This window comes from Microlunatus elymi (genome assembly GCF_007362775.1).
Taxonomy (GTDB): Bacteria; Actinomycetota; Actinomycetes; order Propionibacteriales; family Propionibacteriaceae; genus Microlunatus; species Microlunatus elymi.
Genome location: NZ_CP041692.1, coordinates 1210062 through 1267732 on the forward strand (window position 1 = coordinate 1210062; position 57671 = coordinate 1267732).

The 57671-nt window shown below is 67.5% G+C and carries 45 protein-coding genes (2 of these 45 cut by a window edge); 18 read left to right on the plus strand and 27 right to left on the minus strand.

Features of this window, described 5'->3' with window-relative positions; genetic code table 11:
- The 4 genes in view from FOE78_RS05405 to FOE78_RS05420 are tightly spaced (at most 55 nt apart) and all read left to right on the plus strand, a layout consistent with a single transcriptional unit that may run on beyond the window.
- Positions 1–1089: the 3' portion of an SDR family oxidoreductase gene (locus tag FOE78_RS05405; protein WP_228266059.1), read on the plus strand. 501 nt of this gene lie to the left of the window's left edge; 1089 of the gene's 1590 nt are visible here — the last part of the coding sequence; its start codon lies off the left edge, out of view; it ends in the stop codon at positions 1087–1089.
- Between the two features lie 55 nt (positions 1090–1144).
- Complete coding sequence (locus FOE78_RS05410; protein WP_143985391.1) at positions 1145–1501, plus strand: lycopene cyclase domain-containing protein; 357 nt, start codon at positions 1145–1147, stop codon at positions 1499–1501.
- Complete coding sequence (locus FOE78_RS05415; protein ID WP_143985392.1) at positions 1501–1830, plus strand: lycopene cyclase domain-containing protein; 330 nt, start codon at positions 1501–1503, stop codon at positions 1828–1830. Before FOE78_RS05410 ends, FOE78_RS05415 begins: the two co-directional genes overlap by 1 nt.
- Positions 1827–3416, plus strand: coding sequence for an FAD-dependent oxidoreductase (locus tag FOE78_RS05420; RefSeq protein WP_143985393.1), 1590 nt, complete (start codon positions 1827–1829; stop codon positions 3414–3416). Before FOE78_RS05415 ends, FOE78_RS05420 begins: the two co-directional genes overlap by 4 nt.
- Here FOE78_RS05420 and FOE78_RS05425 read toward each other — a convergent pair.
- From FOE78_RS05425 to FOE78_RS05455, 7 genes are all read right to left on the minus strand, one after another.
- Positions 3380–4393 (minus strand): DUF5914 domain-containing protein, encoded by a 1014-nt coding sequence (locus FOE78_RS05425; protein WP_143985394.1) that lies wholly within the window; start codon positions 4391–4393, stop codon positions 3380–3382. The two genes, FOE78_RS05420 and FOE78_RS05425, sit on opposite strands and share 37 nt — an antisense overlap.
- A gap of 10 nt (positions 4394–4403) precedes the next feature.
- Positions 4404–5306: a phytoene/squalene synthase family protein gene (locus FOE78_RS05430; protein ID WP_143985395.1), complete on the minus strand. Its 903-nt coding sequence runs from the start codon at positions 5304–5306 to the stop codon at positions 4404–4406.
- Positions 5303–6835, minus strand: a complete 1533-nt coding sequence (crtI, locus tag FOE78_RS05435) for a phytoene desaturase family protein (protein ID WP_143985396.1) — start codon at positions 6833–6835, stop codon at positions 5303–5305. The genes FOE78_RS05430 and crtI overlap by 4 nt, the downstream gene beginning before the upstream one ends.
- On the minus strand, positions 6832–8049 hold the full coding sequence (locus FOE78_RS05440; protein ID WP_168207393.1) for a polyprenyl synthetase family protein: 1218 nt from the start codon (positions 8047–8049) through the stop codon (positions 6832–6834). The genes crtI and FOE78_RS05440 overlap by 4 nt, the downstream gene beginning before the upstream one ends.
- Before the next feature lie 2 nt (positions 8050–8051).
- Positions 8052–8612 (minus strand): isopentenyl-diphosphate Delta-isomerase, encoded by a 561-nt coding sequence (idi, locus tag FOE78_RS05445; protein WP_143985398.1) that lies wholly within the window; start codon positions 8610–8612, stop codon positions 8052–8054.
- 124 nt (positions 8613–8736) lie between these two features.
- Entirely contained in the window at positions 8737–10092 is a 1356-nt protein-coding gene (locus tag FOE78_RS05450; RefSeq protein ID WP_143985399.1) for a cryptochrome/photolyase family protein, read from the minus strand.
- A 13-nt stretch (positions 10093–10105) separates the two neighbouring features.
- Positions 10106–10984, minus strand: coding sequence for a TspO/MBR family protein (locus FOE78_RS05455; RefSeq protein WP_143985400.1), 879 nt, complete (start codon positions 10982–10984; stop codon positions 10106–10108).
- A 191-nt stretch (positions 10985–11175) separates the two neighbouring features.
- On the opposite strand from FOE78_RS05455, the gene FOE78_RS05460 reads away from it, so the two are divergent.
- Complete coding sequence (locus tag FOE78_RS05460; protein WP_143985401.1) at positions 11176–11664, plus strand: TspO/MBR family protein; 489 nt, start codon at positions 11176–11178, stop codon at positions 11662–11664.
- A 44-nt stretch (positions 11665–11708) separates the two neighbouring features.
- A complete protein-coding gene (locus FOE78_RS05465) occupies positions 11709–12677 on the plus strand; it encodes an L-threonylcarbamoyladenylate synthase (RefSeq protein ID WP_210414834.1) in 969 nt (322 codons plus the stop codon).
- A 33-nt stretch (positions 12678–12710) separates the two neighbouring features.
- Here FOE78_RS05465 and FOE78_RS05470 read toward each other — a convergent pair whose 3' ends face one another.
- Complete coding sequence (locus FOE78_RS05470) at positions 12711–13043, minus strand: carbonic anhydrase (protein ID WP_228266060.1); 333 nt, start codon at positions 13041–13043, stop codon at positions 12711–12713.
- A 202-nt stretch (positions 13044–13245) separates the two neighbouring features.
- Here FOE78_RS05470 and FOE78_RS05475 point away from each other — a divergent pair, with 202 nt between their 5' ends.
- From FOE78_RS05475 to FOE78_RS24060, 4 genes are all read left to right on the plus strand, one after another.
- Entirely contained in the window at positions 13246–13593 is a 348-nt protein-coding gene (locus tag FOE78_RS05475; protein WP_143985403.1) for a hypothetical protein, read from the plus strand.
- A 332-nt stretch (positions 13594–13925) separates the two neighbouring features.
- Complete coding sequence (locus FOE78_RS24395; RefSeq protein WP_266095007.1) at positions 13926–14075, plus strand: HepT-like ribonuclease domain-containing protein; 150 nt, start codon at positions 13926–13928, stop codon at positions 14073–14075.
- 699 nt (positions 14076–14774) lie between these two features.
- Positions 14775–14915 carry a type IV toxin-antitoxin system AbiEi family antitoxin domain-containing protein gene (locus tag FOE78_RS24055; RefSeq protein WP_228266062.1) on the plus strand — a complete coding sequence of 47 codons (141 nt, stop codon included), beginning with the start codon at positions 14775–14777 and terminating at the stop codon, positions 14913–14915.
- 65 nt (positions 14916–14980) lie between these two features.
- Entirely contained in the window at positions 14981–15355 is a 375-nt protein-coding gene (locus FOE78_RS24060; RefSeq protein WP_228266063.1) for a type IV toxin-antitoxin system AbiEi family antitoxin domain-containing protein, read from the plus strand.
- 48 nt (positions 15356–15403) lie between these two features.
- Here the strand turns inward: FOE78_RS24060 and FOE78_RS05490 are convergent, their stop codons facing one another.
- The 3 genes from FOE78_RS05490 to FOE78_RS05510 all read right to left on the minus strand — a co-directional run bounded on the left by FOE78_RS05490 (position 15404) and on the right by FOE78_RS05510 (position 18355).
- On the minus strand, positions 15404–15760 hold the full coding sequence (locus FOE78_RS05490; RefSeq protein WP_143985404.1) for an aminoglycoside phosphotransferase family protein: 357 nt from the start codon (positions 15758–15760) through the stop codon (positions 15404–15406).
- A gap of 1161 nt (positions 15761–16921) precedes the next feature.
- Complete coding sequence (locus FOE78_RS05505; protein WP_143985406.1) at positions 16922–17200, minus strand: hypothetical protein; 279 nt, start codon at positions 17198–17200, stop codon at positions 16922–16924.
- 63 nt (positions 17201–17263) lie between these two features.
- On the minus strand, positions 17264–18355 hold the full coding sequence (locus FOE78_RS05510; protein WP_143985407.1) for a fatty acid desaturase family protein: 1092 nt from the start codon (positions 18353–18355) through the stop codon (positions 17264–17266).
- Between the two features lie 334 nt (positions 18356–18689).
- On the opposite strand from FOE78_RS05510, the gene FOE78_RS05515 reads away from it, so the two are divergent.
- The gene (locus tag FOE78_RS05515; RefSeq protein WP_143985408.1) at positions 18690–19382 is read left to right on the plus strand and encodes an alpha/beta fold hydrolase; all 693 of its coding nucleotides are present in this window, start codon (positions 18690–18692) and stop codon (positions 19380–19382) included.
- Between the two features lie 500 nt (positions 19383–19882).
- Here FOE78_RS05515 and FOE78_RS05520 read toward each other — a convergent pair whose 3' ends face one another.
- From FOE78_RS05520 to FOE78_RS24730, 11 genes are all read right to left on the minus strand, one after another.
- Positions 19883–20305, minus strand: a complete 423-nt coding sequence (locus tag FOE78_RS05520) for a nucleotidyltransferase domain-containing protein (protein ID WP_143985409.1) — start codon at positions 20303–20305, stop codon at positions 19883–19885.
- Positions 20302–29823, minus strand: coding sequence for a Tc toxin subunit A-related protein (locus tag FOE78_RS05525; protein WP_143985410.1), 9522 nt, complete (start codon positions 29821–29823; stop codon positions 20302–20304). Before FOE78_RS05525 ends, FOE78_RS05520 begins: the two co-directional genes overlap by 4 nt.
- A gap of 34 nt (positions 29824–29857) precedes the next feature.
- Positions 29858–30247, minus strand: a complete 390-nt coding sequence (locus FOE78_RS05530) for a hypothetical protein (RefSeq protein ID WP_143985411.1) — start codon at positions 30245–30247, stop codon at positions 29858–29860.
- A gap of 14 nt (positions 30248–30261) precedes the next feature.
- The gene (locus tag FOE78_RS05535) at positions 30262–38448 is read right to left on the minus strand and encodes a SpvB/TcaC N-terminal domain-containing protein (protein WP_210414837.1); all 8187 of its coding nucleotides are present in this window, start codon (positions 38446–38448) and stop codon (positions 30262–30264) included.
- Positions 38449–38631: 183 nt separating this feature from the next.
- Complete coding sequence (locus tag FOE78_RS05540; protein WP_143985412.1) at positions 38632–40473, minus strand: ABC transporter ATP-binding protein; 1842 nt, start codon at positions 40471–40473, stop codon at positions 38632–38634.
- Entirely contained in the window at positions 40470–41105 is a 636-nt protein-coding gene (locus FOE78_RS05545; RefSeq protein ID WP_143985413.1) for a winged helix-turn-helix domain-containing protein, read from the minus strand. The genes FOE78_RS05540 and FOE78_RS05545 overlap by 4 nt, the downstream gene beginning before the upstream one ends.
- A 118-nt stretch (positions 41106–41223) precedes the next feature.
- Positions 41224–42054 carry a phosphotransferase family protein gene (locus FOE78_RS05550; RefSeq protein ID WP_143985414.1) on the minus strand — a complete coding sequence of 277 codons (831 nt, stop codon included), beginning with the start codon at positions 42052–42054 and terminating at the stop codon, positions 41224–41226.
- Between the two features lie 153 nt (positions 42055–42207).
- A complete protein-coding gene (locus FOE78_RS05555) occupies positions 42208–42885 on the minus strand; it encodes a phytanoyl-CoA dioxygenase family protein (RefSeq protein ID WP_228266064.1) in 678 nt (225 codons plus the stop codon).
- Positions 42886–42963: 78 nt separating this feature from the next.
- A complete protein-coding gene (locus FOE78_RS05560; RefSeq protein ID WP_143985415.1) occupies positions 42964–44781 on the minus strand; it encodes an ABC transporter ATP-binding protein in 1818 nt (605 codons plus the stop codon).
- The gene (locus FOE78_RS05565; protein WP_168207396.1) at positions 44774–46615 is read right to left on the minus strand and encodes an ATP-binding cassette domain-containing protein; all 1842 of its coding nucleotides are present in this window, start codon (positions 46613–46615) and stop codon (positions 44774–44776) included. The genes FOE78_RS05560 and FOE78_RS05565 overlap by 8 nt, the downstream gene beginning before the upstream one ends.
- Positions 46616–46765: 150 nt before the next feature.
- Positions 46766–47038 (minus strand): GNAT family N-acetyltransferase, encoded by a 273-nt coding sequence (locus tag FOE78_RS24730; RefSeq protein ID WP_143985417.1) that lies wholly within the window; start codon positions 47036–47038, stop codon positions 46766–46768.
- Positions 47039–47099: 61 nt separating this feature from the next.
- On the opposite strand from FOE78_RS24730, the gene FOE78_RS24735 reads away from it, so the two are divergent.
- The 4 genes from FOE78_RS24735 to FOE78_RS05585 all read left to right on the plus strand — a co-directional run bounded on the left by FOE78_RS24735 (position 47100) and on the right by FOE78_RS05585 (position 50372).
- Positions 47100–47435 carry a hypothetical protein gene (locus FOE78_RS24735; RefSeq protein ID WP_407662613.1) on the plus strand — a complete coding sequence of 112 codons (336 nt, stop codon included), beginning with the start codon at positions 47100–47102 and terminating at the stop codon, positions 47433–47435.
- A 392-nt stretch (positions 47436–47827) separates the two neighbouring features.
- A complete protein-coding gene (locus tag FOE78_RS05575) occupies positions 47828–48763 on the plus strand; it encodes a DUF4434 domain-containing protein (protein ID WP_143985418.1) in 936 nt (311 codons plus the stop codon).
- Complete coding sequence (locus tag FOE78_RS05580) at positions 48763–49692, plus strand: ROK family protein (protein WP_143985419.1); 930 nt, start codon at positions 48763–48765, stop codon at positions 49690–49692. Before FOE78_RS05575 ends, FOE78_RS05580 begins: the two co-directional genes overlap by 1 nt.
- The gene (locus tag FOE78_RS05585) at positions 49689–50372 is read left to right on the plus strand and encodes an N-acetylmannosamine-6-phosphate 2-epimerase (protein ID WP_143985420.1); all 684 of its coding nucleotides are present in this window, start codon (positions 49689–49691) and stop codon (positions 50370–50372) included. Before FOE78_RS05580 ends, FOE78_RS05585 begins: the two co-directional genes overlap by 4 nt.
- 82 nt (positions 50373–50454) lie before the next feature.
- Here FOE78_RS05585 and FOE78_RS05590 read toward each other — a convergent pair whose 3' ends face one another.
- The 3 genes from FOE78_RS05590 to FOE78_RS05600 are packed head-to-tail and all read right to left on the minus strand — an operon-like array spanning position 50455 to position 52423.
- On the minus strand, positions 50455–51315 hold the full coding sequence (locus tag FOE78_RS05590; RefSeq protein ID WP_143985421.1) for an SDR family oxidoreductase: 861 nt from the start codon (positions 51313–51315) through the stop codon (positions 50455–50457).
- Entirely contained in the window at positions 51312–51794 is a 483-nt protein-coding gene (locus tag FOE78_RS05595; protein ID WP_143985422.1) for a MarR family winged helix-turn-helix transcriptional regulator, read from the minus strand. Before FOE78_RS05595 ends, FOE78_RS05590 begins: the two co-directional genes overlap by 4 nt.
- A complete protein-coding gene (locus FOE78_RS05600; RefSeq protein WP_143985423.1) occupies positions 51791–52423 on the minus strand; it encodes an NAD(P)-dependent oxidoreductase in 633 nt (210 codons plus the stop codon). The genes FOE78_RS05595 and FOE78_RS05600 overlap by 4 nt, the downstream gene beginning before the upstream one ends.
- A gap of 222 nt (positions 52424–52645) precedes the next feature.
- Between FOE78_RS05600 and FOE78_RS05605 the strand changes: the two genes are divergently transcribed.
- Genes FOE78_RS05605 through FOE78_RS05615 form a run of 3 tightly spaced genes read left to right on the plus strand, consistent with a single transcriptional unit; the run spans position 52646 to position 57351 of the window.
- Positions 52646–53668 (plus strand): 3-oxoacyl-ACP synthase III, encoded by a 1023-nt coding sequence (locus FOE78_RS05605; RefSeq protein WP_143985424.1) that lies wholly within the window; start codon positions 52646–52648, stop codon positions 53666–53668.
- On the plus strand, positions 53665–56310 hold the full coding sequence (locus tag FOE78_RS05610; protein WP_228266066.1) for an alpha/beta fold hydrolase: 2646 nt from the start codon (positions 53665–53667) through the stop codon (positions 56308–56310). The genes FOE78_RS05605 and FOE78_RS05610 overlap by 4 nt, the downstream gene beginning before the upstream one ends.
- 48 nt (positions 56311–56358) lie before the next feature.
- Positions 56359–57351: an NAD-dependent epimerase/dehydratase family protein gene (locus FOE78_RS05615; protein ID WP_143985425.1), complete on the plus strand. Its 993-nt coding sequence runs from the start codon at positions 56359–56361 to the stop codon at positions 57349–57351.
- Here FOE78_RS05615 and FOE78_RS23810 read toward each other — a convergent pair.
- Positions 57294–57647 (minus strand): hypothetical protein, encoded by a 354-nt coding sequence (locus tag FOE78_RS23810; RefSeq protein ID WP_210414838.1) that lies wholly within the window; start codon positions 57645–57647, stop codon positions 57294–57296. The two genes, FOE78_RS05615 and FOE78_RS23810, sit on opposite strands and share 58 nt — an antisense overlap.
- On the minus strand, positions 57644–57671 hold the end of the coding sequence (locus FOE78_RS05625; RefSeq protein WP_228266067.1) for a zinc-dependent alcohol dehydrogenase. 1061 nt of this gene lie beyond the right edge of the window; the window shows 28 of its 1089 coding nt (coding positions 1062–1089); its start codon lies beyond the right edge, outside the window; the stop codon is at positions 57644–57646. The genes FOE78_RS23810 and FOE78_RS05625 overlap by 4 nt, the downstream gene beginning before the upstream one ends.

The window sequence follows — 57671 nt, forward strand, 5'->3', positions numbered from 1 at the left end:
TCCTCGGCCGTACCGACGGTGGTCCTGCAGGCCGCGGTGGTCATCGGTTCGGGCAGCGCGTCGTTCGAGATGATGAGGTATCTCACCGAGCGGCTACCGGTGATGGTCGCGCCGACCTGGCTCCGTACCCGGATTCAGCCGATCGCGATCCGCGACGTCCTGTACTACCTGGTCGCGGCGGCAGGTCTGCCACCAGAACTCAACCGGACCTTCGACATCGGCGGCCCGGAGGTGCTGACCTACGCAGAGATGATCCAGCGCTACGCCCACGTCGTCGGCCTCCCACCGCGGATCATCCGGACCCTGCCGGTGTTGACTCCCTGGTTCGCCAGCCATTGGGTCGGGCTCGTCACGCCGGTCCCGGCCAGCATTGCCAAACCCCTGGTGTTGTCCCTGACCCACGAGGTCACCAGGAAGGAATGCGACCTCGACGACTTGATCGGGCCGCCCCGCCGGAAGTTGCTCGGCTTCGATGACGCCGTGCGACTGGCGCTGCAGAAGATTCGCGACTACGACGTACGGACAACCTGGTCCTCGGCGAGCTATCTGGGGGCCCCGAGCGATCCGTTGCCCGACGATCCGGCCTGGGCCGGCGGTGACCTGTACGTCGATGAGCGTCAGATTCCGGTCGACGCCGATCCGCAGGAGGTCTGGAGGGTGATCGAGGAAATCGGAGGCCGGGCCGGATGGCACTCGTGGCGGCTGGGCTGGGTCGCGCGCGGCGTGTTGGACCGATTGGTCGGCGGACCCGGACTCCGGCGTGGCCGACGCCATCCGACCAAGCTGGAGACCGGAGATCCGCTGGACTGGTGGCGGGTGGAGAAAATCGTTCCCGGCAGAGTGCTGAGGTTGCGGGCCGAGATGAGGCTGCCCGGTTTGGCGTGGCTCGAGCTGTGCATCGATTCCGACAGCGACGGGCGTACGGTGTTTCGCCAACGGGCGCTGTATCACCCACACGGCCTGCTCGGGCACGCGTACTGGTTCGCCGTGACGCCCTTTCACGGCATCGTTTTCGGCGGCATGCAACGCAATATTGCACGCTCGGCCGGAACTGCGGTGCCGCCGAAGACCACCCAGTCCGCATCCTGAATCAGGACGGCGAGGCGTTCTGCACCCTGGAAGTGATCTTGAAGGAGCAATCTGCATGGTCGTCACACAGGCGGAGTATCTGATCTTGATGGCGGCTTGCCTGCTCGTCACCTTGCCACTGGAGTTCGTCTTCACCGCCCGGGTCTACCGTTCACCGCGCCGGTTGATCATCACCTTGCTCCCGGTGGTGCTCGTCTTCACGGTCTGGGATCTGGCCGGCATTGCTGCCGGCCATTGGCGCTACAACCCCACCTACGTCACCGGGCTCGTCCTGATCGGACGCCTGCCGGTGGAGGAGTTGGTGTTCTTCATCGTGATCCCGATCTGCGGCTTGTTGACCTACCGCGCGGTCGGTTATGTGCTGGCTGCGGTCCGGTCGCGGCCGAGTTCGGCGAAGGCCGGGAATCGGTGATGCCCGCCTACACCCTGCTGACGGTGATCGCCGTCGTCACCGTCGTCCTGGTCGAACTGCTCTGGCTGAGGACCGGCATCTTCAGCTCGGCCCAGTACTGGCTGACCATGATCATCGTTTGGGGTTTCCAGATTCCGGTGGACGGATGGCTGACCAAACTGTCGGCTCCGATCGTGATCTACAGCGATTCCGCGATCCTCGGGGTGAGACTCCCCTGGGACATTCCCATTGAGGACTTCGGTTTCGGGTTCTCCATGGTCACCCTGACGATCATGCTGTGGCTGCGACTCGAGCCACGTCGGAAACAGAGTGAGGACTTGGCACGGTGAGACCGTCGACGTGGCTGCCCGGGCAGGATCAGCGCGCCGAGCGGCTCGCCGGGCCGACCGGCGAGCCGTGGGTCAAGGAACGCCGATCTGTGGCGGTCATCGGCGGCGGCATCGCGGGCCTGGCAGCGGCAACGGCGTTGGCCGAGCGAGGAGTCGAGGTCGTCCTGCTGGAGGCCGAGCAGCAACTCGGTGGCCGGGTCAGATCCTGGCCGGTCCGACACGGTGCCGACCAGGTGACCATGAGCCGTGGCTTTCACGCGTTCTTCCGGCAGTACTACAACCTGCGGTCGCTGTTGCGCCGCGCGGACCCGGGGTTGACCCGGCTGCGGCCGGTTGATGACTATCCGTTGCAGTCGGCAACCGGCCAGACCGACCGGTTTGCGCAGATCCCGCGCACTCCCCCGTGGAGCCTGGCGGCATTCGTCGCGACCAGTCCCAGCTTCAGACTTCGCGATCTGGGCCGCGTCGACATCGGCCACGCGCTGGCATTGCTCGACGTCGACTTCCCGCGAACGTTCGGCGACTACGACGGCGTCAGTGCCGCGAGCTTTCTCGACCGGCTCCGGTTTCCCCGACGCGCCCGGCATCTGGCTCTTGAGGTGTTCGCGCGTAGCTTCTTCGCCGATCCGGAGGACTTCGCGGCGGCTGAGCTGGTGGCGATGTTCCACAGCTACTTCGTGGGCTCGGCGGAGGGTTTGCTCTTCGACGTACCCGACGACGATTACGACACAGCGTTGTGGAAGCCACTGGGCGACTACCTGCGGCGACAACAGGTTGTCGTGCAGACCGGAACGCCCGTCAGTCGGGTCGACCTGACCGCCGACAAGGTCCGGGTGGAGTGGGAGTCAGCCTCCGCGGGCGCCGGCATGGCCACGGTAGACGCGATCGTGATAGCCACCGATCCCCGGACGCTACCGGAGTTGATCGGTGAGCGGACGCTCGGCGCCGACCCGCGGTGGCGTGACGCGGTCCGGCGGGTCGTGACCGCGCCGCCGTTCCTGGTCTGGCGGGTCTGGCTCGACCAGCCGATCGCGGCACGACGGCCGGTGTTCCTGGGTACGACCGGATATGGGCCCCTGGACAACATCAGTGCGATCCATCGGTTCGAGGCCGGCGCCGCGGGCTGGGCTGAGGAACACGAGGGTGCGGTGATCGAACTTCACGCTTATGCCCTGCCCGACCGGACCGGTCCGGCTGAGGTGGCAGAACTGCGCAGCCAATTGTGGACGGGGCTGCGCAGGGCCTATCCGGAGCTGTCCGCAGCCCGCATCGTGTTCGACGAGTGCCGACTGGAGCGCGACTGCGTGTTGGTGACCCCGGACCATTGGGCGCAGCGGCCGACGGTGGCGACTCCGGATCCTCGGGTAGTGCTGGCCGGCGATGCGGTACGCACCGACCTCCCGGTCGCGCTGATGGAGCGCGCCGCCACGACCGGGTTCCAGGCCGCGAACACGCTGTTGGCGGGTTGGGGAGTGCGTGGGCACGACCTGTGGTCGGTGCCGCGTACGGCACGACAGGTCTGGCCGGGCCGGCTCCGGCGGCTGCTGGCTCAGCCCGGGAAGTTGCCGCGGCGGCGCAGCCGGTAGCGCCGCTCGGCGTAGGCCAGATCGTCGACCCAGAGCCGACCGGCGACTCGACGCATGGCCGGTCGGAACAATGGCCCGAATCTCCGGACGACGCCGAATCCCCGCCGCTCGGAGTAGGCAACGGTGAGTTCGGTCAGCACCGTCACCGCCGGCTCGACACCGGGCGCCGTGATCAAGGTCGCGTGCGTCTCCACCACGCTGCCGATGCCTTCTCCACCGATGATCCGCATCACGATCGTGCGCGGATCCGGGCAGACGAACTCTGCGCGCGCCGGTACGCCGTACCGTCGTCCGAGCCGGAACGTGACGTCGGCGACCAGACGATCGTCCGAACTGGCCGCGTTGTCGACGGCCAGGTGACTGAATGCGTATGGGTGGAACCAGGCTCCGTGCCACGGATCGAGCCGGTTTGCCACGATGTCGACGGGCTCGCAGAGCCCGCGGCGGGTGATCACCGCCGTGACCGATTCCTCGAGCGGGGGCCGATCCGGGACGATCGGCAGTTCGGTCGGCGGATCGGCGGCCGGGTCGACGCCAGCCGGCGGCGGCAACCGGACCCACAGCAGTGCCCCGTCGTCGCGGGCCGGATACGGGCTCCAGTCGCCGTACCCGTCGTCGCCGAGTGCCAGACCGTGCCAACGACATCGCAACGTGCCGTCCAGCACTGGGCAGTTGTCCAGCAGTGCGCCCAGGTGGGGACAAGCTCCGGGGCCGGCTCGCAGACTGCCGTCGGCGGCGCGCCACAGCACGATTTCCCGGCCTGCCAACGTACGAGTGCGGCTGCGTGACAGACCGACTTCGGCGCTGTGCCCGATCACGAACCAGCCGCCGGAAGGCCGGCGTTGTGCTCGATCGAGCGCGGCCGCGATCCGTCCCGGACGGGCCTGGCGATAAGTGGGGAGCAGGGTGTCGTAGCCGGGTTGTGCACGTCGCCGGATCGGGTTCCGGGCGGCTATGGGTGCCAGTCGGTCGGGCACAGTTTGCTGATTAGGCAGAACGGTCACGTTTGCTCCAGTTTGGCGCAGAAGTTCGATCGGGATTGCCCCGTGGAGAGCGCATCACACGGCGCGTCGCGGTGACTGCCTTGACCAGAGTCGGAACACGGGCCCGGCCGGAGAACACGTCGTAGTCGGCGGCCTCGATGCGATCCAGGATCGCCCGATACAACACCAGCGCGGTGTCCACGCAGCGCGCCGACGCCGGCGGTAGATGAGCCAGTCCGACCGCGGCCTGCTCGTACAGCCGACGATTGCGCTCGACCTCGAAGCTCATGAGGCGTCGCCATTGGGGGGTCACCCGGCGCAGTTCTGGTTCGGCTGCGAACTGCTGTAGATCCTCGGTGGGCAGGTAGACCCGACCACGGTCGAGGTCTTCACCCACGTCGCGCAGGAAGTTGGTGAGCTGGAACGCCACACCCAGCGACCGGGCCGGAGCGAACGCGGCAGGCGAGGTCGGCTCCAGGATCGGCAGCATCATCTCTCCGATCACCGCTGCGGAGCCCTCCATGTAATCGCAGAGATCGGCCCAGGTGCGATAGCGGTTCTGCACCAGATCCAGGGCCATCGCGGCGAAGAAACGGTCGAAACACTCCAACGGAATCTGCCGTCGGTTGATGGTGTCGACGACAGCTGCAAGCACCGGGTCCGAGGTGCCGTGATCGACCGCCGAACGGAAGCGACCGCGAAATTCCTCCAACGCCCGGGTACGGCTCTCGGCGTCTTGGTCGCCGACGTCGACGATGTCGTCGGCCAGTCGACACAGGGCGTACACGGCGTGAACGTGGCGGCGTTGAGCTCGCGGCAGGATCGCCGCTCCCCAGTAGTAGGTGGTGCCGTAGCGCCAGGTCAGACGAGCGCAGGCCCGGTATCCACCGTGCAGCAGGTCCGTCATCGCAACCAGCCTGACGACGCTGGGCGCTCTGACCGATTCCGGGCAGGGCCGGCAGGAGGTCGCGAACCGAGATAGCGGCCGACGCGTTCGGCAGCGAGTTTGCCGGACAACAGCACCATCGGCACGCCGACTCCGGGGACGGTACCGGAGCCCGCGAAGTAGAGACCCGGGCGTCTGCGTATCCGGTTCGGGGGCCGGAAGGGGCCGGTTTGGGTGAAGGTGTGGGCCAGCGAGAACGGGGTGCCGTGGGACAGGCCCTGTCGATGCCAGTCCAGCGGAGTGACCAACTTCTCGGTGACGATCTCGGTCGGATAGCCGCCGTCGGCGAGGAATTGCAACAGTCGTTGTCGCATCGGGGCGGCCTCGCGGACCCAGTCCACCGAACCGCCGAGGTGGGGCACCGGCTCCAACACGTACAACGTACTGCAGCCTGGAGGCGCCAGAGACGGGTCGTCCAGCGACGGCACGGACACCAGTCTCGACGGATTCGGCATCAGCTCGCCGTGACGGATCATCGCCGTGAACGCGCTGTTCCAGTCGCGCCCGAAGTGGATGTTGTGATGGCGGACCTGATCGCCGGGCAAGCCGCGGACGCCGACATGCCAAACCACCGCAGACGGCGCATAGCGGCCGGATCGTACGGTTCGTGGCGGTCGAACGTCGGGGATCATCAGCCGATATGCGGCGGCCGGGTCGAGCGTGCAGACGACCGCATCAGCCATGAATTGGCCTTCGTCGGTTCTGACTCCTGCCACCCGGCCGTTCCGATCCGTGATCAGGCCGGTAACGGGTTGGTCGAGGAGAAGCGTGCCACCGGCATCGGTGAAGGCGTCGGCCAGCGCGCGCGGGACGGCGTGCATCCCACCCTCGGGAAACCACACGCCCGCAACGGTGTCCATGTAGGTGATCACCGCGTACAGCGCCAGCGCACGTTCCGGCGACAGGCCCACATAAAGAGCCTGGAAACTCAACAGCCGGTGCAGCCGCGGGTCACCGAACCGGCGCCGAATCGCTGGCCCCAACCGGCCGAACGCACCCAGAAACGTCAGTCGAGCGAGAGCGGCAGGCGAGCGGAGCAGGTCAAATCCGGCGTTGTAGTTGGTGTCGATGAAGTGCGGTAGCTCCAGCCGGTAGAGCCGGGTCAACCAGTCGACGAAGGCCTCGTAGCTCGCGGCATCAGCGGCACCGCAGGTGTCCAGGATCTCGTTGATCATGTCGGTCGGGTCGGCCCGCGCGTCGATCACGCTGCCGTCGGCGAAGCGAGCTCGGTACGCCGGATCGAGACGCTTGAGGTTGATGCGCTGCGACAGTCGGCTGCCGGCGGCCTGAAGTGTGTCGTCGATCAGTTCGGGCATGGTCAGCACGGTCGGACCGGTGTCGAAGGTGAAGCCCTCGAGGCGTAGCGCGCCCGCTCGACCGCCGATACCCGTGTCGCGCTCGATGACGGTGACGTCATGGCCCTGCCCAGTGAGATAGCAGGCCGCAGACAGTCCCGCCAATCCGGCTCCGACGACAATGACGCGGCTCATCGATCCCGCCAGGCAACCTGATCGGCAATCTGCGTCAGTAGGGCAGTCGCTTCGGCTGCCCCTGACTGGGCTGGGTCGACACCTCGTTTTGGCTCCAGTTCGGCCAGGTGAGCCAGGCCGCGATCGACGTGTTGGCTGATCATCTCCTCCACGTCGGCCCGGACGCCGGCGTCGTGGATGGCCCATTGCAGCCGTTCCACGTCCGCAGGCCGTCGTTCGGCGGAGGCGACGCGTGTCAACAGCCGAGACTCTGCCGCGGCAAGCCGTTGACTGGCCAGCGCAATGATCACGGTGGGCTTGCCCGCGATCAGGTCGTCACCGGCCGGTTTCCCGGTGATCGCGGGATCGCCCCACACGCCGAGAATGTCGTCGCGAAGTGCGAAGGCCCACCCAATCTCTCGGCCGTAGGCGGCAAGGGACTCGCGGACCTCCGGCCGCGCGCCTGCTGCAATCGCGCCCAGTTCCAGCGGACGGTGGACGGTGTAACTGCCCGACTTCTGGTCGGCTACCGACAGGGCCAGCTCTGGATCCCGGGCACGGTCAGCAGCTCCGGTGAGGTCGCCGAGCTGACCACGAATCAGCTCGCGGACGAGTGTGCGCCAGACGTCCCGCACCGGCGTCGGACACTCCGCGATCAGGTCGTCGGCCGCGGCGTGAGCCAGATCGCCGAGCAGGATCGCCACGTTCTCTCCGAATCGCGCCGATTCGCCGGCAGCACTGAGTTCGCGGTGCTGTGCTGCTGCTTGGATCTGTGTGGTCGCAACGCCGCGTCGGGTCGGGGATTCGTCCATCACGTCGTCGTGGACCAGTGCAAAGCTGTGCAGCAATTCCAACGCGGCGCCGATGCGCACCACGGTCTCGTCCGGCTCGCCGCTGCCCGATGCCCAGAAGCCGAGGTAAGCCATCAACGGTCTGATTCGCTTGCCACCGCAGTGAATCAGGCCGGTCAGCAGCTTCGGCAGTTCGACCAAGTCCGCCAACGTGGCGCGGCCGTCCTGCTGCGTCCCTGCGGTGGCGGTCGGTCCGAGACCGCTTCGAGGCATCGCAGCGCCAAGGTCCGCATCGGAGTATTCGTGAATGCAGAGGTCGATCTGCCGGTCGACACGGGCAAGGTAGTCGCGGAGTCGTGGATTCTCCTTCAGCGATCGGCCGGAATTCGCTCGCCTGGCTAGCAATGTTCGGGCATGAAAGGACACCGCGTCGTCGATCAACATGGTCAGCCTCCGAAGGGCCTGGTCGATGGATGGTCGCAACGCGTCAGCAGCGGAAGCTGCAGGACAGCCCACGGACTGTACGCATACGGCGCCGCCAGGACCGCGGTCGCGAGCGATTCCGGTTGCTGCCATACCCAGTCAGCCACTTCGGCCGGATCCGGATCCAACGACGTCGGATCCTCTGCGACGGCGACGTACACGGGGCAGAGTTCGTTCTCCACGATTCCCCGCGTGTCGGCCGCGGAATAACTGAAGTCGGGGAGTACGCAGTCCAGTGTCGTCACAGTCAAGTCGAGTTCTTCGTCGATGCGTCGCCGGACGGCGTCGCCCACGTCCTCGTCCGGACGGGGATGGCCGCAGCAAGAATTGGACCAGACGCCGGGAAAGGCGAGCTTGCCCAAGGCGCGGCGGGTGATCAGCACGCGACCTGCTGGATCGAAGATCCAGCAGGAGAAGGCCAGGTGTAGCGGCGTGTTGGCGGTGTGGATGGTGGAGCGCTGATGGCTGCCGAGTCGACGCCCCGCCTGGTCTACGAGGACAACTTCATCTAGCGTTCGGTCCATTCAGACACCCCTTCGGTCATGGCCGAAACCCGGCTCGGGCTAGAAATTCTAGCGCAAGGCTGTGAGTCTGATGCTGATTTCGAGACTGCGTGGGGAATGCATCGGCGGCGGGCTGTCGTCTGGCTCAGGTTCGCTTCCGCCGGTGGAGGAATTCCTGGCGTGCGTGGTCAACGTCGATCACGGGTTCGGGGTAACGGATCCGGCGACGCTTCGCGCCCTCGAGGCGCCACGGCTGATGGACCTTTGCAGGGTCTTCGATGGCGGCAAGTTCGGGTACCCACCGGCGCACGTACCGTGCGTCGCGGTCGAACCGGGCCTGACGCACGGGATTCAGGATCCGATTCGGCCGGGTGTCGGTTCCGGTGCCGGCCACCCACTGCCAGTTCAGGTTGTTGTTCGCGATGTCGCCGTCCAGTAGCCCGTCGAGGAAGAACTGCGCGCCGCGTCGCCAGTCCTGATACAGCGTCTTGGTCAGGAAACTGGCGACGATCATCCGGGCGCGATTGTGCATCCACCCGGTGGCGGCGAGTTGCCGCATACCGGCATCCACCAATGGATAGCCCGTCATCCCGGCGCACCAGGCTTCCCATTGCTCGTCGTCGTCGCGCCATCGATCCTGACGGGATCGATAGTCGCGCCAGGCCGCCTCTGGCCTCGCCGCCAGGAGCTGGTGATGGAAGTCCCGCCAGGCCAGTTGCCGGACGAATGCTGCCGCGCCTGTCCCAGGGGTCTCCAGCGCACGCGCAGCGAGTTGGACCGGCGACACGAAGCCGAGATGCAGGTACGGCGACAGGTGCGAGGTGTGGTCGCCGGCGAGATCGTCCTGTCGGTCCAGGTACCGCTGGAGACCGTCAGCGAACCAGCTGTCGGCCAGTCGACAGCCGGCCGATTCGCCACCGGACCAGCCCGCGACCTCCTGTCCAGTGGGAACCGAACCCTGCCGAACCCCTTCCGGCAGCAGCAGACGTACCGGAGGTGGAAGCACCGGGCGCACCGGAGTGTCCTGCCAGCGGCGGAAGTACGGGGTGAAAACCGCAAAGTGATCGGACGACTGCGGCGTGATCGTCCCCGCCGGCTGGATGGTCGTCACCGCGTCGTGCACAATCAACCGGCGACGCTGTCGCCCCAGCTCGACGCGCAGACGCTCCTCACGGCGCTTCGCATACCACGAGACGTCCGCGCCGACATGGACCGACTCCGCATCGACAGCGGCGGCCAACTTCGCAATCTGCGCAACCGGGTCTCCGCGGCGTACGATCAGTCGGCCGCCGAGGTTTCGCAGCGACGAGTCGAGATCGGCCAGGCCGGCGTTGAGGAAGTGTTGCCGACGGTGGTTGCTGAAACTCGAACCCAGCAAGTCGCGATCCTGGACGAACAGCGGAACGACGTGCTCGGACTCGGCTGCGGCTGCTAGAACAGGGTTGTCGGTAACGCGAAGATTGCGGTTGAACACGGCGATGCTGGTCGATCGGTCCGCCACGACACCACCCTGGCTAGCAGTTAGAAGATCTAGCTACACGGTAATCGGCGGAGTGCCGTGGCCTGAACCGGGCTCGCAGTCGGACCGTCAACGTCGCAACCACGACAACTCCCGCGGCCACCAGCGCCACGGCCGCGGTGGTGGTGGACTCGGGTCGGCCGTCAATCCGTGCCACCGCAACCCAGATCAACCCCCACGCCAGCGACAACATTGGTGCGATGCGGCCGCCTCCGCGAATCGCCACCAGCACCCCGACCGTGCCGGCCAGACCCAGTACGAGGATTGCCCAGACTGTCGATGGGATGCCGAAGCCGCCGAAACCCGCCGCGACAAGGGAGGCCGTGATGTTCGCAGCGGTCGCCACGCACACCCATCCCAGATACAGTCCTGCGGTCCCATCCAGCAAGAGTGCTTCGATGCGACTGCCCGGGGCACGTCGACAAAGGCGGCGAAAGATCACGACCAGGACGGCGAGCAACGCGATGATGATGCCAACGCTGACCGCGAGCCGGCCGACCTGGACGCTGAGGATCCAGGCGGCGTTGAGCAACATCGATATCGCCATCGGGTAACCGAGCAGTCGCTGTCGCGGATCCGAGCGTTGGCCGGGCAGGAGTTGCCAGCCGGCGTAGCCGAGCAGACCGAGGTAGATCACGGTCCAGATCGAGAAGGCTGGCCCGCCCGGGGCGATCAGCGTCGCGTCCGAGGAAAGGGCCCCACCGGCCGCATTCCGGATCGGCGTCCCGCCGGCGGCGCCGGATCCGAGGAACGAGCCGACCACGGCAAGCACGGCACTGGCCGCGACAACTATCACTCGTACGACGTCGCGGGCAGCTGAGGTTTGCTGTGCGAGAGGTCGTTCCAGCGGTTGCCGATTGTGCGTCGCAGTCATCGTCTGCCTTCCGGTCGAACATCACATCTTGGCCGGTGCATATCGCCAGGATACAGGCAAGCTAGTTTATCTAGCCAGTGTCGGGGGCAAGTCATGTTCAGGTCTGGGGTGACTGCGACCACGGCGGTCGGACTGCTGCCGGTTGTGAGGACCTGTTGACACGGACTCGAAAATCGCCAGGATGGTCGATCATGAGCACCGAACTGGATCTGAAGCGCCGTAGCTTTGTCCTGAGCGCGGCTGTGGTGGCTGCGGCGGCAGTGGCCGGGTCTGTCGGTGTCGATCCGAAGTCTCGTTGGTACCGATCACTGCGCAAGCCAGACTGGCAGCCGCCCGCGCAGGCGTTCGGGTTGGTTTGGACGCCGCTATACGCCGCGATCGCTTGGTCCGGCGGACGAACGCTCAGTCGGATCAGCCCCGCTGAGCGCAGCGGTTACGTAGGCACGTTTGCTGTCAACCTTGTCCTGAACGCGGGCTGGAACTGGTTGTTCTTCAGAGCCCGCAGTCCGCTGGCCGGGCTGGTCGGCATCGCGGCGCTGAATGTCAGCAATGCTCAATTGATCAAGAAGACCACAGCAACCGATCGGGCCGCTGCAGCCGCCTTGTTGCCGTACGCCGCCTGGTGCGGCTTCGCCACAGCGCTGAACGCGTCGATCTGGAGACTCAATCGGCACGAGTGATCTTGCCCGCAAGTGGCGGATCGCGTCGGAGCGAAGATGGTCGGGTGTCCAGTCTCGATGAACAGATCGCCAAGGCGGCCAACATCCTCCGCAACGGCGGGCTGGTCGCGCTGCCGACCGAAACCGTCTACGGGTTGGGCGCAAACGCCGAGGATCCGGTCGCGGTCAGGAGGGTGTTCGAGGTCAAGCGACGACCGCCCACCCATCCGCTGATCATCCACCTCGGCAACCCCGACCAGCTTTCCGGCTGGGCCGATCGCATACCGGGCGCCGCGCACGTCTTGGCCGAATCGTTCTGGGCTGGTCCGCTGACCCTCGTTCTGCGGCGTAGCGTCCGGGTGCCGGATGAGACGATCGGTGGCGGCCCCACCGTCGCACTCCGAGTCCCCGACCATCCCGTCACGCTCGCGGTCTTGAACGACTTCGGCGGCGGCATCGCCGCGCCGTCCGCAAATCCGTTCAAAGGCGTCAGCCCGACGTCTGCCGACCATGTCCGCGCGGGCTTGGGCGACGCCGTCGACTTCGTGCTGGATGGCGGCCCGTGCACGGTCGGAGTCGAGTCCACGATCGTTCAACTCGTCGACGACGCCCCGACCATCCTCCGACCGGGCGGTGTCACAAAAGAGGACTTGGAGGCGGTGCTCGGATCGAAGATCGACGTCGAATCCGACAGCGCCATCCGAGTCCCCGGGCAGCACCCGTCACACTACGCGCCGCACGCGCGGGTGCGGCTGGCCCGCCCGGAGCACCTGATCAACGAAGCCGAGACAGCCCACGCCTGCGGCCGTCGCGTTGGCGTCCTGGTGCCACCGCCACTGCACGACGTACCGATCACGGCCTCCGTGGTCGTATTGGTTCCAGCCTCCACCACGGAATACGCCCGCCAGCTGTACGGCCTCCTTCGCCGACTGGACGAGCAGGGGTGTGAGCTGATCGTAGCGTCGCTTCCGGAACCGGACGGCCTGGGATTGGCGATCGCCAACCGGCTGAGCCGGGCGGCCGGGCCACGCTGACCATCACACTCGATGCTGCCCGGCCCACACGGATCAAGCCGTCCGGATCTCCAGCGGTAAACCTCGCGCGGCGACGAGATCGGCGACACCTTCGGCGAGCCGGTAGCGCATCCCGACCACGGCGGCGCGCCCATCGGTGACGCGATCGGCGATGCTCGTCGAATGTTCCAGCAGAACGTCGATGGTGCGGATCACGTGTTCAACCTCGATGTCGTCGGTGCTCAGTCGCCCGGCCTCACGGGCGGACAACACGCTTGGAATCACATGTTGGACAAGATCACCCACATGACCGGTCGGCAGGTTGCCGTCATCGACCACCGAGCGGGCCGCACCGACCGCGCCGCAGCCTTCGTGACCCAACACCACGACCAGCCCAATGCCTTCGTCACGCCCGACAAGTCTGTGGAATTGATGTTGTAGGGCTGGTGACCAAGGCCGATGAGCGGGTGGGATAGCTCGCGCCAGCTGCGTTCTCTCGGTCTACGGTCGACGCATCAACGCAGGGCCTCGGTCCAGCATGGTTTCGGCTCGCGCGAGCTGGGCAAAGGAACGCTGCGGGAGTTGCTCTATGAACATGGGGGTTGCCCGGATGGCACGCGTCTGGCTGGTCGTGCTGTCCTGGTGCGGGCTAGCGCTCGGGTTCATCTCGGCGGCGTGGGTCGTGGTTGAGGTGTTCGTCCGGCGCTATCGGCAGCCGATGCCGATCATGGAAGCGGTCTGGCCGATCACCGGGCTCTACTTCGGGCCTGCCGCGGTGTGGGGCTCTCACCGGTTCGGCCGCCCGATGACTCGCCGCTGGCAAGCCAGTCACAACTATACGAGCCGCCGGAAGCCGCGTTGGGCCTTCGACGAACTCACCTTCCACTGCGTACCTGGCCGACGTCGTTGTGGGGCCCGGCGCCCGGCTGGGGTTTGAGTTTTTGATCTTGAGGTCGAGTTCGCTGCGATCTTTGGTCGTCCGGTCGACGTGGTTTCGCGTGGGTCGGTCAATAAGTACATCTGTGAGCAGGTTCTTGCTGATGCGCGGAAGTTCTATGCGGCGTGCGCATTTGTTGCTGCGCGAGATGCGCGATGCAGCGATGGCGATTCGGGATCTGGTCGGTGATCGAAGCACCGAGCAGGTGGAGGCCGACACTCTGCGCCGTTCGGCGCTGTTGTGGCGTTTCACGGTTCTCGGGGAAGCATCAAGCCAGGTCCCGTCTGAGACGAGACGCCTACCCTGGGATCGCTTGGCCCGCCGCGGCCCGATTGCGCAAGCTCATCGTTCACGGCTACTGGGACATCGATGTGGAGACATTGGTCACCACGGCGGCCGACCACCTGCCTCAGATGATCGCCCGGATCGAGGACGTCATCACCGATCTGCAGGAGTCTGAAGAACCTGAGCCGTCCGGATGACTCGTCGGCGCTCCCGGACGTCGGAAACCCGGTCTGGTTGAGCTGGCCCACCTCGGCAGGATCGCCGAACTGTTCCCGGAATCGTTGTGTGTGCGGCGATACGGGGTTGCGGCATCGTGGCCGGCCCTATCTTCGTCGAGCGAGGAGAGCCGAAGCCCGGCCGGCTGACGGGGGATGTCCGAGTGGCGGCGACTGACGCCGGTTGCGGACTGCTGGTTGATCCCTATTCCGTCCCACAGCGCCGCCCTTCGCAGTGTTTCCCCTGGTCAGTGCTGGCTGGTCTGGCGGTCTGTAAAACCGTCGGCTTCGCCTACGAAGGTTCGAATCCTTCACCTGCCACCAGCAAGATCAACAGTCTGACTAGGGATTTTGAAAGTTGAGCTTGGATCATCATGGTTGGTTCTAACGTTGTAGTCGGCGTTGGTGAAAGTGAGCGGTCTCGCGAACCGTCGCCGGAGGATTTCAACCTGCCTCTGACTAGGGCGAACGCGAGGCCGGAAACGGTTTGGGAAGTCCCAGATGGGGCCGGTTAGGGTCGGTTGGAAAATCCCAATGCGCTCCCACGAGCGGGTGTACCGCAGGACTTCGTGTCGCCACCGGACTCGGCCCAGACGTCGTTCAACAGGAACGATGCCAGCTACGGTGGCTCTGTAACGGTTTCTGTCGGATCTGCCCGGTGAGCGGGATCGGAGTTGTGGTGTGAATATCGCGACCCTGCGTGATCTGCTCCGGTATCGGGACTTGAATGATCTGGATCTGACGCGTCACGAGCTGGACCGGCTGGTCAAGGCCGGAGCGTACGAGCGGATCGCGCCGGGTGTGTTCCTTCGGGCGGGGTGACCGATGACACGACGGCCGGTTGGATCGCGATCAGTGTGCGCCGGCCGGAGGCGACGATCTGCTTGTTGTCGGCTCTGGTGTTGCATGAGCTGACCGACGACATCCCGACCGGTTCCGATATTGCGATTCCGCGGGGAATCCAGCCGGTGCGGATTGATCATGCGCCGATCATGTGGCATCGCTTCGACGTGGACACTTTTGATCTTGGTCGGGTCGAGTATGGACTGCCGGATGGGTTGTCGATCGGATTGTATTCGTCGGAGCGAACGATCATTGATATGTTCCGTCTTCGCCATCTGTGGGGCAGTGATGTAGCCCATGATGTCTTGAAGCGATGGTTGGCGATCCGTGGGAACAGTGCCTCGTCGTTGCTGGCGATGGCCAAGCGCTTCCCGCACGCCCAGCCGGCGTTGGGGACGGCGTTGGAGATCTTGTTGTGAGCCCGAATCCGCGTAGTGGCACACCGTCGGGCGATGCAGGATTGGCGATCAACGCCTTGCGCGGCAGACAGGCGGGGATGTGCAGGAGTTGCAGACGCTGTATGTGTTGGAGGCCTTTCTCAACAGATCGTGCACGGCGGCTGCGTCCTGAGCATCGTCGATTCGGTTCCACATCAGTTCGGGAACTGATCGTTCCTGGTTTCCGATTGCGGGCTTCGGGTCCAACGCGAGCCATGGCTTGCGGATGCCCGCGCGGATGTTGCCGTAATGCAGGTCGCCGTGCACGAGCGTGTTGCCGGGGTCGGTGGCGAGGTCCTGAGCGATGTCGACCAGCAGCGGCAGGCCTGCTGGCGCTGGCACAGCGAGTTGCCGGATCAGGGAGCCTGCAATCTCGGCTGCCTGCATCAGTGGTGGGCCCTTCAGCGAACGGTCGGGCCAAGTCGCTCGAGGAGGACTGCCCGCTCATCACGACTAGTTTCGAGAGCCAGGACTGCACCGCGGCCCGCCCAGGCCCTTAGTGCGTCGATCTCGTCGGTGGCTCTCGGCTCTGGGCCGAAGATCTTCAGCACGCGTGGTTCGCGTCCGCGTTGGGCCAGCAGGATGAGATTCCAGTCACCGTAGGGCGGCTGCTGCTCCAGGAGTTGCAGACCCCATTCGGAGCACAGCCGATCGACCCGCTCGGGGACGGAGCGTACCCAACGCTGCCCGGCGTCCCCACACGCTCGTATCAACCCATCCGCGAGGGCTCCCGGTGGAACGATCACGATCCGTCACTCCGATCTCCGCGCGGATGGCCAGGTGTTCCGCCACTACGACCTGTCGCAACGGATCCTCTCACTTGGGGCTGGCCGGCCAACTGCCTTTGCTGTCGTGTCTGCGGCGGCAGAGGATGGGTGTTCATAGACCAGGTCGCACGGGTCCGGGTCGGTCCCGGGACCCCGTCACCCCGTGGCTCTTGCCGTCGTCGCAGATCTCACGGTTAGCACTCATCGGTGAGTGCTACCGATTTTGACCGGGGCAGCGCCCAAAGCTGACTTGCTCTGCTGAGGCGACGCCCGAAATCGGATCCGCTGTAGCGCGGACGGCTCGCTGGTTGACCACGCATGTCGGGTAAGGCGTCGTCGTGGAGTTGATGTGGCTTTGGTGGGCGTCGAGGTGACGGCGACAGGGCCGAACTTTGAGCGGATTCCCGATTCTGGCTTGTTCTGGTGTCCAGGGAGGTGATCGGTCGGCGCTTTCTGGGCCGGGTGGGCGCAGACTGGGGCGATGACGACACGATCTGAACCTGAACGGCGCCGCCTCGCCGGCAGTCCTTTCCAGCCCGAGCCTGAACTGCTGATTTCTCATTTCGGGCTGGGTGATCGGGTTTCGCATGACCGGTACGGGCTGGGTCGGGTCGTTGGTGCAGATCCTGGCGGGGTGACAGTGGATTTCGACGCTCGTAAGGTCCGAGTTGCCAGTCCGTTCAAGGACATGGAGAGGCTCTGAGGCGGGTCGCGGCCGCGTCGGGGGTGCGATGACCCGCGATGGGGTTGCAGGTTGCGCGGCCTGTGGTTGCGTCCTGTCTCAGGGGGTGGCTTCGTTGATGGTTCGCGTCGTCCAGTTGTCGTAGTCGGTGAAGCCGCGGTTCAGGTATTCCTGTTCGGACAGGCGGGGATCGGTGAGCTCGTAGGGATGGTGGTTACCGGTGGCGTCGGTGATGCTGATCGGCTGGAAGCCGGGTTCGACGATGTAGGCCATTTTCATGATCAGTTCGGCCTCGGACAGGGTTGCTGATGCCCGGCTTCGGCTGCCGTTGTCGTCGAAGGCCGGGCGACGTCGCCAGCGTGTGATGTAGGCGCTCATGGCTACCCTCCAAGACTGAATTTCATGCGCTGCACAGGAGTTGGCGGCGCCCAGGGGGAACTGCTATTCGCGGCCGAGGCGGGCGGCGACGGGACAGGCGAACGGGTCGCGGGCCGAGGTGCCGACCTCGTTCAGGTAGCGGACGATCGTGGCGTAGGAGCGGGGCAGGGACATTTCGGTGTAAGAGATGTTGTTGCGATCGCAATGGTCACGGACCAGCCGCTGGGCGGCGGCCAGGTGCGGGCGGGCCATGGACGGGAACAAGTGGTGTTCCACCTGGTAGTTCAGGCCACCCATCAGGATTGTCGGCCACAACCTGCCGCGAATGTTGCGCGACGTCCGCACCTGCCGGGACAGGAAGTCCAGCCTCACATCAGCAGGAACGATCGGCATGCCCTTGTGATTGACAGCGAACGACGATCCCATATACAGGCCGAAGATTGCCATCTGCACGCCGACGAAGGCGAACCCCATCCCGACCGGTAGGAACCAGAACACCGCGGTCAGATACAGCGCGAACCGTCCGATGATCAGCGACAGTTCGAACACGCGAGCCTTGGTCGGTCGGCCGGTGACCAACGATCGAACCGAAGCGAGGTGGAGGTTGAATCCCTCCAACAACAAGAGAGGGAAGAAGAAATAGCCCTGCTTGGTAGCCAACACGGCCCGCAGCCCGGTCCGGGTCGCGGCCTCCTCGGAATAGAAGCTGATCGCCGGTTCCTCGATGTCGGGATCCTTGCCGATCCGGTTCGGGTTGCCATGGTGGCGGGAATGTTTGGACATCCACCAGGAGTAACTCATCCCGACCACCCCGTCGCCGAGCAAACGTCCGACCCGATCGTTGGCCGGGCCCGAAGCAAAGATCTGCCGGTGCGATGCCTCGTGGGACAAGAACGCGAACTGGGTCAACACCACCCCCAGCGCCCCGGCCATCAACAACTGCAGCCAGGAGTGCCCCAGCAACGCGAAACCGGCGACCACCCCGCCGAAGGCAACCACCAAACCGGCGAACAACAAGCCGTAGAAGACCGGCGCCCGACGCAGCAGACCAGCCGCCCTGGTCTGCCGAGAAAGCTCAGCGTAGGAATTCGTCTGCGACTGCGAAGCCAGCCGCCGCTCAGCGGGACCAGCAGCAGAAAGATCACGACCTGTCATGCGGCACCTCGACAGCCACCGCGCGGCGACTGATAATCCCAGCTGCTGATCGACAGAAGCCTGTAGATGTGACCCAAACCTACCTCGCCATCGAAACAGGCGCTCTGAACCGGGCGAACCCATTTGGTTGAGGCTCGACCCCGAGGGATGACCCGTTTGCCGACCGGTCACGGATCCCATCCGGTCCGGCGATCGCACGCTCAGTCGCGCGCCCGGTGATGCCACCCGGACCTACTGTCCGGCTCCTACCTTGACCGGTCCGGCTGCGCTCGGAGCGGCGATGGAACGGCCATCGGGCGGTGCTTGTCGGAGGCACGCGGTACGGTCTGGCGTCGTGATGATCCGGACAGTCGAGGTTGACGGTGCCCGTGTCGCGTACCGTGTCGCCGGCGACGGTCCGTCGGTTGTCCTGATCAAGAACAACAAGCATCCGCTCGACTTCCCGGTCGCGCAGCTGCTTGCGCCCAGCTTTCGAACGTTTCAGATCCAGCCGGTCGGTTTCGGGGCGAGCGATCGCCCGGCCCGCTACGACTTCGGATCGATCGACCGCCAGGTCCTCGCCGTGCTCGATGCAGAAGACGTCGGCAACTTCGTCGTGTGGGGCTTCTCCCAGACGGCATTCATGGCGGCCCTGGTTGCGCGGGCAACCTATCGCGCGGTCGCGTTGGTCGCCGGTGGGGCAGACCTGCTCGGACACCCGTCCGATGCCGACATGCGACGGCTGGAACGGGAGCCGCGACTGCCGGTCAGCAACCTTGAGTTCTGGCGCGCCTACCGACGATACGACTGGCATCACGAGCTGCGACAGATGGAACAGCCGACGTTGATCTACCTCGGGACCGATGATCCACGGCTTACGAAGCTACGCCGGCTTGAGCCAACGCTGCGCGGCTGTGGTTGTGACTACCTGGAGTTCGACGGCCTGGACCACACGACGTCCGGACTCTCCGGCGGTGCGGACGGCGGTGAACGTACGACCTCGGCGATCACGACCTGGATGAGAGACAACGTTCAACCTGACCGGTAGACGATCGTGTCCCCTGGCTCCAGGTGCGAAAGAATCTAGGGGTGACCTCGGCGCCCGGTGAAGCTCAAACTGTCGTGCTGCGAGATCTCAAGCTCACTGATGAGGAACAGGCACGATCAGCTCATCGCGAGCTGGCCGCTGATGCGTTCTCATTTCTTCCCACGACATTCCAGATGGCTTGGGGTTGTGTTTGGTGAGTGTGCTGCTCGGTCCAGGATGCACAGACGGGCCCAGCAGGCGGTTTATGCGGCAGTCGTGACCAGCAGCTCTAGAAGTTGATCTTGGTCCGCCAGGCACGGGCGCGACCCGGTTGTGCAGCTGGCCTGTTTGAGTGATGCTCAACCGCGTGAGTCAGCGACGCAGGCGCGTCGTCATCGGCGCTGCGCCGAACAGAAGAAACCCCCGATGCGTTGCAACGGGGGACTCTCCATGATGATCGATGGTCTTTTTACGATGATGCTTTTCCTTCTGCGGACTATTCAGCAGGCAATACTTCAACTTTAAGTACCTTCGACGCCTTCAACTTTAGGCCGCCCCGGCGGGCCCGTCAATAGATTCTGTCGGGGCAGCCCCAGGTCGCCGGGGTCGAGGCCGGGACGCGCGTACAGCACCCGGCACGAGGCGCGCAGGGTGTCGAGGTAGCCGTACGCCGGACCGGAGATCAGCTCGGCGGGCGTCACCAGATGCAGGTCGAATCGAACGGCGAAGCGGCGCAGCGCGTCGCGCAGCTCGCGGTCGCGCAGCCACGGCGAGGCCCGGTACGGACCGACGACCAACAGGTCGATGTCGCTGTGCACGGTGGCCGTGCCCTTCGCCCACGAACCGAACAGCACCACGGCGTCGGGATCGCAACAGGCGACCGCGGTGTCGGTGATGGGTCCGAACGCCGGGTCGACCCTGGACCGGACTGCGGCGGCGATCATGACGAGGAGAAGCCGAGGACGAGGTAGGCCTCACGCAGATCGTCGGCCGACAGGGAGCGGAAGTCGGGGGCACCGGAGCGGCGGATCTTCATCGTCCACGTGCCGAGCGGGCTGGTCGGCGGATTGAACGCGGTCTTCACCAGGTGGTGAGCTCCGCGCATCGCCAGGTCCGGCGCCAGCGTCTCGGTCGACGCGCCGGCGCCGCCGGGCACCGTCAGCTGCACCTCGAAGGCGTCGGTCAGGTCGCTCTCGACGATCAGGTCGAGTCGGTTCAGCCGCAGATTCGTGGCCGTACGGAACACGAACGGCAGGTAGCGCTGGTCCAGCGTGAACGTCAGCACCTGATCGGTGTCGACGCCCGGCGCCAGGAACCGCTGCCACTCGCCGCTCAGCTCCTGGTCGAGCACGATCAGCCGTACCCCATTGGCCGGCACCACGGCCGCACGGTTGGTACGGGCGGCGGCCACCAACGTCGTCGATCCGGCCAGCGCCGTGTACCGAACGTTGAGCACCACGTCGGAGACCGTGGCGAGATCGAACGTGTTGTCTTCCGGCGGCAGATCCAGGTGCCAGGTGCTCACCGCACCCCCGCCCTCGAACGGCAGCAGCCGTTCATCGTCGAAGCGCAGCTCGAACAGACCGCTGTCGTCCTGCGCGGTGCTGGTCGCGATCGCCTGCACCGGCACGTCGACCTTGGCGAAACGCTCACCGTCCGGGTTGAGCGGGTCGCCGTAACCGGCGGCCACGTCCTCGGTCACCCGGGTGCCGTGATTGGTCAACGACAGCGTCGCGTTCACCGACGTGTACGGGCCGACGATGCACGGCACCGTGAGCGACACGGTCTTGATCCTCCGCTGGTAGTGCCCGGGATGATCCGAGTCGTACAGCCACTCCGGCAGGGTGAGGTCGCACGCCCCGGTGGTCTTCAGCCGCACCAGCGCCAGCGGGTCGAGTTGGGCCAGCGAGATGTGCTTGGTCAGTTCCAGCCGCCGGGTGTTCTGCTCGTACCAGGCGGTCTCCATCCGCCGCAGGTCGTTGGCCAACCGCTCGCCGGACAGCAGACCCTTCTTCAACCCGTCCCAGTACCCGAACTGCACGAACCCGCCCTTGGGCATCGCCGCGGCACCCAGTTCGTAACTCATCGCCGCCTCCGCCCGCTTGGCCATGTCGAAGGCGAGTTGGTAGCCCTGGAAGTAGACGGTCGACAGCTGCTTGATCATCCAGTCGTACAGCTGGTCGTTGGTGTACTTGCTGTGCAGGTATTCGTCGATCGCGGTCGACTGTTCGATCGACAGCTGGTGGTTCTCCAGCTCGCTCTGCGCGACGGCGGCGCGGACGGCCGAGCCGTCGAGCTGCTTGGCGATCTGGGCAAGCTCGATGGTGGCCTGGTCGGCGTTGAACTTCCAGTCGTCGGCCCGCCGGTAGTACCCACCGGTGGTCGAGGCCATGCCGGCCCACTTGTCGGCGGCCGACGCGATCGCGCCCAGCGTCGACACCGCGCACTCGGCCGCCTTGGAGAACTTGATGCCGTCGGGGATGTCGGCCGCGGCCACCGGCGAGCCGCCGAAGCCGGATGCCCCGATGGTGAACTGCGGTATCAGGGCCAGCCCGCCCGCCAGCGAGTAGCCGAGGGCGATCGCCGTCTGGGCCAGCGCCGACACCCCGTTGAGCGACAGGGCCGCGATCTCGAAACCGTTCATCAACTCCCGCGAGGAGTAGTAGTCGAGCTTGCCCTGGGCGATCGCCTGACTCTGCTCCAGCGCGGCGGTGTCGGCGGCGGCCAGCGCGACGGCGTCCTTCTTCAGCGCGGTCACCGCGTCGAGCATCGTCAACTCCTGCGTCGACCGCAGCAACGACAACTGCTCGGTGTCGAGGTTCTGCAGTGCGGTGAGGATCTTGTCGCCGAAGGCTCGTACGTCGGCGGTGAAGTCGAGCGCCTTCTGCAGCAAGGTCAGACATCGGTACTGGCTCGCGGCCGGCCCGGCACCGGACAGCACAGTGCCGATGTCGACGCCGGCGGCGGCCGCCTTCACCAGCAGCGCGGGATCGATCGGCGGCTCGAACAGCGGCAGCTGCCGCACCACACCGGCCAGGTTCATGCAGTGCCGGACCTTGAAAAGGCGGTCCGCGACGGTGTCCCAGTAGCCGAGCAGCTGGTCGTTGGTCGGGATGCCGAAATAGCTGATCTCCAGCACCGGCAGCGGTTCGGCACCGTCCCGGGTGGCCACCACCTGCACCGGCGAATCGGCCAGGTTCTCGGCCAGCACCTCGACCTTGGCGTTGCCGAAGGGGTCGAGCGCGGCTTCGGCGGTGAGGTCGTTGTAGGACTTGTCGGCCCGGACGATGTCGGGCACCTGCACCGGCCGCGGCCCGAGCAACTCGCCGGCCAGCAGATACAGCGTCGTCGCCTCGTTGATCGACTCGATCGTGTCCTGGCGGAACAAGCTGTCACCCCAGGCGATCAGGTTGTCGATGTAACGCATCACCACGTTCTTCTGGTACGCGACCGGCCGGAAGCGGGCGATCAGGTGCGGATTGAACGGGTTGTTCTTCCAGGCGTTGAGCTGCTCGGTGTTGTCGACGATGTGGTCGAGCAGCTGCTCGATCCGCTGTTTGCGGTAGTCGTCGGCGTTCTGCTGATAGAACGGCTTCGTCACCCAGAACCGCTGCGGCGACGGCAGCGCGTCGGTGTTGGTCGGATCGAAGATGAAACCGAACCAGCGCATTGCCTCCTCGAACCGCTGGTTCTGGCTCAGCTTCGTGGCAATCGCCAGCGGCGCGTGGAAGAACGTCTCCCAGTTGTAGACGCTGTACGCACCCTGGCGGTCGAAGTCGACGACGTCCTGGACAGCGCTGTCGGCCGCAGCGGAGGAGGCGGTCGGCCCGTACTGGGAGAAGTTGTAGCTGTTGCCCGGGTAGAACGTCTGCGGATTGAGCTGCACCTTGCGGTTGAGCAGCCCCTCCAAGCCGTTGCGTTTCAGCTCCCGCAGGAACAGTGCCGTGTACGGATGGTGCATCGGTGAGAACGTGTAGCGCAGCAGTTGCAGCGTCTGGTTGTAGCCGGCGATGACCTGCCGCCATTCGGGTTTGATGAAGAACGATCGCTGCGTGTCCTGGTAGATCATCGGCGCCGGGAACGACACCGCCTCGTCGAACTGGATGGCATGTTGCGAGACCACCAGCTCGAACGGCGCCCGGGCCTGGTTGAGCAGCGCGGCGCTCTGCGCGCCCTCCAGCACCTGCAGGCTGGAGCCGTTCGAGCGGTTGTTGTGCAATGTGGCGTTCTCGAAGTGCATGCCGGTCGGCAGCGCCAGCCGGGGTGCGATCTCGTACGGGCCGCTGAGCCGCTTGATCGCCGCACCGTCGGCATCGAAGGCGTTGTTCACGTACGTGTACGAGTCGGTCGCCGCCGGCGTGTCCGACAGGACGCCCGCGGCGTTCTTGAGGCGGTACTGACCGGCCAGCCCCTTCAGCTTGATGTCGACGACGCCGCCGTCGAACACGAACGAGGACGAGTGCCACGGACGAATGGCCTCGTTGAACCGGGTCGCCGTGACGTAGGTCGGCGCGGCCGCGTAGTGGTCGTAGAACGTGGTGTTGTTGAACTCGGCGGTGGTCGACAGGTAGACGTCGATCCACAGCAGGTTCTCCCGCGCCTTGTAGCGCGGTTTGAGGTTGTACGCCGAATGCGGCCGCTGCCACGGGTGAACGATCTTCTGCCGCGACATCCGCTTGGCCGTCCAGCCGCCGTCGTGGGTCTGCAGGCTCCAGGCCAGCTGGAGCTCCAGCTGATTGGCCGGATCCGGCGTCGTGCTCGGCTTGTCCGAGGGCTTGGCCGCGGGCTGCTTGCGAACCTTCTGTGGCTTCTCGTTGATCACCAGCCAGAACAGGTGCAGCCGCCGGTTGTACACCACCGGCACGACCTGGTCACCGTTGATGTCGACGTCGATCTGCTTCCACGGCGTCCACTCGGCCGTGTTGAGGTCGTGGCAGCGATAGAAGTAGACGGCCGGGTGGGTACGGGTCCGGCCGACGACGTGCAGCCGGTTGATGTTCGGACCCAGGTTGTCGCTCGGGTCGTCGTCGTCGACCTCGTAGTAGATCCCGGTGATGTCGAGCCGGGAGACCTCATGAACCTTCTCCAGGTAGTGGACGAACGCCGTCTCGGCGAGGTCGTCGGTCAGATCGCTCTGCATCAGCTCGCTGACCAGGTCGTCGTAGAACGGCGAGCGATCGTCGCGCAGGTCCGGCTCCAGCCAGTTCTCCGGGTAGAGGAACACCTTGCGGTTGGCCTCCCACACCCGGTAGCTCTTCAACCACTTCCACTGTCGCCAGTTGTCCGACGAGTGGGTGTCGGTGAGCGACTCGCGGGACACCTGGACGAACGCCTGCTCCAGGTTGAGGAAGCAGCGCTGGACGAACAGCTGTACGGCGCTGATCGCCTGCTTGATCCGCGAGGTCAGCTGGCAGGCACCCATCTCGACGTCGATCAGCAGCCACGCCAGCAGGCCGTCGGCGTCGGTCCAACGCTGCGGGTTGGGCCACTGCTGCCCGTTGACCGTGATCGTCGCCGGTTCGGTGCGCTGCGACTGCTCGACCAGGTGGGCGATCAGGGCGTCGCGTCTGGCCTCGCGCAGCAGGTCCGACAGTGGGGTGACGATGGTGGCCCAGGCGCCGTCGTCGTAGCGGGCCTTGGCGGCCTGGCGGCACTGCTGCGCGGTGGCGAGCTGGCTCGCGTCGTGGTCGCGGTCGGCCCAGCCGAGCGCCTGGCCGGCGTCCACGCCGAGGCGATGCAGCATCGCGAACACGTCGCCCAGCCGGGCGAGGATGGCCGGCTTCAGGTAGTCGGCCGGCTGCAGTCCGAGGCCGGTGTGGACCGCATCGAGGTCGACGGTGGTCCAGCCGGTGAGCGCGGACAGTGCGGCGTGGATGGCGGAGGACGTCGCGCCGTTGGCGCGGGCTGCGTCGAGCACGGCCAGCAGGCCGGCGCCGTCGGGTGCCGGATGGGCGTCCCGGAAGTCCGTGAGCCGGCGCAGGGCGACCCAGTCGGCGAACAGCGTCGCGCCGGGGGCGGTCGTCACCGGCAGGTCGGCGAGGGAGAGCGTGCCCACGTCGGCGGCGTGGGCGAGCAGCCAGGTCAGCTCGCCGGCGTCGGTCAGCCGGTGGCGGCTGACCACCATCGCCGCCTTGTGCAGCAGCCGATAGGCGGTGAACTGGTCACCGAACGTCGCCTCGTCGACCGGCTGGGTGAAGGTGCCGTCGGCGGCCTGCGCGGTCAGCGACGCCGCGGTCAGCAACGCGAGCAGTGTCGAACCGCCGACCGTCAGCGTGTTCGCCAGTGTCGCCGACTGCTCGTCGGTCAGTCCGAACGTGGACGAGATCGAGGCGATGGCCTGGCCGTCGGGGCTGGCCGACGGGTTGCTGCGCTGGCTCTGCCGGATCGCCTCCAGACCCTGCGCGATGACGTCGGTGCGCAGACCGAAGGGTGAGTCGGGGTCAAGGGTGAGCAGATAGCCGAGTTCGCCGATGGACAGCCGGCCGGCGGACACGTCGGTGGCGGCCGTGGCGGTCGCGGTGATCGCCTCGAGCGAGGCCACCGGGTCGGCGATGCCGGCCAGGTCGACCAGGGCCAGCAGCTCGGCAACCCGCAGGTGCAGGCCGCGCGCGAGCGTCGCCAGGCCGACGAGATGGGCGAGGTTGGCCACCGTGAGGCCGCCGTCGGTACGCGGCAGCAGCAGCTGCAGGTCGGCGTCGGTGACGGCAAGGGCGGCGGCCAGTGCCGGGCGATGATCGGCGAGCTGTCCGCCGCCGGCCAGCGGAAGGGCGAAGGCCGCGTTGACCGGGTTGGTCACCAGCCGGTTCTGGAACAGGGCGTCGTAGGTCGACGGCACCGTGGTCGACGGGTCGGTGGGGACTCGCCGTGCCGTGGTGCCGATGTCGCCCAGCATGGTCAGCAGCGCTTCGGTGCCGACGCCCAGCGTGATCTGCAGCCGGTGGGCGCTGCGCAGCCGGATCAGCGTGTCGGCATCGAGGACGCCGTTGCCGACCTTGGGCGAGCGGATCAGCCGGTCAAGCTCCCACATCGTCCACGGCGTGTGCCGCCACAGTCGGAGGAAGCGGTGGGCCCGGTCGGCGTTGGCCGCCATCAGGTTCGTGACGTGTTGAGCGCTCAGCGCGGCCGTGTCGACCGGGCGCTGCACCACCAGCCGCTGCGGGTCGTCCGGCGGGCTGATCCACTCGACGACGACCAGCGCCAGCAGCTCGTCGTACGTCAGACCGCCGCGCGCGAGGAAGTCGGTGACGGTCAGGGACGCCGGAACGGTGCCGCCGTCGAAGCCCCACAGCGTGGCCTGGCGGGCGTCGTCGGCGGCGGCCGTGACCACCAGCGTGGTCTCGTGGCTGGACAAGCCGAAGTGCTCGCCGGCGATGCTCACCGGCGCCGGTGCCGGCGCTCCGCTCTGCAGCAGCTCCATCAGGTCCTCGCGGCTGACGCCGAGGTGGCCGAGGAACGTCCGTGCTTCCAGTTGCCACAGGTCGAACGACGAGCGGATCGGGAAGTCGGCGGTGCGCAGCGTGTCGTAGGCCGCGGTCCGGACGTTCTCGGGTTGGGCGCGCAGCTCGGCGGCCGGGAGCGTGGTTTGGAACGTCACGGCGGAGTCGGTCGGTGCGACCAGCGCTTCGAGAAGTTCGTTGACGATGTCGACGTACGGCATCGCCGTGTTGGTGTTGGCGCACCCCAGCAGCAGCTCGCCCAGATCGGGGCGGCGCTGGAACAGGACGTCCTTGACACTCAGCCCGGTGGTCTGCGACGGCATCGCGTCCAGGAAGCGGAGCAGATCGGCCAGGTAGGCCGGGGCACCGAGCACCGACTCGCACTCGGAACAGGCGCAGACGTCGGCCGGCCCGAACAGCGTCTCCAGGTTGGGTACGCCGCCCGACAGTGTGTCCAGCTCCTCGGCGGTGTAGGTGTACGACACGATCGCCTGCGGGGTCGCCTGATTCAGCTCGCTGCGGTAGTCGACCAGCCGGGCGATCGCCTGGGCGTAGCGGAACTGAGCCGTGCCCCAGACGGTGAGTGCCGCCTGCTCGCCGACGCCGGCGGCGCCGAGACGGGTGACGAGCTGGTCGCGGCCGAGCCCGATCACCTGATGGGCACTGTGGATGCCCGCATCGAGCAGCATCCGGCCCTGTTCGGCGTCGGCGCTGATCCGGCTGATCCGCTGCAGCACCTTGGCCTCGGCCACTGCTTCGGGAGCGACCGCGGCGCCTGTCCGGGTGACCAGGGCGTCGATGTTGGTGTAGCGCAGGTCGAGGTCGGGACTGTCGTCGGCCAGCGTGGCGATGGCGTCGAGATGGCTGAGCTGGTGGTTGGTGCCGCGGGCCGCCTCGGCGACGAAGGCGACGGTCGGGTACAGCCGTTCGGCCTGGGACTTCAGGGTTGCCGCGTAGTTGGCCTTCCGCGCGTCCGCGTCGGCGCCGTCGGTGCCGGCCGGCACCTGGTCGCCGTTGGTGGTGAGCAGCGCGACCCAGCCGTCGTGGTCGAGCTTGGCGAAGTCGCGAGGGTTGGTCAGGTCGGGGCGCGCCGGATTGCCGATCAGCGCCTTCAGCTGGGTGGCCGTCGGGCCGAAGTTCTTGGTGATCTCTCCGATCCGTACGGTCTCCTCGAAGTCGTCGAGCGCGGCCGGCCCGCCGAAGTCCGCGGGGCGGCTGCGGGCGTCGGCCCAGAAGTCGGCGCCGAAGCTGCTGTGGGTGAGGAACGCGGCGGCGACGGCCGGGTAGTGGGCGGCGCCGATCGTCGACGCGTCCAGCAGGGACTGGATGGTGCCCTTGCCGACGAGGATCGGCTTGGTCAGCGTGAACGTCTCCCGCCGGGCAGCCAGCGCGGCCAGGACTGCGGAGCGCTGGGCGGACAGGCCGGCCGGGATGAGGTTGTCGGCCGTCGCGTTGTCGAAGGCCGCGGCGGCGAGATCGGGATCGAGGAACACGATGCCGGCCGTCGTCTGCTCGACGAGTTGGTCGATCAGGGTCCACTCCGCCGTCGATCCGAGCAGATCGCCGGGCAGGGACGCCGGCAGGTTCTGTCGGATGAACGCGTACGCCACTCCCAGCGGCAGCGCCGGGTCGGCCAGTTCGGCGGTGACCCGGGCGGCCAGCGCCAGCCGCATCACGTCGTCCTTTCCGAGCCCGGAGTTGACCGAGACGTGGGTGATGTCCTGCTGTGCGGCGGTCTCGATCAGGTCGGTGAGGGCGACGCCGGCCAGCGTCGGCGCGACCTGCCGCATCCGCTGATCGAGCTCGCTGGTGCCGCGGTAGGGCTGGTCACCGTCGATGAAGTTCACCCAGGCGATCGAGGTCGGGTTGAACACCACCTTGGTCGACGCCGGTGCGCCGGCGCCGTCGAGCACGGTCACGGCAAGGTGGTACGGCGTCTTGAGTTGGCCGCTGCTGGGGTCCTTGGGTGGCAGGTAGGGGATGTCGAAGAAGCCGCCGGCCTGGGTCGGGCGTTCGGCGAGCAGGGTGCCGTCGCCGCGCAGCACCTTCTCCCACACCTGGACGCGGACGCCGACCTTTCCCGCCGTACTCGCGTCGCGCACCGAACCGCGGATGCGGTAGCCGTAGCTGGTTGCCTCCGACGGGTTGGCGGCCAGGATCTTGGCGTTCAGGAGCTTGCGCGTCTGGCCGTCGACGTGCCCGGTGGGGGTCAGCCCGTGAGTCCGTTGGAAGGCGATCACGGCCCGGCGCGTGGACGCACCGAACTTCGACGTCTTGAACTCCTGCACGTCGATCGGCTGGCCGAGGTAGGCGAGCGCCTGCTGCACCGAGGCCACGTGCTTGTTGGTGGCGTTCAGCCTGAGGTTGCGCACCACCGGGGTGAGCACCGTCTCGTCGGTCGCGGCCAGCCGCTTGACGTTGTTGCTGCCCCGGCTGGTGGCGACCGTCTCGATCCGCCGCATCGTCAGCGGGTCGAGCTGGCCGGTGGCCGGCAGTCCGTAGCGGTTCTGGAACGCCGTGATCGCGGCCACGCAGGTCGGCCCGAGGGTCTTGCCGGCCAGCTCGGCGGGGTCGATCGTCACCCCCAGTTTGGCGATGGCGGCGGCCCGCCGCAGCGTCCGCTGGATCTGTCCGACCTGGTTCTTCGAGGAGAGGCGGGCGCGCAGCGCGGAGGCTTCCAGTTCACTGACGACGTCGGCCGACAGCGGTCGACCGCCGAGGGCGGCCTCGGTGGTCGGTCCCAGCGTCCGCGCCTTCAGTTCGGCCGGGTCGATCTGGGCGCCGGTGCGGACCAGCAGCTGTTGCACCTTGGCCAGCCGGGTCTTGCTGTCGGCGAAGAACCGGTGGGCCAGTTCCTGATTCATCGCCGCGGCCGTCGGGGCGTCGACGTGCCCGGTGGCCGTCAATCCGGCCCGCTCCTGGAACGTACGGATCGCCTCGGGACCGGCGGGCACTCGCAACTTGCGCAGCGCCGCGGTGAGGGCTGAAGAATCGGCGGCAACACCGGAGGTGACCTCGATCGGCATGGCGAGCTCCTGAGGGTGTGGACGGGACGTGAACTCAGGCCATTTCTGGCAGCGTGATGCCTCGCAGTTGTTGAACGGTGAGGCTCGGAGGTACGAAGTCGGCGGCGACGATGGCGTCGGTGAACGGTTGCGGCAGCTCGATGTGGTAGGTCTCGAGGTAGTGGGGGAGGTCGTCCGGCCACGCGAACTCGCCGTCGGTGAGGATCGTCCCGGTACCGATCGGCCCGTTACCGTCGAGCAGGTCGAAGGTCACTCCGGGCGAGGCGATGTAGGTCGGGGCGTTGCGCAGGTAGCCGACGATCCGGTCCTCGTCGGGCCGAGGCGGCGACGAGGACCGTCCGAGGAGGCGCTCGATGCGCCAGTCGTCCTCGGGTGTCTGCTCGGCGGGGAAGCCGACCAGCGTGAGTTCCTTCTTCGTGGCCATGTCGTCGTCCTCTGCTAACGCTTCTGCGGGGCGAACCAGACCCACTGCCCGGTCTTGGCGCTGGGAGTGGCACCGATAGTCAATCGGCCGTCGGGGTGGATCCACACCTTGCCCGTCGGTGCGAGCACGCCGTGGCCGATTTCGTTGGCCAGCTTCTGCGCCGGGCCGGTGGGCAGGGCACCCGACTCACAGGCAATCAGCCGGACCGGTCCACCGGTATAGCCCTTGGACCTCATGAAGTCGGCGACCCGGTCGGTCGGGATCTTGGCCCAGTCGTTCTTGCCCGGTCCGGTGCGGACCCAGAAGGACTTCTGGTCGGCGTGCACGGCGATGTCGAAGCGGCCGGCCTTGGGTGTCACGTTCGCTGCCGCGTCGGTCAGCGTCGGGTCGGCCTTGCGGGTGCCGACGGTCGGCGCCATCGGCGTCGGCTCGCCGGCTCCCGGCTTGCCGGTGGGGGTGGGCTCCTCGACCTTGGGCTGCTGACGGCCCTGCGGCGAAGGCGTTTTCAGGCCCATCCGGAGCATGGTGAACGGGTCCATCGGGTCGTAGCCGCCGGTGGCGAACGACACCGTGTCGCGGGCGACCTTGGTCAGCAGCGCCACCCGGGTGTAGCGGTCGAGGTCGAGCTGGCTGTTGGTGGGTGCGCCGTTGGTGAGGTGTTCGACGTGGCAGGCCGCACAGCCGTGGCCCGCCTCCCAGATGTCGGCGTCCTTGGTGTAGTCGAGCCGACCGGTCTGCAGATAGCCGCGCATGGCCCGTTCCATCGCCACCGGGTTGCGATAGAACTGGCGCGGTCCGTTGGCGTGCCACCGGGTGCCGGCCGAGGACTCCTCGCCGGGGTTGTCGGCGACCAGCAGGGCCGGGATCTCGTACGCGCCCTGGTCCTGATGCGACATCACCGGTACGCCGCTGGTGGCGATGATCGCGAAGTGGGTGTTGTCGATGGCCTGCAGGTTCTGCCCGTCGTCGGTGAAGACGTAGCCCTCGTCGGACTGATAGAAGGTCAGCCCCGGCATTGACTTGTAGGTCCAGCCGTTGTCGAAGTTGGGGTGCAGCTTGGGTTCGTAGCCGTCGGGGTCGACCAGCCGCGTGGGCGCCGCGCCGGCGTACACGTACAGGCTCAGTCCGCCCTGGATGCCGACCGGGTCGCAGCGGGTCCAGCGCCCCAGCCAGGGCAGGTAGTAGCGAGCACCGTGGTAGCCGAACCCGGTCTCCTCGTCCCGCTCGACCGCGGTGTAGCGGTAGCGCTTGGGGGTCTCGGTCTGGCTCCGTACCGCGCTGTAGGTGGTGCTGCCGTAGGGGGAGTACTCCTCGTACGTGATCACGGCGGCTGACTCGTCCAGTTCGAGGGACACCGAGCCGAGGTGGTTGCCGTGCTGGTAGCGGACGGCTTGCCGGGGTGCGCCGTCGTCGCCGGCCGGGTTGTGCGTACGGGTCTCCACAATCGCCAGCCGGTGGCGGCCCTCCATCACGTGCAGCGTCTCGCGTTCCAGGGTGGCGTCGGCGGCCGCCGCGCCGCCGGGGCGCTCCCGGTAGATCTCGATTCCGCCGAGGTAGATGCGCTCCTCGACGACGGCGCCGCCGTTGCGTTCGCGCACCTTGCGGACCCGCTGGCCGGCGCCGTCGTACAGGTAGGCGACCCGACCGCCGCCGCCGAGATCGGCCGCGATCAGCTGGTCGCGATAGTCCCAGGTCAGGTTCGGGCCGGGTTGCCCGCCGCCGAGATGCGGCATCCGGGTGGTGTTTCCGTGCGCGTCGTAGGTGTACGCCTCGACGGTCGGCGCCGGTGCACCGGCACCGACCGTGGTCCGGGTCAGCCGGTTGGACGTCTTCGCCGGGCTGCCGTTCGTCCCGTCTTCGATCAGGCTGACCTCGAGGTAGTCGTAGCTGCGCGTCCAGCCCGGAGCGGCGGCGGTGCTGCGGCGGTGCTGCATTTGCAGCAGGTTGCCGACGGCGTCGAGCAGGTAACGCTCGAGGTAGCTGCCCATCGCGTTGCCGTCGCCCGGCGCCGGCAGCCGGGTGCGCCCGGCGTCGTCGAAGGAGTGGACGATCGGCGCGCCGGCCTGACCGAGGTGCTCGCGGCCGGTGGCCTCGATCAGTCGGTAGAGCGCGTCGTACACGTATTCGGTGCTCGGCTCGACCCGCTGGTTGGCGAAGAACACGGTCTGCTGGGCGTCGTCGTGGACGTGGCTGACGTTGCCGACAGGGTCGAAGACGTAGTGCAGGTTCTGGACGAAGCGTCCCGGCCAGCCGGGGTCGGGGGCGGCGGGGTCGTCGGCGGGGAAGTCGGCGGGGACGCGCCGGGTGACGACGCCGACCAGGCGTGAGGTCAGCGGGTCGTACTCGAAGGCGGTGCTGGCCCCGTTGCGACAGTCGACCCGCTGACGTTGCGCCTTGGCGTCGTAGTCGATGTTGCTGATCCCGACCGGCGACGGCGGCTCGGCCGTCGGATCGAGCAGCGTCGCCGGTTCGCCGGCTCGCTCCAGCCAGACGTCGATCCGGTCCAGCAGGTTGGCCTCGTTGAAGCCGAGCTGGATCACGTTGAGCGCATTCGGGTGGTCCGGCCGGTTCAGGCTGCTGTGCGGCTCGACCGACTGCACCGGCCGGTTGAGCGCGTCGTAGCGGGCACTGCTCTCGAAGTACTCGTCGTCGAGGTCCGGTGCCTGCGACCAGTCCGGCAGGGCGCGCGGATCGCTGACCAGCCGGCGTCGGCTGGCGAGCAGGTTGCCCTTGAAGTCGTACGCGGCCGTCGGGTTGCCCTGGTCGTCGAGCCGGGCGTAGGTGACGATGCCGGCCGAGTCGTGGTGGCGCCAGATGGCCGTTCGCAGATTGAACGCTTCGGCGTTCGGGACGCTCTCGCCGTACTCGAGCTTGTCGACCAGCTTCGGCCCGCCGAGGGTACGAGGGTCGGACGCGGCCGTCGTACCGGTGACCGTCTGCTCGGTCACCCGGCGCAGCGCATCGTGGCGGAAGCTGAAGTCGTGCCCACGGCTGTCCCAGGCCCGGATCGTCTGACCGAGTACGTCGCTCAGCGTCCAGCGCTCGCCGGCGTCCATGCTCACCTGGTGCAGCCGGTTCCCGGCCATGTCGTAGTCGTAGCGGGCGACGATGCGGCCGAGCGCGTCGCCGGCCTGCTGGACACCGTCGCGGACGACCCGCAGGTTGTCCTCGATGTCGTTGTCGACCCGGCTGCTGACGTTGTCCTCGGAACCGTCGAGCGGGTGGCCCGGGTCGACGACACGGTTGCGGGCGACGGTGAGGAAGGGTCGTCCGAGGACGTCGAGGTGGACGGTGGTCGGGGTGTCGGCGTGGGCGGCGGCCCGTTCGGCGGCGTGCTGCTCGTCGACGCCCAACGCACCGGCGATGCGCTGGGCATACCAGCTCTGCCAGCCCGCCGGCTGCTCGGCGAAGTACGCCCCGACGTAGCCGGCGACGTCGGGATCGGTGCGCGGATCGCCGGTCTGGTCGTCGCGCGCGGCACAGCAGTCGTTGGCGTCGTACGTGGTCTGCTCCCACGGGCCGACCACCATCTTCTGAAAGTTGTGGTCGGCCAGCACGGTGGCGATCGCTCGCCCGGCGGGGTCGTAGAACTGGACGGCGCTGACCCCGCGGACGACGGCGAACTCGAACTGGTGGGTCGCGGAGAAGAACGGGTCGTACTCGCGGACCGGCCGTCCCTTGTTGTTCAGGATCGTCCAGCCGTTGCCGACCCAGCGCGGCGACACGTCCGGGCCGCCGTCGGCGACCGGCCCGGGCTCGGCCTGCGCCTTGCGTTGCGCCTCCCGGCTGAACCCGTCGGAGTAGACGAATCCGACCTGGAATCGGGCTCCGGTCGGCGGCACCGGTGCGTTCACGTGGGTCTCGCGGGCGATCGTGGCGACGGCGGCCGGCTGCCAGCGTTCCGGGTCGTCCGGATGCGCGGCACGGGTCCGGCGGAACCGGTCGTAGTCGTAGAGGGTGCGGGTGGTGGCGTCGCGCAACAGCCCCGCCGCCAGTGAACGGGGGTCGGCGGCGTCGAAGAACGCGTCGAGCGTCGGCTGGTCGAGATCGGCGACGAAGCCGGTCAGCCGGTCCCCCTCGGCAGGAGCGGGTGCGTCCTTGCCCATCACGGCGGAGCCGACCACCAGACCGAGGGCGTCGAAGGCGACGGCGGTGCGGTTGCGATTGACGTCGCGGACCAGACGGGGCTGCAGGACGCGATAGTCGTTCGCCTCGACCGTGACCTTGTTCCCCAGGGCCTGCTCGGCCTCGACCATCAGCAGATCGGCGGCGTCGAAGGTGACCACGGTGTCGCTGCCGAACGGGTCGCGGTAGCGGCGGATCCCGAAAAAGTGCTGGCGGGCCGCCGCCAACTCGGTGGCGGCGGTGTCGGTCGCGCCGGCGGAGAAGAAGGTCCGGCCCGACGGCGACCACCAGTGGTCGTCGGGGTCGGACGCGGGAAACACGCCCTCCGCCTTGAGTGACTGGCTGGACCGGTAGCCGCCCTGGTCGCTGCTCTGGCCGCCGAGCACCGCCGCCGGATCAGGCAGCAGATCGTTGTGCGCGCCGCCGGGATCCGGGCGCCGGAAGACGCCGGCCAGCAGGCCGGGGGTGAACACCAGCCGGTAGGACTCGCCGAGCAGCGCCCGTGACTCCAGCGTGCCGAGCGGCAGCAGCGCGTCGAGGGCGTCGGCGCGGTAGACCGTACGCGTCCGCTCGATCGGTCGCCGCCGCCGGTCGCCGGCGGCGATGGCCTCGAACGCCACCTCCGGCGGGTTGAAGCGGTGCCGCAGACCTCCGCCGGGGTCGGTCTCAACGAGATCGGCCGGTCGGAACCGGCCGGCGGAGCCGCCGGTCGGATAGCCGGTCAGGTCGAAGGTGACGGCCTCGCAGATCAGCGGCCTGCGGTGCGTGTCGTCGCCCTCGACGCCGTTGGTGAAGCGGTTCTCCGAGTAGGTGATCAGGGTCGTGGTCTGCTTGGCCTGGTCGGCGGGATCCAGCCCGGTCAGGCCGGGATTGGCGACGAGCTGAACGTTCCCGGCGCCGTCGATGTCGCGGATCCGGGTCCTGCGCCCGTAGGCGGCCGCGGCCTGCTTGCCGACGTTGCCGAAGTCGTCGATCTGCAGGATCAGGCGGTGCTGGATGCGCGGGTCGGCCGGGTTGCGTTCGTAGTGGTAGCTGATCGTCTCCAGCTCGTGGGTGAGGAAGACGGCGTGCGGGTTGGAGCCCTGGGGCTGCAGTCGTCGGATCGAGAAATTCTGCTCGGTGACCGTGTACGGCGTGGCCGCTCGCCGGGACTGCTCCGGGCCGGCGCCCGGCTCGGCGTCGTCGGCGTACACCTCCTGACGCAGCATCGATCCCCGCAGCGCCCGGCACGCCTCCCGTTCTTCGTCCATCGACAGCCCCGCGGGCAGCACGGTGTCGGCCAGTAGCAGCGCGTCGGCCTCGGCGTCGGTCAGGCCGGGTTCGCGGAAGTACTCGCCCGGGCCGCCACCGAGACCGGCGAAGTGGTTGCTGATCCGGTCGCGGCCGACGTACAGACCGGTGTGGAACCACGTCTTGATGTGCACCGGCGGGACGTGCGAGGCGGCGGCGAGATTCTCCGGCGCGCCGAGGTCCGGAACGGCCTCGTTGTCGGGAAGGGTCGCGGAGAAGGCGGCGAACTGTTCGGTGTCGAACTGCTCGACCATGCCGAAGCCGCGGAACTCCCGCTCGACGCCGTCGTAGGCGCCGTGGTGGTAGGCGTACCGGGAGACGAACCGGTTCCGGCTCACCAGGTCGGACGAGGTGACTCGCTCCACCACGTGCACCGGGAACGGCAGCCGAGACAGCCACGGGCTGCCGGCGGCCTTGTCGCGCAGGTAGAACGCTGTCGACGGGGCGTACTCGATCCGGGTTCGGAGGCCGAGATTGTTGTCGATGCCGGTCAGCAGATGCGGCTTGCCCTCGGCCATCAGTTCGAGGTAGCGCAGCTGGCGCCCGGCGGCAGCGGGCAGCGGCGACGACCACACCAGGCAGGCGGTGCCGTTGCCGAGCAGGTCGACGGGTACGACGGTGCTGAGGTCGTCGGCCCGCGGGAAGCCGGTGAGCTCTTGCGGTGGGCTCCAGGCGTTGCCCGACTGGTTGAAGTAGAGGCGTACGCCGCCGTCGTGGACGTAGATCAGATCGCCGGTGCCGCTGCCGTCGATGTCGGCCACCCGGATGCGGCTGATGTCGAACTGGTCGGGACGGTCGAACCACGGGCCGCCGTCCATCGTGACCTTGGCTCCGAAGCGGCCGTAGCCGAGGTTCGGCCAGTAGGCGACGTCCCCGTTGCGGATTCGTACGATGTCGGCCAGGCCGTCGCCGGACATGTCCGCGAGCAGGATCGTGCCCGAAGCGTCGGTGAATATCGGCCGGGGCCAGTTCTCCTCGTCGACGGTCGGCGTCAACCGGCGGCCGGCGGCGAAGCCGGCTTCTCCCAGGCCCTGGTGCCACACGAAGCCGTCGCCGCTGCGGGTGAGCAGATCCACCAGGCCGTCGCCGGTGAGATCGACCATCCGCAGGTCCGGATCGTCGAGGCCGCCGTTCGGCGACGTCGGGAACGGGCGGAACGTCTGCCAGCCCTCGGCTTCGTCGTGCTCGTAGAAGCCGTGGATCGGTCCGCTCAGGACCGCGATGTCGGGCAGGCCGTCCCCGGCGAGGTCGACGAGTTGGGTCGAGCCGCCGCGCGGATCCGTGTGCGGTTGGACGGCTACGGTCTCGAACGGACCCAGCCGGGCGCGGGATGGCCCGGTCGACAACGGGCTGAGGTTGCGCTTGTAGAACCACGCGTCGGCCTGCCGGGTCAGAAGTCCGGCCAGGCCCTCGCCGTGCAGGTCGGCCCAGGTCGTCGTCGCGCCGTCGAGGCCGACCGGCGCGTGGTCGAGGCTGTCGGGGTCGAGGTCGGTCACGGCATGTCCGACAGCCGCGGTGCTGTAGGTGAACTCGACCGGTGGCATCGAGGCGCCGCGGTAGCCACCGCCGTCTCGGCGATAGCCGGTTTGCGTAGCCGCGCGGAGCAGCGTGCAGACGGCGTTGCCGTCGTCACTCGGATCCACCCGATCGGAGTGGGTGAGGTCGGTCGAACGCACCAGGCACGCTCGGCCGACATCGGGGTCTTCTCCGAAGTGGTGGAACATCAGGATCCGCCGGCAGATCCGGTAGCTGCGGAGGTCGAAGCCGGCCCGCGAGTTGGAGAACGGGTCCCGGCGGGCCGGCCAGACGCCGCTGTCGGTCGGAGTCGGGACGGTGGCGTCGTGCTCGCCGTAGTCGAACACCACCTCGAACAGCCACCCGTCGCCGGCGTCGGGTGCGGAGGCGTCGGCGGGCTCCGGCCACGGCGCGTTGTCGGCCAGCACCGGGAAGTACGGCGCTCTGTTGCCGTACCGGATCGACTTGAGGTAGCGCTGGGCCGACCGGGTCAGATCGCTGCGGTTGCGTTCGTGCGCCAGGCTTCGGTCGTTGCCGGCCGCGTCCTCGAAGATGCGCGCCGAGTCCTCGGCCTTGTACCGGAAGACGAGGGCGTTGCCCTTGTCGTCGTGGCTCTCGCAGATCAACCAGCTGAAGATGCGGGTCGGGTCCGCCGGGTCGGCGATCCGACTCTCGGCCGACCGGCCGTACCAGCTCACGACGTTGTCGGCCGAGATCACCCGCCAACAGACGTCGGTGCCGTCGGAGGTGTTGGACCAGCGCTCGATCCGGGCGAACGCGCCCTCGATCCGCGGCCGGTAGCGCCGGATGCGGTAGCGGGCACCGGCGACGCTGCGGTCCGGCAGCGACGGCGGGGCCCACGTTCCCGGCGGCGATTCAACCAGCTCGGGCACCAGGTCTTCGCCGCCGGAGAAGATGAAGACGTCGGCACCGCTCTGGTCGTCGGCCGCGTCGCGGTAGCGGGGCACGCCCTTGTCAGTGCGGCGGGTGATCGCCGGTAGCGACAGCGTCCAACCCAACCCGAAGGGGCCGTTTCCGGTACCGGAGTCGTACGACAGGGCGAGTTGCGGCCCGAAGCCCGCCCGACCAGGGCTGGTGGCGATCGGCAGCGAGAACGACCCGGTGCCGTTGACCGGGTTGGCGGCGAACTTCTCGCCGATGCCGCGCAGCGCACCGCCGCCCTTGGGCAACTGGATCGTGGGCGGGCGGGGCGCAGACTCGGTCGCTGCCGAGGTGCCGGCGCCGGCGGCCGTGATCGGTGCTGGTGGCATGCGGGCCTCCTCGCGTGGCTGGCCGTACCACCACAACAACCAGTTGTGTCAGGACTGTCCTCCTCGGCGAACCTTCCGTCAACGGTCCAAAGGCCCGGATCGGGTCGGCAACCTTCCGCGGTGGCAGCCGACGATCCGCGCGATCGGAGACGAGGTTCCGTTTGCACTTCGACGGCGTCAGGGTCAAGGCCCAGTCAGGGTTCCGGGCCGGGACTCCGCCTCAGTGCGGTCGCGGCTGACCGGCGGGGTGTCCTGGTAGCTGCGGGCTTGGACGGCGTACATCTCGGCGTAGCGACCGTCCAGTGCCATCAACTCGTGATGGGCGCCTTGTTCGATGATGCGGCCGGCGTCCATAACGACGATTCGATCGGCGGTGCGGACGGTGGAGAAGCGGTGGCTGATGATGATGAAGGTGCGTCCCTGGCGAAGCTTCTCCAGGGTGGCGAAGAGGTCTGCTTCGGCGTGGGCGTCTAGTGATGCGGTTGGTTCGTCCAGGACGACGAGCGATGGGTCGCGGTAGAGGACGCGCGCTATGGCGATGCGTTGCCATTGGCCCAGCGACAGGTCGGCCCCGCCGTCGAGTTCGACGGTCAGGCGGGTGTCGTAGCCGTGCGGGAGTTCGCTGATCAGGTTGTGGGCGCCGGCGTCCATGGCAGCTCGGCGGACAGCGCTTTGGCTGGGAACCTCGCCAGCTGCGATGGCGCCGGCGGCGATGTTCTCGGTGGCGGTGAACCAATAGCGATTGAACGTTTGGAAGATGGCGCCGACCTGGCCGAGGAGATCAACTTGTTCGACGGGTCGGCCGTTCCAGGTGATGGATCCGCTGGCTGGTTCGTACAGTCCACATAAGAGCTTGGCCAGCGTGGTCTTGCCTGATCCGTTGATGCCGACGATGGCGATCATCTCGCCGGCTTCGATGGAGAAGTCGATGCCGTCGAGCGCGTTGGACGCTGCCGCCGGATAGCGGAATGTGACGCGGTCGGCGCGCAGGTGGCGCAGGGGCCCCGCGGGTGGAAGCTTCGGGGCGGCTTGTCGGGTCAGCGCTGTGGTGAGCTCGACGTCGGCGACCTGTTGAGCGCTCTCGCGGAGGTCGGCGATGCTGCTGGCGATGCGTTGGACCTGGGAGCCGAGCATCAGCGTGGTGACCGCGGCAGCGGCCGCGGTGACCATCGTGATCCGGTGGGTGGTCAACAACCAGCCCAGCGTGATGACGGCGACGATCAGCGTCAGGGCGACACCGATGGCCGCGATGCTGGAGCGTCGGGTGAACGCGACGACCAGTTGGGTGAGGCCGGCGATGCGTTCCTCGTACAGTTCTCGCCAACGATGCAGCAGGAACCCTTGCATGCCGAAGACTCTGACCTCTGCCGATTGGTCTCGCGACGACAGCACTCCTTCGAGCGCGAACCGTTCACGGTCGTTGGGCGTGTTGCCGAAGTTGAACGAGTACATCTCTCGGCTGTTGGCTCGTCCGGCGAGGAGCAGGGGGACTCCTGAAGCGATCACGACGGGCAGCAGTACGGGTGCGGTGATGGCCAGAGCGGTCAACAGTCCGGTGCTGGCGATCAGGCCGGCGAGTAATTGCGGTACCGCCATGGAGATTCCGATCGAGGCGCCACCGCCTTGGCGTGCGCGTCGGATTCTGTCGTGGAACTCGGGACGTTCGAACTCCCAGATTTCTGTCAGGGCTGCGGTTTGCAGAACCCGTTCGTTCCAGGCGTACATCACCCGCTCGGCCAGTAATCGGTGGAATCCCGTTGCGGCCAGTTGGGAGAACGCGATCACTCCAGCCAGGACGACGACCCCACCGATCAGCAGCCAAAGCAGCCAGTCGCCTTGTGGCGCTTGACTGTCGGTCACCCGTTTGACGGCGCGCTGCCCCAGCAGAAGCGCGGCGGCCATGCCCAGCCCGCTGACTGACATCAGCACGACTGTGGCGACGAACCAGCCGCGCCCGGTGCGAGCGACCAGTCCGACGGCCCGGCCCATCGCCCGCCACTCGCCGATCTTCGGAGTCGTCGTCATCGCTCGACTCCTGCAGTGTCGTCTGAGGATTCGTTCTTGACTGACGTTTCGGGCGAGTCGGGGAGGTCAGTGCCGATCGGGAAACCGGACGCATGGAGTAAGACCCTGCCCTGGCCGAGCTTGCTGGTACGCCCCTCGACGACGCTGCGAATCGCCGCGGAGATCTTCGCGCTGACCTGGGCGACTTCGGCGGGGGTGAGCCAGGTGTCGAACGCCATCTCGAAGGTGTTCTCCTGCCAGACCCGGGGCGCTTGTCGTGCTCGGCGACGCCAGCCACGGACGTGTTCCTGATAGGAGGCGTCGATGACGGCCTGCGCCGACTCGATCGCCTCGACAGTCTCAGGGTCAGCGTCGACCGGCCGGAAGTAGGTTGTGCGATCGCTGACCTTCCAGGGCCGGTTACGACCCTGGCCTCCGCCGGCATCCTCGACGTAGCCGTACTTGGCCAAGGTTCGGAGGTGGAAGGAACAGCTTTGAGGGCTTTCGGACACGTGGTCACTCACCTGGGTTGCGGTGAGCGGACCATGCTCGCCCAGCACGTCGAGGATGCGGAGCCGGAGGGGATGGGCCAGCGCGCGGATCGTGCGAGCATCGGTGATCGGCTCGGCCGGCGGGCGTGCATCTTCGGACACCCGTTAAAACTAGCCTTTTAAAAGAACTCTTGTAAAGCCCCTGTCCGAAGCAGCGACCGGATCGGACGGCTGCCCAGCATGGCCGAGCCGTCAGCGGCCGGTTTATGGGGACCGCGGTTCAGCGGGCGTCGTTGCCGAACAGTGCCATCATCTCGGTCAGCCGTTGGCGGGCTGAGTCGTACTGGCGGTTGTCGGTGTGGCCGCGGTAGTCGGTCTCGATGATCATGATCAGGCCGAGGTAGAGCGTGTAGAGCCGGCGGCGCCGAGCTTGTGTCGCGGTCAGTTCGGTCTGGCCGTAGCCGCGGATGAACGCACTCGGGTCGCCGAAGTGGGGCAGGTCGATGGCGGTGAAGCCGGCCTCCATCAGCGGGTCGCCCCAGAAGGCGCGTTCGTGGTCGATGATGGAGACGATGCGACCGTCGCGGACCATCACGTTGCTGTCCCACAGATCCCATTCGACGAACCGTGGTTCGGTGACCTCGTCCAGGCAGTCCTGATTGCTGTTGAGCTCGCGGTTGGCCGCGCCGATCGCCTCGTGACAGGATTCGACGACGCCGCGGCCGAGCGTGGGTTCGAGGATGCCGAAGTTGTCGGCGTCGATGTACGGCATGAAGAAGTAGTCGGCGTCGCACAGTTCGTGGCTGGCGTCGGCGCAGTCGACGCTGGGCACCGGAACGCTGGTGTGTTCGCTGATCAGCTGCAACGACGCCAGCTCAACGGCCATCGCCCCGCGTTCGTAGGTCATCACCTCGACGTCGGGTGGCGGTGCGATCTTGAGCACCACCTGCGAACCGTCACCGAGCCGGATCCGGTAAGCCACGTTGAACCAACCGTGGCCCAGTTCCTGCACCCAATCGTCACCGACCGGTCGCAGCACCGGGCCGTAGGCGCGTTCGACCATCGCCAGCAGGGTGTCCTGCGACTGGCGATTCTTGGTGATGCTCTCCATCGAAACTCAATTCCTGGTCGAGGAAGGGGCGATCGCCGGGCGGAGTCCCGACTGACTCACTGAGAGTCGGCAACGACGTCGCCGTGGTCGAGGAATTGTTCGAACGAGCCCCAAGGTTGTTGGCCGGTCTGGTCCATGATCACGTCTGCTGAGTTATTGGAGGAGGTAGACGCGGCGCATGGTGTCGGTGAGGTTGGCGCCGCTGCGGTGGATGACGGTGCTGCTGAAGCAGACGATCGATCCGGCCGGTACGACGACGGGCATTCCCGGGTCGTTGCCGAAGTAGCAGACCTCGTCACCGGTGTCGATCTTGAGGTGTTTGACGTAGGAGCGGATCCCGGATCGGCTGTAGGGGAGCAGGTAGACCGAGCCGTTGCGTTCGGTGACGTCGTCGAGGGCGATCCAGCAGGTCAGGTACGGTTCGTGGTTCTCGTGGACGTAGCCGGAGTCCTGGTGCCAGGCGAATTTGGTGTCCGGGTCGGCCGCCTTGATCACGTACTGTTCCCAGAACAGGTAGGCGTTCTCGCCGAGGACGCGCCGGCAGATCTCGGCCATCACCGATCCGAAGATGAACTCTCGTAGTTCGGGTCGTTGTTGGTAGACCATGGGAGTGAAGTAGCGCTTGCCTTTGGCGTTGATGCCGAGGCGTTCTACTCCGGCCGCGTCCATCTGGGCGTCGGCGGTGTCGATGGAGAATTGGGCGCCACTGCGCAACAGCTCCAGGTCGTCGGCACCGATGACGCTGTCCAGGATGAAGTAGCCGTCGTCGCGATATTGGCGCAGCATCGCCTCGGTGACGAGGTCGACTGGTGGCTGGGTCGATGAGTTCATGGGTGCCATCCTGGCCCGCCGACAGCCGGGTTGGAATGGCTCGGCTGGACCTGGGATGCTCGTTTTCGACATTCCGGGTCATCGAGCGCCATAGGCGTCGGCTTGGATCTGGTACATCTCGGCGTACCGGCCGGCTTCGCGGATGAGGCTTGCGTGGTCGCCCTGCTCGACGATGCGACCTTGGTCGAGGACGATGATGTGATCGGCGGCGCGTACGGTCGAGAACCGGTGCGACACCAGAAGGGTGATCCCTCCGTCGACGGCTCGTTGACGGGCAGCCGCGGCGTAGCGGTTGAACAGGGCATCCTCGGTGTGCGCGTCGAGGGCCGATGTCGGCTCGTCGAGCACGGTGAGGAGTGGCCGCTGCCGGATCAGTCCGCGAGCGAGGGCGACCTGTTGCCATTGCCCACCGGACAGGGCGACGCCACCCGGCCACGTGGTCCCGAGTTGGGTGTCCAGGCCGTGCGGCATCGTCGTGAGCAGCCGGGATGCGCCTGCCGCGGCCAGCGCTCGGGTTGCCGCCTCGTCGTCGTCGAGCCGTGACAGGTCGCCGACCGTGATGGCTTCCCGCAAGGTCAGCTCGAACTGGGCGTGGTCCTGGAAAGCGCCGCTGCAGCGTCGTCGCCACTCGTCCAGATCCAGCCGCCGAAGGTCGACTCCGTCGACGAGAACGGCACCGCTGTCCGGCACGTACATGCCGCAGAGCAGTTTGACCAGGGTGGTCTTGCCTGCTCCGTTCTCACCGACCAGGGCGGTGACGCTGCCGGCGGGTAGGTCGACGGACACGTTGTCGAAGATCCGTCGGCCAGTTCCCGGGTAACCGAAGCTGAGGCCTTGCAGCGCAATGCCGGATCGCAGCCGATCGGGTACGGGATATGCGTGCGTCTGATCGGCGCCATGTCGGCGTACGTCGAGGGCGGCTTTGTCGTGCAGCCACAGGAATCTGCTGCCGACCGCCAGGCAACCGACCAGCCATTGGGTCATGTCCACCACAGCGCCGAGGTTGCCACTCATGGTCGCCGCGAGCATCACCGCCAGAGCGAGATCACCGACGCCGGCGTGACCGGTGACGACGCCGTACCCGATCAACAGCAGGGCCCCGGTGAAGCCGAATGCCATCGGCAGCGTTGCCAACATCTTCTGAGCCGCCGAGACCCAGGCCACGTGGGTCCGGTCGGCGTGTTCCCCGGTCCAGGCTTCTCGGCTCAGGGTCACCAGTCGAGGACCGAGTCCGAAGATGCGGAGCTCCTTGCCCGAAGCGGCTCCGGATCCGAGATTGACCAGATGGCGCTGCCGTCGCCGAGCCTCCCCGGTGCGTTCCTGCGCGACCCGCTCGCGTTCGGCGGCCCGACGCGCCACCAGAACCGAGGGCACGCCGAAGGCCGGAAGCAGCAGAAGTGCCGGATGGATCGAGGCCGGCAGCACCATGGTCAGGACGGTCTGGGCGAGGGCACCGACCGTCTCGGCCAGAGCCTCGAACGTCCAGTGCACGATCCAGGCCTCCCGGCGCAGCGGGTCCAACCGGTCGAGGTAATCGGCGCGTTCCAGGTGCTCGATCCCGTTCATGCCGGCCGAGGTCTCGATCAAGCGCTGCTCGAGCACGACGCCGGCCTTCTCCTGGTACGTCTGCCGCATACGACCGCCGAGCGCGCCGGCAACCCAACCGAGCACGTTGGTCACCGCGAGCAGGCTGACCGCGAGTACCACGGCGCCGGCTGTTCCGCCGACAGCGGCATCGACGAGGTGTTTCAACCACAGCGCTTGCAGGCTGCCCACCGCCCATCCTGCCGGGACGAGCAGCAGGGTGCCGAGGGTCAGACCGGGATGACTGCGGACCGCGACCCCGAAGGTGAAGGCCAGGGTGCGGCCGAGGCCGGGCAACTCGTGGTCACGCATCGCTTCGCCCCTGCTGGAATCGTCGAGCCTGCAGTCGGAACATCTCGCTGTAGCCCCCGCCGGCGGCCATCAGTTCGTCGTGGCTGCCGTACTCGCTGATCCGGCCGTCCTGGACGACTGCGATCCGGTCGACGTGACGGACGCTGGACAGACGATGGGTGACCAGCACCGTCGTGGTGCCGGTGGTCAACTCCAGGAATCGTTCGAACAGCATCGCCTCGGCCCGGACGTCGAGGGCGGCGGTGGGTTCGTCGAGCACGAGAAGTCGAGCGCCCGCCTCGGCTGCTCTCAGTGCCCGCGCCAGGGCGATCCGTTGCCACTGTCCGCCGGACAGATCGGTGCCGCCGCGATAGTGCCGCGACAGCACTGTGTCCCAACCAGCGGGCAATCCCTCGATCAGATCAAGCGCCCCGGCGCGACGCGCCGCCGTCCGAGCGGAGGCCGGATCCGTCCACGCGTCGACCCGGCCGAAGCCGACGTTCTCCTGCGCGCTCAGCTCGAATCTGATGAAGTCCTGGAAGATCACCGCGACCTGCGTACGCCAGGACGCCACGTCGAGATCGCGCAGGTCGACGCCGTCGACGCGGACCGAACCGACGTCGGGGTCATAGAACCGGGCCAGCAACTTCAACATCGTCGTCTTGCCCTCGCCGTTGCGGCCGACGATGGCCAGCGAACTACCCGCGGGGATCTCCAGGTCGACGCCGTTCAACACCCGCCGTCGCTGTCCCGGATAGCCGAAGCCGACACCGCAGAACTGGATGCTCTTGCGCGGCATCTCGTCGGCGCTGATCGAGCCGGTGGCGGCAAAGCTCAGCTGCCGGGTCCGGTCTGCCAAGCCCTGCAGATGAGGAAGAGCCGCTGCCCCCTGGCGTACCCACCAGGTCGCCAACAGCGGATGGCTCACCAGCTGCATCGCGATCAGTGCCTGGATGTACACCGTCAACTGGGCCGCGTTCACCCGGCCCGCGACGGTTGCCCCGGCAAGACCGGCCAACACGCCGCCGGTGGACAGTGCAATCGTGGCGAGGGTGAGCAGGACCGGGCGCAGATTCGCCCGGCGGGCGCGCCAGACGTGAGCGAGGAACGCCGTCCGGTAGCTCCGCGTCCGCTCGGCCAGCAGGCCTGACAGACCGAACAGCCGGACCTCCTTGGCGGCCGGCGGGTCCAGCGCGAGGTCGCGGAAGTAGTCGGCCCGACGCTGCAGATCTGCATACTCCTCGTGCTGTTCGATGATCTCGTGCTCGTCGCGACCCATCCACAGATGCGTCGCCGACGCCCCGGCGATCAGGAGCAACGGTGCCCACCAAGCAAACCCGGCCAGCAACACGCCGGCCCCGACCGCGGCGACCACCGACTTCATCGCCGTACCGAGCTCGTCGACGATCCGCGTCAACGGCGCCAGATCGGCCCACTCGTACTCACCGGCCCGACGAATCTCCTCCGCCGTCTCCGGATCCTCCAGATGACCAAGGCCTGGCGGGCCGAGGGTCGCGGTCAGCAACTGCTGTCGCATCCGCTGGGCAACCATCGAGCCGATGGACGTAGCGACGGCGCTGCGGATCGGCGAGCTGATCTGCCCCGCGGTGAACGCCAAGCCGGCCAGGCCGATCGCAAGACCGAGCGCCGCGGCCTGCGGGGAACTGATGCCTGCAGCCAATGCGGGCTGAGCTCGTGCGACGGCCAGTCCGCTGGCCGCGATCGTCAACGGACCGAGGAGTCCCTCGACAACGACCAACGCAACGAAACCCGCGAACCGGCCGGGCGAGGTGCTCGCGACGTATGCGACCAGCATGCGCAGGGCAACACGAAAGGGAGTGGTGACGGTAGACACCGGAGAGTCTCCTTGAGCAGGAACCAGCGCACCGCATCTGCCCAAGAAGGGCAGGCGGCCCGAACGGATCTCTTGCGTGGCGGCCCGGCGGACGTCCATGACGTCTGCGGTGATTGACGGTAGTCGCCGGAGCCCGTCCGTGCATCCGAATTAGCTGACCTGAAGATCGTCGACGTCGTCCAGCTCCCAGATGCGTTCGTGCCCAAGAAGGCGGAACCCGACGGCGTCGTACGGGCCACCCGGCCGGGCGAGGTGGTCAGTCGTTCGCAGGGCGGCATATGCGGCGCCGTGTTTCGGCGCCTCGCTGCAGACAGCCCGCATGATTGCAGTGGCTGCCCCGCGGCCGCGCGCCGACGGAGCGGTGGCCACACTCCACACGTTCGCCACACCGTCGACAACCAGCAATGCGCAGAGGGATGGCACCGCGACATCGAACCAGACGCCGGGCGATGCTGCCGGTCGAGATCACCGCGTCGTCCTGATCGTGGACGGCCAGATACGTCATGACTCCCGGCGCGTGGAAGAAGTCTGCCTCGACGTCGGCGTTGCGCGCCTCTTCCTCAGTGGCGCCGGCAAACGACTGCGCGACCACAATGCGCAGCTCGGCCAGGGCTTCCGCGGAGTCGGCGACGGTGACGGTCAGCCCAGCGCCCAGCGACGCAGCCTCATCCGTGGCTCCACCGACCCTCCTCGCCATCAGCGCCCGCGGCAACGTGAGAACCTCTCGTCCGCCCAGCTCGGTCAGGAATCCGACCTCGCGATCAAGATCGCCGGCCGCGCCGCGGATCTCGAGATGGCCGCCGGGTGGGCGGTGCCGTGAGGCACGGATCGCGCGGAGCGTATCTGCCAGGCGGACGTTGCTGCCGGGGCACAGACGTACGAGGTCGCGATGCCCGCCACCTTGCGGTCGTTGATTCCAGATGCAGGAGGCGCCGGGAACGTCTTCCTGGCGCACGTGGATCTTGGGCCGGTCCAGACGAGCCAGCCGGCGCATCCCCTTCAACTCCGCCAGGATGACCATGTTCGCATCCATGATCACGACGCCCCCCTACTGCGAGTGTTGGCTCACAGTAGCGGCCCATCACGTCGGAACGGCATCAGGTCCGGACAACGGGTGGTCCGACTGGACGGCGCACGGCGTGGGAGCCGTGCGGCACGATATGCACCCAGCTGCAGGTGCGAGCAGGACGACATCAGAAGGGAACTGAACCCATGACCTATCGACCGATCACCGGAACCTTCTTGGACGAGATGACCCATGACATCCCGTCCCAGAACTGGGGGCCGGAGGAATGGCAACGTGAGTTCGACACCTTCGTCGATGCGGGCATCGACACCGTGATCATGATCAGGACGGGCTACCGGGAGAAGCTCGCTGCGCCCTCGCAGACGATCGCCGATCACCGCAAGGTGCTTCCCGTCTATGTCGATCTCGTGCAACTGTTCCTCGAGCTGGCCGCTGAGCGAGACATCGACCTGTTCTTCGGTTTGTACGACTCCGGCTTCCATTGGCATCGCAACGACTGGACGGTGGAGGTCGAACTCAACCGCCGCTATCTGCATGAGATGTACGAGCGGTACGGCAGTTCGCCGGCCTTTCGTGGCTGGTACCTGCCGCACGAGACGATCGATTCGGGGCTGCGGATCATCGACATCAACACCGCGCTGGCGCGAGAGATCAGAACGTTCAGCGAGTTGCCGATCCTGGTCTCGCCGTTCTTCCACGGCAGGACCGATCAGGCGACCGGGCCTCGCGGATCGGTCCGCACGGTCGAGGAGCACGTCCGCGCGTGGGAGGAGATCTTTCGTGCCTACTCGGGGTTGATCACCCACTGTGCGTTCCAGGACGGCACCGCTGATCTGTTGGCGCTGGAGGATCTGACCGCAGCGACGGCACAGGCAGCGGCTGCATCCGGGATCACACTGTGGTCGAACCTCGAGTCCTTCGACCGTGACATGCACATCAAGTTTCCGCCGCTGGACTGGCGCAAACTCGCCTACAAGCTCGACGTCGTCCAGCCGTACGTGGAGAAGGTGATCACCTTCGAGTTCTCCCACTTCCTCAGCCCGAACTCCACGTGGCCGGCGGCCCGAAACCTCTACCGCCGCTACCGTGATCATCTTCTCGTTCGTGAAGGCGACCGCTGATGGCAACCGACCCGCTCTGCGTCGGGATCGACATCGGCGGCTCCAAGATCGCTGCCGGAGTAGTGGACGACACCGGTCGGGTGACGGCCCGCGGACAGGTGCCGACACCGGCGTCGGCCGGTCGCCGCGTGGTGATCGGCGCCGCCGTGCGACTGGTGGACGAACTGGTCGGCGGCAGAGCGGTCGACGGTGTCGGTATCGGTTCGGCCGGGGTGATCGGAACGGACGGACGTGTCGCTGCTGCGACCGACCTGCTGACCGACTGGGCCGGCACCCAGCTGGTCGACGGCTTTCAAGATCAACTTCCGGGCAGGCCGCAGGTCGTGGCCGTCAACGACGTTCATGCCCACGGCGTTGCGGAGGCCCGCTACGGCGCGGGCGTTGATCACCGATGCGTGCTGTTGTTGGCGGTGGGAACCGGACTCGGCGGCGCGGTCGTCGAGGACGGTCGGCCCGCACGTGGCGCGCACGGTGCCGCCGGCCACGTCGGCCACGTCGACTCAGTCGACGCCGGCGATTTGCCGTGCAGTTGTGGAAGGACGGGCCATCTGGAGGCCATCGCGTCCGGCTACGGACTGCTCCAGCTCTACCGAGAGCTGGGTGGAGCACCGCAGGTCACTGGGGCGCGGGAGATCATCGCGAGGGTCGACGTCGATCCGGTAGCCGTTGAGGCGGCTCGACGATCGGCCCGTGCACTGGGTCGAGGGATCGGCAATCTGATCAACGTGACCGATCCCGGCATCGTGGTGATCTCCGGCGGGGTCGGCCAGGCCGGCGAGTTCTGGTGGGACGAGGTCCGGGCAGCGGCACGGGGTGCGGCGATGCCGTTGCTGGCGGATACTGTCCTGGTGCCGGCATCACTCGGCGCCGACGCCGGTCTCATCGGAGCGGCTCGGTTGGCCCACGACAGGTTGCGGACGCGCTCATGATCAACAAGAGCGAACTGGTTTCCGGTCTGCGGGGCGGGTTGGTGGTGTCCTGCCAGGCGTACCCCGGCGAGCCGCTGCGCGAACCCGAGATCATGAGCAGGATGGCGCAGGCCGCCGTGATCGGTGGGGCGGTCGCCATCAGGGCTCAGGGACTGGACGACATCAAGTTGATTCATCAGAACGTGACCGTTCCGCAGATCGGCCTGTGGAAGGTCGGCGTTGACGGCGTCTTCATCACGCCCACGCTCGAGCACGCCCTGGCGGTGATCCGTGCCGGTGCGGAGATCGTGGCGATCGACGGCACCCGACGGAAACGGCCCGATGGCCTGACGGTGCGGCAGACGATCGAGGCGATCCATGATCAGACCGACGCGTTGGTGATGGCTGACGTCGGTGATCTTGACGATGCGCTGGCCAGTGAGCGCGCCGGTGCAGACCTGGTCAGCAGCACCCTGGCCGGCTACACCACCTCTCGGCCGAGGACCGAGGGTCCCGATCTGGAGTTGCTTGCCCAGTTGACAGCCAACCTCCGGCTGCCGGTGTTCGCCGAAGGTCGCATCCGAACACCCGAGCACGCCCGGGTGTGCCTGGAGGCGGGCGCACATGCGGTGGTTGTGGGCACCGCCATCACGCACCCGACGACGATCACTCGCTGGTTCACCGACGCACTCACCCGATGAGCCTCAAACGCACGCAAGCCGTCCGCGGCGACGCCGTAGTCGGGACAAACCCGGCTCCCATCGCGGCTTGCCGTTGCCGCGCTCAGCCCTCCGGTTGCCAGACGTCGCGGTAGTCGTGGACGAATTCGCGCAGTGTGGTGGCCGGTTGTCCGGTGAGTTTGCGGACCACCCGGTTGGGGAGGGCTGATGCATTCAGTCGGACCATCCGGTAGATCATCTTCTGCACGGCGATGTAGTCGGCGGGGCGCCCTTGCGCGGCCAGCCGGGCCAGGTAGTCGGCCTCGCTGGGCCGGGCGTAGGTGATCGGTCGGCCCAGTACGCGGGTCATCTCGGTGGCGATCTTGTGGTAGCTGAGGGGGTGCTCACCGGACAGCGTGTACGCCTTGCCGACGTGGCCCGGTTCGGTCAGCACCACTGCGGCGACGCGGCCGATGTCGCGGGCGTCGATCATGGCGGTGTACGACCGTCCGGCGGGCAGGTAGATCTCGCTGCGATCGCGGATCTCCTCGGCGTAGATGCTGGACAGGTTCTGCAGGAAGAAGTTCGGTCGCAGGAAGGTGTAGGGAGCTCCGCTCGCCTTGAGGTGCTGTTCGACGGCATGGTGCGGGGTCCGCTTGTTGAACTGGACTCCTTGCAGGGAAAGGAAAACCAGCTGTCGTACCCGATTGCGGCGGGCGGCGTCGATGAACGGAAACAGATACCGTTGCACGTCCTCGATCTGTGGCGGGCGCATCAGGAAGACCCGATCGACGCCGTCCAACACCCGATCGAACTCTGCGGAGGTCATGGCGAAGTCGAAGCTGCGGGCCTGTGCGCCGTCCGGCAACTTCGCGCCGTCCGGGTTGCGGACGGCTGCGATCACCCGCTCGCCGCGGGCGAGCAGATGATCAAGCACAGCAGAACCGACGATGCCGGTGGCGCCGGTGACCAGCACCGCTCTCATGTGTTTCCTTCCAGACGACGGATCAAACCGGCCAGGGTGTCCAACTGCCGGTCGGTCAGTGGGGCAAATCGGGGCCGGAGGCGGGCGATCAGATCGGCCTCGTACCGGTGCACGGCGGAACGGGCGGCCGGGGTGAGCCTGAGCAATCGTGATCGGGCGTCGTCGGGGTGCACGACCTGCTCGATCAATCCCTGGGCGCGCAGGCCGTCGATCAGTTGGCTGACGGCACCGGGAGTGACGCCGAGCCGCGCGGACAGAGCCCCGGGCGTCAGCGGCAGCTGGCTGTGCGCGATCAGGAACATCGCGTCCAGTTGGCTGCTGGTCAGGTGGACGTCGCCGAAGGGTGAGCGCGGACCCGTACCGGTCGAGCGTGCGGTGGCCAGCTCGCGGCTGATCGACACGACCGCCTCCAGCACCGTGCCGATCAGCGTGTCGCGATCATCGGGATCGGTTGCCGAAACGCGACGGGTGGGGGTCATGCGCTGACGAAGGGCAGTTGGCCGACGAAGGTCCGGTCGTCGACCTGGGTGAGGATGAAGTCGGCCAGGTCGTCACGGCTCAGCTGGGTGCTGGCGTCCACACCGACCCAGCCGACCCGATAGCGGCCCGACCCGGGCTTCTCGGTCAGTCGCGGAGCGCGGACCACCGTCCAGTCCAGTCCTGAGGCCCGCAGCACGGCCAGGTGTCCTTGGGCATCTGCCAGCACCTGGCCGGACAGCAGCTTCAGCAGCGCCTGGATCACCCGGTCGGCGATCTTCGGCCGATCGGACTCGGCACGCAATCCACCACCCGACAAGGTCACGATCCGCTTCACCCCCTCGGCGGTCATCGCCTCGGTGATGATGCGGGTGCCGTCGGTCTGCAACGTCGGCGGCGAGCCCTTCACCTGACCGAACAGGCTGAGCACCGCGTCGGCGCCCGCGACCGTCTCGGCCACACTCGCCGGATTCAGGACGTCGCCGCGAATCACGGTCAGCAGGTCGGACGAAACCGTCAGCTTGGCCGGCTCCCGGACCTGCGCGCGAACCGTCGACCCGGCAGCCAAAGCACGGTCCAGGACACGTCGGCCGGTCCGCCCGGTGGCGCCGAACACAGCAATCGTCGTCATGGTCGCATTACTTTAGCGGCTAAATCATCGCGTTCACGGCAGGAGGCTGGCACGCGTTCCGCCTGTGGTCAGCACCGACCGACCGGGTGCCCGAAAGCCGGCGTACTCCGCCGAATCCGTGGATGGGCGTGCGGGCGTGGCATAGTTTATTGGTTATCTGATGGGCGATCCGCTCCTCCGTACCTCGCGTTCGGGTGGTCGCGGGGTGAGACGAGTACGTGGATGAGCGGCAATGCAACATATCGACTGACGAACACCAGCATGTTGTCGGTTTCTGCCATCGAGGCGCCGGTGGTGGCGACCTCGGAGGAGTTCGACGATCGGCTGGAGGCGACCTATCGGCGCACCGGGCTTCGGCGCGGGATGCTGGAAGCTTTGGCCGGCGTCCGTGAGCGCCGCTGGTGGCCTGACGAGGTCAGTTTCGCCGACGCCGCGTCGCTGGCCGGCGCGAAGGCCCTGGCGGAAGCCGGAATCACCCCGTCGCAGGTCGGAGTCCTGATCAGCACCGCCGTGACCCGGCCGCATCTGGAGCCGTCGTCTGCCGTCGCCGTCCATCACCAGCTCGGGCTGCCGACCAACTGCTTCAGCTTCGACATCGCCAACGCCTGTCTCGGCTTCCTGAACGGCATCCAGGTCGCCGGGATGATGATCGACTCCGGACAGGTCGACTACGCCCTGCTGGTGGACGCCGAAGCCATCCAGAAGCTGCATCGGGCCACCCTGGACCGGCTCGAGCAACCCGACGCCACCGCTGCCGAGGTGAAGGCCCAGTTCGCCAGCCTGACCATCGGTTCCGGCGCCGCCGCGATGGTGCTCGGTCGCACCGATCAACACCCGGAGGGTCACCGAATCCTGGGTGGTGTCAGCCGCTCGGGGAGCGAACATCACGAGCTGTGCGTCGGCGACCTGAACCTTATGCAGACCGACAGTCGGGCCTTGTTCGAGGCCGGGATCCGGCTCGCGATCGACACCTGGAACGACGCCGCGGAGGAATTCGACTGGTCACAGGTCGACTACTTCTTCTGCCACCAGACCTCGGTCAAGCACATCGCCGCGATGGCCGCGGCGATCGGGGTGAGTCCCGACCGCTGCCCGACCACGGTCGAGGAGTTCGGCAACCTGGGTGCCGCCGCCGTGCCGTTCACCCTCGCCCGGAACCTCGACCGGTTGCAGCCCGGCATGCGGGTGATGCTGCTCGGCATCGGCTCCGGGCTGAACACCTCGTTCGCCGAGATCGCCTGGTGAGCGGGCCGGCCCGTCAGCATCGTGCGCGGGTCGCGTTGCCGGCCGCCTCGCCGGACCTGACCAGGATTCCCGACGTCGATCCGGCGTGGTCCCGGCTGGTCGACATTTCGGACGCGGCGGGCGCCGTCCACACCTGGCACGTTCTCGACACCCATAAACTGGCCGATCCGGCCGAACCGGTGGCGGGCACGATGCTCTGCGTCCACGGCAACCCGACCTGGTCCTACCTGTGGCGACGGTTCCTGGCCCAGGCTCCTGCGGGCTGGCGCGTGGTCGCCGTCGACCAGCTCTCCATGGGGTGGTCGCAGCGACTTCCCAGCCCACGTACGCTTTCCGAGCGTATCGCCGACCTCGGTGACCTGACGGCGGGACTCGGTATCGACGGGCCGGTGGTCACCGTCGGGCACGACTGGGGTGGCATCATCTCGCTCGGCTGGGCGCTGCAGCACCGTGAGCAGCTGGCCGGCATCGTCCTCACCAACACCGGCCTCAACCTGCCCATAGGCGCCGAGCTGCCCGGTCTGATCCGGCTGGCTCGAAACCCGGCACTGCGGGATGCCGTGTGTGTCCGCACGCCGATCTTCGTACGAGGTGGGGCGCGACTGTCCAAGCCCGCAGTGCCGTCCTTGGTCCGGGCGGCCCTGGCCCGCCCGTACGACAGCCCGGCTCGGCGGACGGCGGTCGGCGACTTCGTGGCCGACATCCCGCTGGAGGCCGACCATCCGAGCCGGCCGGCCTTCGACGCGATCGCGGCCGGCGTCGGCACGCTCGACGTCCCCGCACTCCTGCTCTGGGGGGCCCGCGATCCGGTCTTCGGCGACGGATTCCTCAACGATCTGGAACGCCGGCTGCCGCAGGCCGACGTACACCGCTATCCGGGTGCCTCGCATCTGGTCACCGAGGACGCCCCGCAGACCGCAGCCGACACCTGGCGTTGGATCGGTCAGCGGTTCACCGTGAACGAACCGCGGCCGATCCCCAAGCCGCAGTCGGAGCGCTCGGCGGTCTGGACCGAGGACGACCTGCCCTGGGCTGCGCTGCTCCGCAGAGCCGACGACCCGGCCACCGCTGCCGCCGAAGTGCACGCCGGCGTCACCACCACCGTCTCCTTCGCAGGACTCGAACGCAGGATCGCCGACACCGCCGCCGGTCTCAGCCGATTCGGGCTGCAGCCCGGCGACCGGGTGGCCATGCTGGTGCCCCCTGGACTCGACCTCACGGTCGCCGTCTATGCGTGCTGGCGCCTCGGCGCGGTGATCGTGGTCGCCGACGCAGGGCTCGGTGTCCGCGGCATGGCCCACGCACTGCGCAGCGCACAACCGCGCTTTGTGATCGGGATCGGCAAGGCGCTGCTGGCCATGGGTGCCCTCGGCGTGCCGGGGCGTCGGATCGGCGTCGGTACGCCGGCCGCACTGGCCCGGTTGGCCGGCTGGCAGACCGATCTGGCGGCGCTGGCCGCCGACGGTCGTGGCCGATCGCTGCCGGAGCGCGCAGCGGCCGACAGCGAGGGTGCGGTGCTGTTCACCTCCGGGGCCACCGGGCCCGCCAAGGGTGTCGTCTACCGGCAGAGCCAGCTCAAGGAGCAGATCGCCAGGGTCGCCGACATCATGCGGATCGGGCCGGACGACCGGCTGGTGGCTGCCTTCGCCCCGTTCGCCCTGTACGCACCGGCCATGGGCGCCGCCGCCGTCGTCCCGGACATGGACGTCACCGCCCCGGCCACCCTGACCGCGCTGGCGCTTTCCGATGCAGTGGCAGCACTGGATGCGACCGTCGTCTTCGCCTCACCGGCCGCGCTGCGCAACGTGGTGGCCACGGCCGACGCGCTGACCGATCCGCAGCGAACCCTGTTGCAGGGCGTCCACACCGTGCTGTCGGCCGGTGCACCGGTCCCGGTGTCGCTGCTCCGCCAGCTGCAACGACTATTGCCCAACGCTGAACTGCATACGCCGTACGGCATGACCGAGGTGCTGCCGGCCACCGACATCACCCTGGCCGAGATCGAGGACGCAGGCTCCGGCAACGGTGTATGTGTCGGCCGGCCGCTGCCCGGAGTGACGATCCGAGTGAGCCCGCTGGACGAGCTGGGCCGCGCCGACGGGCCGCTGACCGACGAGGCCGGGGTGACGGGGGAGATCTGCGTAGCCGCGTCGCATCGCAAGGAACGCTACGACCGGCTCTGGGCCACCGAGCACGCCAGTTCCCGCAACCCCGGCTACCACCGCACCGGAGACGTCGGCCACCTCGACGAAGCGGGCCGGCTGTGGGTCGAGGGACGGCTGGTGCATGTGATCGTCACCGCGGACCGCCCGCTGACTCCGGTGGGGGTCGAGCAGCGGATCGAGGAGTTGGCCGAGGTGAGCGCCGCCGCCGTGGTCGGCGTCGGCCCGGTCGGCACCCAGCAGGTGGTGGCCGTGGTGGTGCCGTCTACCCGTGCGCCGTCCTATGGGTCGTCCCGGCAGCACCTGGCCGGCCCCGAACTCACCGAGTCCGTCCGCGCGGCAGCGTCGGTTCCGCTGGCCGCGGTGCTGGTGACCGACGCGCTGCCCGTCGACATCCGGCACGCGTCGAAGATCGACCGGACCCGCCTCGGCCGCTGGGCCGGACGACTGCTCGCCGGCGAACGTGCAGGGAAGATCTAGCACCGACATGAGCAGCGAGCGAAGGCCGGTACGGCGAGGAGCGGCGCGGTGAAGATTCTGGTGACCGGTGCGAGCGGGCTGCTCGGCGGTGCCACTGCTCGTGCCTTGGCCGAACGGGGCGACCAGGTCACCGTGTTGCAGCGCCGGCCGAGCGGACTCGGGCTGCGCGAGGTGCTCGGCACCGTCACCGATCCGGACACCGTCCGGCGCGCCGTACGAGGCCAGCAGGCGGTGCTGCATCTGGCCGCCAAGGTGAACGTGACCGGCGCGGAGGCCGACTACCGGCGGGTGAACGTCGACGGCACCCGGACCGTGGTCGAGGAATGCCGGGCTGCCGGGGTCGAGCGGCTGATCAACGTGTCGTCTCCGTCGGTGGCGCACAGTGGCAGCTCGCTGGTCGGTGCGGGCGCCGAGCCGGCAGATCCCGTCCGCGCGCGCGGCCCATATGCCCGCACCAAGGCCGAAGCGGAGCTGCTCGCCCTGGCTGCCGATTCGCCATCGCTTGCGGTGCTGGCGATCCGGCCGCACATCGTCTGGGGGCCCGGAGACACGCAGTTGGTGGGCCGGATCGTGGCTCGTGCCCGGCGGGGCCGGCTGCCACTGTTCGGACCGGCCACGGCACTGGTCGACACCACCTACCTGACCAACGCGGTGGACGCCCTGACCGCCGCGGTCGATCGCTGTACGGTCGACGGCGTACACGGCGAAGCGCTGGTGGTCAGCAACGGCGAGCCCCGGCCGATCGGGGAGTTCTTGAGTTCGATCGCCCGAGCGGCCGGCGCCCCGCTGCCCACCCGGCACCTTCCGGTGCGGCCGGCCCTGTGGGCAGGTGCGGCAGCCGAGACGCTGTGGTCGCTGCGTCCGGGTGACGCCGCGGACCCGCCGCTGACCCGGTTCCTGGTCGAGCAGTTGTCGACCGCGCACTGGTTCGACCAGCGGCGTACCCGTGAAGCGCTCGGCTGGCGACCCGCGGTCCAGCTGGATCACGGGTTCGCCGAGTTGGCCCGCTGGTACGCCGCAGTGCACCGTCCGCGACGTTGACGCGGCCTGTGTGTAAGGGCGCGTCGGCCAATGCGGAGATCTTGATCAACTCGGTGATGTCCCCACCAGCCGACGTCGGGCTGGATGACGTTGTCGGCCTCGACCTCCACCACCAGGGTGCCGAGCAGATTGAGACCGAAGCTCTGCCGGGACTCGCGATATGGGGGATAGGCCGACATCGGTGTGGCGATGTGGTCGTCGATCCAATGACCGGCTTGTTGATCATGGTAGTCGGCGCCGCCACCCCGCAAGGTGTAGGCACGAACCTGACGGATGGTGCGTTCCCGGGTGCTCATGATCGGGATCCCGCGATCGACGAC

Coding starts and splice junctions, on each gene's coding strand:
- FOE78_RS05595 (WP_143985422.1), bottom strand. CDS start 51,794: ATGACCCCCACCCGTCGCGTTTCGGCAACCGATCCCGATGATCGCGAC.
- FOE78_RS05590 (WP_143985421.1), bottom strand. CDS start 51,315: ATGAGAGCGGTGCTGGTCACCGGCGCCACCGGCATCGTCGGTTCTGCT.
- FOE78_RS05505 (WP_143985406.1), bottom strand. CDS start 17,200: ATGAGCGCCTACATCACACGCTGGCGACGTCGCCCGGCCTTCGACGAC.
- FOE78_RS05550 (WP_143985414.1), bottom strand. CDS start 42,054: ATGGAGAGCATCACCAAGAATCGCCAGTCGCAGGACACCCTGCTGGCG.
- FOE78_RS05605 (WP_143985424.1), top strand. CDS start 52,646: ATGAGCGGCAATGCAACATATCGACTGACGAACACCAGCATGTTGTCG.
- FOE78_RS05525 (WP_143985410.1), bottom strand. CDS start 29,823: ATGCCGATCGAGGTCACCTCCGGTGTTGCCGCCGATTCTTCAGCCCTC.
- FOE78_RS05540 (WP_143985412.1), bottom strand. CDS start 40,473: ATGACGACGACTCCGAAGATCGGCGAGTGGCGGGCGATGGGCCGGGCC.
- FOE78_RS05580 (WP_143985419.1), top strand. CDS start 48,763: ATGGCAACCGACCCGCTCTGCGTCGGGATCGACATCGGCGGCTCCAAG.
- FOE78_RS05490 (WP_143985404.1), bottom strand. CDS start 15,760: ATGCAGGCAGCCGAGATTGCAGGCTCCCTGATCCGGCAACTCGCTGTG.
- FOE78_RS05535 (WP_210414837.1), bottom strand. CDS start 38,448: ATGCCACCAGCACCGATCACGGCCGCCGGCGCCGGCACCTCGGCAGCG.
- FOE78_RS05560 (WP_143985415.1), bottom strand. CDS start 44,781: ATGCGTGACCACGAGTTGCCCGGCCTCGGCCGCACCCTGGCCTTCACC.
- FOE78_RS05410 (WP_143985391.1), top strand. CDS start 1,145: ATGGTCGTCACACAGGCGGAGTATCTGATCTTGATGGCGGCTTGCCTG.
- FOE78_RS05460 (WP_143985401.1), top strand. CDS start 11,176: ATGAGCACCGAACTGGATCTGAAGCGCCGTAGCTTTGTCCTGAGCGCG.
- FOE78_RS05600 (WP_143985423.1), bottom strand. CDS start 52,423: ATGACGACGATTGCTGTGTTCGGCGCCACCGGGCGGACCGGCCGACGT.
- FOE78_RS05440 (WP_168207393.1), bottom strand. CDS start 8,049: ATGTTGATCGACGACGCGGTGTCCTTTCATGCCCGAACATTGCTAGCC.
- FOE78_RS05475 (WP_143985403.1), top strand. CDS start 13,246: ATGAACATGGGGGTTGCCCGGATGGCACGCGTCTGGCTGGTCGTGCTG.
- FOE78_RS05555 (WP_228266064.1), bottom strand. CDS start 42,885: ATGAACTCATCGACCCAGCCACCAGTCGACCTCGTCACCGAGGCGATG.
- FOE78_RS05455 (WP_143985400.1), bottom strand. CDS start 10,984: ATGACTGCGACGCACAATCGGCAACCGCTGGAACGACCTCTCGCACAG.
- FOE78_RS05585 (WP_143985420.1), top strand. CDS start 49,689: ATGATCAACAAGAGCGAACTGGTTTCCGGTCTGCGGGGCGGGTTGGTG.
- FOE78_RS05530 (WP_143985411.1), bottom strand. CDS start 30,247: ATGGCCACGAAGAAGGAACTCACGCTGGTCGGCTTCCCCGCCGAGCAG.
- idi (WP_143985398.1), bottom strand. CDS start 8,612: ATGGACCGAACGCTAGATGAAGTTGTCCTCGTAGACCAGGCGGGGCGT.
- crtI (WP_143985396.1), bottom strand. CDS start 6,835: ATGAGCCGCGTCATTGTCGTCGGAGCCGGATTGGCGGGACTGTCTGCG.
- FOE78_RS05575 (WP_143985418.1), top strand. CDS start 47,828: ATGACCTATCGACCGATCACCGGAACCTTCTTGGACGAGATGACCCAT.
- FOE78_RS05520 (WP_143985409.1), bottom strand. CDS start 20,305: ATGATCGCCGCCGCAGTCCGGTCCAGGGTCGACCCGGCGTTCGGACCC.
- FOE78_RS05430 (WP_143985395.1), bottom strand. CDS start 5,306: ATGACGGACCTGCTGCACGGTGGATACCGGGCCTGCGCTCGTCTGACC.
- FOE78_RS05510 (WP_143985407.1), bottom strand. CDS start 18,355: ATGACAGGTCGTGATCTTTCTGCTGCTGGTCCCGCTGAGCGGCGGCTG.
- FOE78_RS05415 (WP_143985392.1), top strand. CDS start 1,501: ATGCCCGCCTACACCCTGCTGACGGTGATCGCCGTCGTCACCGTCGTC.
- FOE78_RS23810 (WP_210414838.1), bottom strand. CDS start 57,647: ATGAGCACCCGGGAACGCACCATCCGTCAGGTTCGTGCCTACACCTTG.